General features: G+C 64.5%; 54 protein-coding genes, 1 tRNA gene and 1 other RNA gene (1 of these 56 running past the window's edge). 25 read left to right on the top strand and 31 right to left on the bottom strand.

All coding sequences use genetic code 11. The features are described 5' to 3' along the window. Positions 1 to 238: 238 nt before the first annotated feature. The 3 genes from purH to ABJ196_RS01260 are packed head-to-tail and all read right to left on the bottom strand — an operon-like array spanning position 239 to position 4,237. Positions 239 to 1,771 carry a bifunctional phosphoribosylaminoimidazolecarboxamide formyltransferase/IMP cyclohydrolase gene (gene purH, locus ABJ196_RS01250; RefSeq protein ID WP_347304877.1) on the bottom strand — a complete coding sequence of 511 codons (1,533 nt, stop codon included), beginning with the start codon at positions 1,769 to 1,771 and terminating at the stop codon, positions 239 to 241. Between the two features lie 37 nt (positions 1,772 to 1,808). After that, positions 1,809 to 2,402 carry a phosphoribosylglycinamide formyltransferase gene (gene purN, locus ABJ196_RS01255; RefSeq protein ID WP_347305016.1) on the bottom strand — a complete coding sequence of 198 codons (594 nt, stop codon included), beginning with the start codon at positions 2,400 to 2,402 and terminating at the stop codon, positions 1,809 to 1,811. Positions 2,403 to 2,443: 41 nt separating this feature from the next. Then, positions 2,444 to 4,237: a DUF6350 family protein gene (locus ABJ196_RS01260; protein WP_347304878.1), complete on the bottom strand. Its 1,794-nt coding sequence runs from the start codon at positions 4,235 to 4,237 to the stop codon at positions 2,444 to 2,446. A gap of 369 nt (positions 4,238 to 4,606) precedes the next feature. Here ABJ196_RS01260 and ABJ196_RS01265 point away from each other — a divergent pair, with 369 nt between their 5' ends. From ABJ196_RS01265 to ABJ196_RS01285, 5 genes are all read left to right on the top strand, one after another. Beyond that, a complete protein-coding gene (locus tag ABJ196_RS01265) occupies positions 4,607 to 5,371 on the top strand; it encodes a M23 family metallopeptidase (protein ID WP_347304879.1) in 765 nt (254 codons plus the stop codon). Positions 5,372 to 5,850: 479 nt separating this feature from the next. Continuing rightward, a complete protein-coding gene (locus ABJ196_RS01270; protein ID WP_347304880.1) occupies positions 5,851 to 6,393 on the top strand; it encodes a helix-turn-helix transcriptional regulator in 543 nt (180 codons plus the stop codon). Next, complete coding sequence (locus ABJ196_RS01275; protein ID WP_347304881.1) at positions 6,390 to 7,121, top strand: ABC transporter ATP-binding protein; 732 nt, start codon at positions 6,390 to 6,392, stop codon at positions 7,119 to 7,121. Before ABJ196_RS01270 ends, ABJ196_RS01275 begins: the two co-directional genes overlap by 4 nt. Then, positions 7,121 to 9,979, top strand: a complete 2,859-nt coding sequence (locus ABJ196_RS01280) for an FtsX-like permease family protein (RefSeq protein ID WP_347304882.1) — start codon at positions 7,121 to 7,123, stop codon at positions 9,977 to 9,979. Before ABJ196_RS01275 ends, ABJ196_RS01280 begins: the two co-directional genes overlap by 1 nt. Positions 9,980 to 10,416: 437 nt before the next feature. Further along, on the top strand, positions 10,417 to 11,172 hold the full coding sequence (locus ABJ196_RS01285; protein ID WP_347304883.1) for a M23 family metallopeptidase: 756 nt from the start codon (positions 10,417 to 10,419) through the stop codon (positions 11,170 to 11,172). A 26-nt stretch (positions 11,173 to 11,198) separates the two neighbouring features. Here the strand turns inward: ABJ196_RS01285 and pcrA are convergent, their stop codons facing one another. Then, positions 11,199 to 13,835 carry a DNA helicase PcrA gene (gene pcrA, locus ABJ196_RS01290; RefSeq protein ID WP_347304884.1) on the bottom strand — a complete coding sequence of 879 codons (2,637 nt, stop codon included), beginning with the start codon at positions 13,833 to 13,835 and terminating at the stop codon, positions 11,199 to 11,201. Between the two features lie 107 nt (positions 13,836 to 13,942). On the opposite strand from pcrA, the gene ABJ196_RS01295 reads away from it, so the two are divergent. Both ABJ196_RS01295 and pgi read left to right on the top strand, forming a co-directional pair. Then, positions 13,943 to 14,317, top strand: coding sequence for a chorismate mutase (locus tag ABJ196_RS01295; RefSeq protein WP_257069202.1), 375 nt, complete (start codon positions 13,943 to 13,945; stop codon positions 14,315 to 14,317). A gap of 136 nt (positions 14,318 to 14,453) precedes the next feature. Next, entirely contained in the window at positions 14,454 to 16,085 is a 1,632-nt protein-coding gene (pgi, locus tag ABJ196_RS01300) for a glucose-6-phosphate isomerase (RefSeq protein WP_347304885.1), read from the top strand. Positions 16,086 to 16,171: 86 nt separating this feature from the next. On the opposite strand, the gene ABJ196_RS01305 is transcribed toward pgi, so the two are convergent. From ABJ196_RS01305 to ABJ196_RS01315, 3 genes are all read right to left on the bottom strand, one after another. Beyond that, on the bottom strand, positions 16,172 to 16,300 hold the full coding sequence (locus ABJ196_RS01305) for a hypothetical protein (RefSeq protein ID WP_347304886.1): 129 nt from the start codon (positions 16,298 to 16,300) through the stop codon (positions 16,172 to 16,174). Between the two features lie 486 nt (positions 16,301 to 16,786). After that, positions 16,787 to 17,200: a hypothetical protein gene (locus ABJ196_RS01310; RefSeq protein WP_347304887.1), complete on the bottom strand. Its 414-nt coding sequence runs from the start codon at positions 17,198 to 17,200 to the stop codon at positions 16,787 to 16,789. A gap of 85 nt (positions 17,201 to 17,285) precedes the next feature. Continuing rightward, positions 17,286 to 17,699 carry a YccF domain-containing protein gene (locus tag ABJ196_RS01315; RefSeq protein WP_347304888.1) on the bottom strand — a complete coding sequence of 138 codons (414 nt, stop codon included), beginning with the start codon at positions 17,697 to 17,699 and terminating at the stop codon, positions 17,286 to 17,288. A gap of 93 nt (positions 17,700 to 17,792) precedes the next feature. Between ABJ196_RS01315 and ABJ196_RS01320 the strand changes: the two genes are divergently transcribed. Continuing rightward, a complete protein-coding gene (locus ABJ196_RS01320) occupies positions 17,793 to 19,016 on the top strand; it encodes an MFS transporter (RefSeq protein WP_347304889.1) in 1,224 nt (407 codons plus the stop codon). Here ABJ196_RS01320 and ABJ196_RS01325 read toward each other — a convergent pair. From ABJ196_RS01325 to ABJ196_RS01350, 6 genes are all read right to left on the bottom strand, one after another. Continuing rightward, a complete protein-coding gene (locus ABJ196_RS01325) occupies positions 19,001 to 20,119 on the bottom strand; it encodes an aminotransferase class V-fold PLP-dependent enzyme (protein WP_347305017.1) in 1,119 nt (372 codons plus the stop codon). The two genes, ABJ196_RS01320 and ABJ196_RS01325, sit on opposite strands and share 16 nt — an antisense overlap. Next, positions 20,119 to 20,961: a carboxylating nicotinate-nucleotide diphosphorylase gene (nadC, locus tag ABJ196_RS01330; RefSeq protein WP_347304890.1), complete on the bottom strand. Its 843-nt coding sequence runs from the start codon at positions 20,959 to 20,961 to the stop codon at positions 20,119 to 20,121. The genes ABJ196_RS01325 and nadC overlap by 1 nt, the downstream gene beginning before the upstream one ends. Beyond that, the gene (locus ABJ196_RS01335; protein ID WP_347304891.1) at positions 20,955 to 22,511 is read right to left on the bottom strand and encodes an FAD-binding protein; all 1,557 of its coding nucleotides are present in this window, start codon (positions 22,509 to 22,511) and stop codon (positions 20,955 to 20,957) included. The genes nadC and ABJ196_RS01335 overlap by 7 nt, the downstream gene beginning before the upstream one ends. Further along, complete coding sequence (gene nadA, locus ABJ196_RS01340) at positions 22,512 to 23,741, bottom strand: quinolinate synthase NadA (protein ID WP_347304892.1); 1,230 nt, start codon at positions 23,739 to 23,741, stop codon at positions 22,512 to 22,514. It lies immediately after the preceding gene. A gap of 13 nt (positions 23,742 to 23,754) precedes the next feature. Beyond that, the gene (locus ABJ196_RS01345) at positions 23,755 to 24,474 is read right to left on the bottom strand and encodes an NUDIX domain-containing protein (RefSeq protein ID WP_347304893.1); all 720 of its coding nucleotides are present in this window, start codon (positions 24,472 to 24,474) and stop codon (positions 23,755 to 23,757) included. A gap of 104 nt (positions 24,475 to 24,578) precedes the next feature. Then, positions 24,579 to 25,424 (bottom strand): DNA-formamidopyrimidine glycosylase family protein, encoded by an 846-nt coding sequence (locus ABJ196_RS01350; RefSeq protein ID WP_347304894.1) that lies wholly within the window; start codon positions 25,422 to 25,424, stop codon positions 24,579 to 24,581. Positions 25,425 to 25,554: 130 nt separating this feature from the next. Between ABJ196_RS01350 and ABJ196_RS01355 the strand changes: the two genes are divergently transcribed. Then, on the top strand, positions 25,555 to 25,980 hold the full coding sequence (locus ABJ196_RS01355; RefSeq protein ID WP_257035457.1) for a cupin domain-containing protein: 426 nt from the start codon (positions 25,555 to 25,557) through the stop codon (positions 25,978 to 25,980). A gap of 63 nt (positions 25,981 to 26,043) precedes the next feature. Here ABJ196_RS01355 and ABJ196_RS01360 read toward each other — a convergent pair whose 3' ends face one another. Next, positions 26,044 to 27,303 (bottom strand): alpha-hydroxy acid oxidase, encoded by a 1,260-nt coding sequence (locus ABJ196_RS01360; RefSeq protein WP_257035458.1) that lies wholly within the window; start codon positions 27,301 to 27,303, stop codon positions 26,044 to 26,046. Between the two features lie 159 nt (positions 27,304 to 27,462). Further along, positions 27,463 to 28,089: an NAD(P)H-binding protein gene (locus ABJ196_RS01365; RefSeq protein WP_347304895.1), complete on the bottom strand. Its 627-nt coding sequence runs from the start codon at positions 28,087 to 28,089 to the stop codon at positions 27,463 to 27,465. Positions 28,090 to 28,215: 126 nt separating this feature from the next. Here ABJ196_RS01365 and ABJ196_RS01370 point away from each other — a divergent pair, with 126 nt between their 5' ends. After that, a complete protein-coding gene (locus ABJ196_RS01370) occupies positions 28,216 to 28,557 on the top strand; it encodes a helix-turn-helix domain-containing protein (protein ID WP_347304896.1) in 342 nt (113 codons plus the stop codon). Positions 28,558 to 28,677: 120 nt separating this feature from the next. Here ABJ196_RS01370 and ABJ196_RS01375 read toward each other — a convergent pair whose 3' ends face one another. After that, positions 28,678 to 33,534 carry a DEAD/DEAH box helicase gene (locus tag ABJ196_RS01375; RefSeq protein ID WP_347304897.1) on the bottom strand — a complete coding sequence of 1,619 codons (4,857 nt, stop codon included), beginning with the start codon at positions 33,532 to 33,534 and terminating at the stop codon, positions 28,678 to 28,680. A gap of 48 nt (positions 33,535 to 33,582) precedes the next feature. On the opposite strand from ABJ196_RS01375, the gene ABJ196_RS01380 reads away from it, so the two are divergent. From ABJ196_RS01380 to ABJ196_RS01400, 5 genes are all read left to right on the top strand, one after another. After that, positions 33,583 to 34,344, top strand: a complete 762-nt coding sequence (locus ABJ196_RS01380) for a 3'(2'),5'-bisphosphate nucleotidase CysQ (RefSeq protein ID WP_347304898.1) — start codon at positions 33,583 to 33,585, stop codon at positions 34,342 to 34,344. 67 nt (positions 34,345 to 34,411) lie between these two features. Continuing rightward, a complete protein-coding gene (locus ABJ196_RS01385; RefSeq protein ID WP_347305018.1) occupies positions 34,412 to 35,218 on the top strand; it encodes a thymidylate synthase in 807 nt (268 codons plus the stop codon). Continuing rightward, entirely contained in the window at positions 35,218 to 35,751 is a 534-nt protein-coding gene (locus ABJ196_RS01390) for a dihydrofolate reductase (RefSeq protein ID WP_347304899.1), read from the top strand. Before ABJ196_RS01385 ends, ABJ196_RS01390 begins: the two co-directional genes overlap by 1 nt. Further along, positions 35,748 to 36,026 (top strand): glutaredoxin domain-containing protein, encoded by a 279-nt coding sequence (locus ABJ196_RS01395; RefSeq protein ID WP_066512114.1) that lies wholly within the window; start codon positions 35,748 to 35,750, stop codon positions 36,024 to 36,026. The genes ABJ196_RS01390 and ABJ196_RS01395 overlap by 4 nt, the downstream gene beginning before the upstream one ends. Beyond that, positions 36,027 to 36,623 (top strand): hypothetical protein, encoded by a 597-nt coding sequence (locus tag ABJ196_RS01400; RefSeq protein WP_347304900.1) that lies wholly within the window; start codon positions 36,027 to 36,029, stop codon positions 36,621 to 36,623. A 24-nt stretch (positions 36,624 to 36,647) separates the two neighbouring features. Here the strand turns inward: ABJ196_RS01400 and ABJ196_RS01405 are convergent, their stop codons facing one another. After that, entirely contained in the window at positions 36,648 to 36,908 is a 261-nt protein-coding gene (locus tag ABJ196_RS01405) for a hypothetical protein (protein WP_231732343.1), read from the bottom strand. A gap of 114 nt (positions 36,909 to 37,022) precedes the next feature. On the opposite strand from ABJ196_RS01405, the gene ABJ196_RS01410 reads away from it, so the two are divergent. Beyond that, positions 37,023 to 37,095 (top strand) — tRNA-Arg (locus tag ABJ196_RS01410). A gap of 49 nt (positions 37,096 to 37,144) precedes the next feature. Here the strand turns inward: ABJ196_RS01410 and ABJ196_RS01415 are convergent. Next, positions 37,145 to 37,804, bottom strand: a complete 660-nt coding sequence (locus ABJ196_RS01415) for a hypothetical protein (RefSeq protein ID WP_347304901.1) — start codon at positions 37,802 to 37,804, stop codon at positions 37,145 to 37,147. Positions 37,805 to 38,112: 308 nt separating this feature from the next. Continuing rightward, a complete protein-coding gene (locus ABJ196_RS01420; protein ID WP_347304902.1) occupies positions 38,113 to 38,418 on the bottom strand; it encodes a hypothetical protein in 306 nt (101 codons plus the stop codon). 386 nt (positions 38,419 to 38,804) lie between these two features. On the opposite strand from ABJ196_RS01420, the gene ABJ196_RS01425 reads away from it, so the two are divergent. Continuing rightward, a complete protein-coding gene (locus tag ABJ196_RS01425) occupies positions 38,805 to 39,008 on the top strand; it encodes a DUF6290 family protein (RefSeq protein ID WP_347304903.1) in 204 nt (67 codons plus the stop codon). Next, positions 39,008 to 39,289, top strand: a complete 282-nt coding sequence (locus ABJ196_RS01430; RefSeq protein ID WP_347304904.1) for a type II toxin-antitoxin system RelE/ParE family toxin — start codon at positions 39,008 to 39,010, stop codon at positions 39,287 to 39,289. Before ABJ196_RS01425 ends, ABJ196_RS01430 begins: the two co-directional genes overlap by 1 nt. A gap of 50 nt (positions 39,290 to 39,339) precedes the next feature. Here ABJ196_RS01430 and ssrA read toward each other — a convergent pair. The 6 genes from ssrA to ftsE form a co-directional block, all read right to left on the bottom strand. Continuing rightward, positions 39,340 to 39,719, bottom strand: a transfer-messenger RNA (tmRNA) gene (ssrA, locus tag ABJ196_RS01435). A 64-nt stretch (positions 39,720 to 39,783) separates the two neighbouring features. Beyond that, complete coding sequence (locus ABJ196_RS01440) at positions 39,784 to 40,197, bottom strand: hypothetical protein (RefSeq protein WP_347304905.1); 414 nt, start codon at positions 40,195 to 40,197, stop codon at positions 39,784 to 39,786. A 12-nt stretch (positions 40,198 to 40,209) separates the two neighbouring features. Continuing rightward, positions 40,210 to 40,560, bottom strand: coding sequence for a DUF488 family protein (locus ABJ196_RS01445; RefSeq protein ID WP_347304906.1), 351 nt, complete (start codon positions 40,558 to 40,560; stop codon positions 40,210 to 40,212). 21 nt (positions 40,561 to 40,581) lie between these two features. Continuing rightward, the gene (gene smpB / locus ABJ196_RS01450) at positions 40,582 to 41,082 is read right to left on the bottom strand and encodes an SsrA-binding protein SmpB (protein ID WP_066491166.1); all 501 of its coding nucleotides are present in this window, start codon (positions 41,080 to 41,082) and stop codon (positions 40,582 to 40,584) included. Between the two features lie 93 nt (positions 41,083 to 41,175). Further along, positions 41,176 to 42,078: a permease-like cell division protein FtsX gene (gene ftsX / locus ABJ196_RS01455; RefSeq protein ID WP_347304907.1), complete on the bottom strand. Its 903-nt coding sequence runs from the start codon at positions 42,076 to 42,078 to the stop codon at positions 41,176 to 41,178. Beyond that, positions 42,078 to 42,767: a cell division ATP-binding protein FtsE gene (gene ftsE, locus ABJ196_RS01460; protein ID WP_347304908.1), complete on the bottom strand. Its 690-nt coding sequence runs from the start codon at positions 42,765 to 42,767 to the stop codon at positions 42,078 to 42,080. The genes ftsX and ftsE overlap by 1 nt, the downstream gene beginning before the upstream one ends. A gap of 173 nt (positions 42,768 to 42,940) precedes the next feature. On the opposite strand from ftsE, the gene ABJ196_RS01465 reads away from it, so the two are divergent. After that, positions 42,941 to 44,557, top strand: coding sequence for an AbgT family transporter (locus tag ABJ196_RS01465; RefSeq protein WP_347304909.1), 1,617 nt, complete (start codon positions 42,941 to 42,943; stop codon positions 44,555 to 44,557). A gap of 48 nt (positions 44,558 to 44,605) precedes the next feature. Here ABJ196_RS01465 and ABJ196_RS01470 read toward each other — a convergent pair whose 3' ends face one another. Together ABJ196_RS01470 and prfB are read right to left on the bottom strand one after the other, a co-directional pair. Further along, entirely contained in the window at positions 44,606 to 45,595 is a 990-nt protein-coding gene (locus ABJ196_RS01470) for an HNH endonuclease signature motif containing protein (protein ID WP_347304910.1), read from the bottom strand. A 196-nt stretch (positions 45,596 to 45,791) separates the two neighbouring features. Further along, positions 45,792 to 46,895 (bottom strand): peptide chain release factor 2, encoded by a 1,104-nt coding sequence (gene prfB, locus ABJ196_RS01475; protein ID WP_347304911.1) that lies wholly within the window; start codon positions 46,893 to 46,895, stop codon positions 45,792 to 45,794. A 61-nt stretch (positions 46,896 to 46,956) separates the two neighbouring features. Here prfB and ABJ196_RS01480 point away from each other — a divergent pair, with 61 nt between their 5' ends. Then, entirely contained in the window at positions 46,957 to 47,781 is an 825-nt protein-coding gene (locus ABJ196_RS01480) for an inositol monophosphatase family protein (protein WP_347304912.1), read from the top strand. Further along, on the top strand, positions 47,774 to 48,559 hold the full coding sequence (gene hisN, locus ABJ196_RS01485; RefSeq protein ID WP_347304913.1) for a histidinol-phosphatase: 786 nt from the start codon (positions 47,774 to 47,776) through the stop codon (positions 48,557 to 48,559). The genes ABJ196_RS01480 and hisN overlap by 8 nt, the downstream gene beginning before the upstream one ends. A gap of 75 nt (positions 48,560 to 48,634) precedes the next feature. On the opposite strand, the gene ABJ196_RS01490 is transcribed toward hisN, so the two are convergent. Continuing rightward, positions 48,635 to 49,780: a S1 family peptidase gene (locus tag ABJ196_RS01490; protein ID WP_347304914.1), complete on the bottom strand. Its 1,146-nt coding sequence runs from the start codon at positions 49,778 to 49,780 to the stop codon at positions 48,635 to 48,637. A 149-nt stretch (positions 49,781 to 49,929) separates the two neighbouring features. Continuing rightward, a complete protein-coding gene (locus ABJ196_RS01495) occupies positions 49,930 to 51,276 on the bottom strand; it encodes an alkaline phosphatase D family protein (RefSeq protein WP_347304915.1) in 1,347 nt (448 codons plus the stop codon). 27 nt (positions 51,277 to 51,303) lie between these two features. Here ABJ196_RS01495 and ABJ196_RS01500 point away from each other — a divergent pair, with 27 nt between their 5' ends. Next, positions 51,304 to 52,131, top strand: coding sequence for a hypothetical protein (locus ABJ196_RS01500; protein ID WP_347304916.1), 828 nt, complete (start codon positions 51,304 to 51,306; stop codon positions 52,129 to 52,131). Positions 52,132 to 52,203: 72 nt separating this feature from the next. On the opposite strand, the gene ABJ196_RS01505 is transcribed toward ABJ196_RS01500, so the two are convergent. After that, the gene (locus tag ABJ196_RS01505; protein ID WP_347304917.1) at positions 52,204 to 52,770 is read right to left on the bottom strand and encodes an ABC transporter substrate-binding protein; all 567 of its coding nucleotides are present in this window, start codon (positions 52,768 to 52,770) and stop codon (positions 52,204 to 52,206) included. Between ABJ196_RS01505 and ABJ196_RS01510 the strand changes: the two genes are divergently transcribed. The 3 genes from ABJ196_RS01510 (at position 52,769) to ABJ196_RS01520 (ending at position 55,298) form a co-directional block, all read left to right on the top strand. Beyond that, positions 52,769 to 53,350: an ABC transporter ATP-binding protein gene (locus ABJ196_RS01510; protein WP_347304918.1), complete on the top strand. Its 582-nt coding sequence runs from the start codon at positions 52,769 to 52,771 to the stop codon at positions 53,348 to 53,350. The genes ABJ196_RS01505 and ABJ196_RS01510 overlap by 2 nt on opposite strands. Next, entirely contained in the window at positions 53,347 to 54,951 is a 1,605-nt protein-coding gene (locus ABJ196_RS01515) for a TrkA C-terminal domain-containing protein (protein ID WP_347304919.1), read from the top strand. The genes ABJ196_RS01510 and ABJ196_RS01515 overlap by 4 nt, the downstream gene beginning before the upstream one ends. Before the next feature lie 77 nt (positions 54,952 to 55,028). Continuing rightward, on the top strand, positions 55,029 to 55,298 hold the full coding sequence (locus ABJ196_RS01520) for a hypothetical protein (protein ID WP_347304920.1): 270 nt from the start codon (positions 55,029 to 55,031) through the stop codon (positions 55,296 to 55,298). Positions 55,299 to 55,400: 102 nt separating this feature from the next. Here ABJ196_RS01520 and ABJ196_RS01525 read toward each other — a convergent pair whose 3' ends face one another. Beyond that, positions 55,401 to 55,568, bottom strand: partial view of a methionine ABC transporter permease gene (locus ABJ196_RS01525; RefSeq protein ID WP_347305019.1) — the 3' portion only. Its footprint extends 495 nt past the window's final position; 168 of the gene's 663 nt are visible here — the last part of the coding sequence; its start codon lies off the right edge, out of view; the stop codon is at positions 55,401 to 55,403.

Below are 55,568 nucleotides of genomic sequence, written 5' to 3' on the forward strand. Positions count from 1 at the left end.
TGCTGGACCGTGATGCCCTCACGGATGGGGTCGAAATCCGCTATCTTCTTGCGGAGAGTAATGGGAATTGCCATCCCCACATTCTCAAGAAGCCGGAGTCCAAAAAGTCGTTAGACATCCTGTCCATAAACTTCCTGGACTCCGCGTCAAAAAACTAATTGGACTCCGAGTCCAAAAAGTCAATGGACTCCGAGTCCAAGAAGTCACTAGACATCACACCGCTAGTCCGGAATGCGGATTAGTGGAAGAAGTGGCGGGTACCGGTGAGGTACATGGTCACGCCGGCTGCCTTGGCAGCCTCGATGACCTGCTCGTCACGAATCGAACCGCCCGGCTGCACGACAGCCTTGACGCCAGCGTTGGTGAGGACCTCCAGGCCGTCCGGGAACGGGAAGAAAGCATCCGATGCCGCGAATGCGCCGCGGGCACGCTGCTCACCCTCGCCGAGGGTGTTGGCGCGCTCGACGGCCAGCTTGGCGGAGTCAACGCGATTGACCTGGCCCATGCCCACGCCCACGGAGGCGTTGTTCTTGGACAGCAGGATGGCGTTGGACTTCACAGAGCGCACGGAGCGCCATGCGAACTCAAGCTCGGCGAGGTCAGCGTCGTTGAGCGGCTCACCGCAGGCCAGCGTCCAGTTCTCCGGCTTATCGCCCTCGGCCTGGTAAGTATCCGGCTCCTGGCACAGGACGCCGCCGGAGATGTGCTTGATTTCTTCTGCCGGAGCCTCGTACTCGGCAACGAGGATGCGGAGGTTCTTCTTCTCCTTGAGGATCTCCACGGCGCCGTCCTCGTAGGATGGAGCGACGATGACCTCGGTGAAGATGTCCTTGACCTGCTTGGCCATCTCTTTGGTGACCTCGCGGTTGACGGCGATGACGCCGCCGAATGCGGAGAGCGGGTCGCACGCATGCGCGGCGCGGTGTGCCGCAGCGATGGACTCATCAGACACGGCGATGCCGCACGGGTTGGCGTGCTTGATGATGGCAACACACGGACGCTCGTGATCCCAGGCGGCGCGCCACGCGGCATCAGCATCCTGGTAGTTGTTGTAGGACATCTCCTTGCCGCCCAGCTGCTCCGCGTTGGCCAGGCCCTTGCCAGAGCCATCGCGGGTAACGGTCGCGGACTGGTGGGAGTTCTCGCCGTAGCGCAGCGTCGTGGTGGCGCCGCCCTCGGTGAGCTGGTCCACGAACCATGCGGAAACGGCCGCGTCGTAGTCAGCGGTGTGCAGGAAGGCGTCACGAGCAAGCGCGCGGCGCTCCTCGAGGGAGAAGCCACCGTTCTTCACGGCCTCGGCGACGTCAGCGTAACGCGACGGGTCGACGACAACGGCGACGGACGGGTGGTTCTTTGCGGCGGCGCGCACCATGGACGGGCCTCCGATGTCGATCTGCTCGACGCAGCCATCGAAGTCAGCACCGGACGCAACGGTCTCACGGAACGGGTAGAGGTTGACAACGACGAGCTGGAAAGCCTCAACGCCAAGCTCCTCGAGCTGTGTGAGGTGATCCGGCTTGCGGGTATCGGCCAGGATGCCAGCGTGGACCTTCGGGTGCAGGGTCTTGACGCGACCTTCGAGGCACTCCGGGAAGCCGGTGAGCTTCTCCACCGGGGTCACGTCAATACCCAGATCCGCAATCTTCTGCGCGGTCGAGCCAGTGGAGACAATCTCCACGCCCGCGGCGTCGAGCGCACGGGCCAAGTCTTCGAGTCCAGTCTTGTCGTAGACGCTGATAAGCGCACGCTTGATCTGCTTGGCGTCAGTCATAGGTTGTGTGAAATCTTCCTTGTAATAAAGATCGGTGTTAGAGATCGATGGAAAGGGCGTCGCCGTCCACGCGCGCTGCGCGCAGGACCTCGACGATGAGCTTGCGCTCAACTACTTTGATGCGCTCATGCAGGCCGGCTTCATCATCGCCGCGCTCGACCATGACGGGCCGTTGGGCGATAATACGGCCGGTGTCCACACCAGCGTCGACGAAATGGACGGTAGAACCGGTGACTTTGACCCCGTAGGCCAGCGCGTCGCGCACGGCGTGCGCGCCCGGGAACGCCGGGAGCAGCGCCGGGTGCGTGTTGATGGTGCGCCCTTCGAAGCGCTCCAGGAAAGCCGCGCCCAAAATCCGCATAAAACCGGCAGAAACCACCGCGTCCGGGCTGCCTACGGCAGCCACCAGGCGGTGGTTCCATTCTTCGCGGTCCTCGGCCAGCGCCACCACTTCCGTGGGGATGCCAGCCGCGGCGGCTCGCTCGATGCCCTGACATTCTTTGTCGGCCACAACTTTGACGACACGATACGAGTCGTCTTGATGGTCGAGGATGTTCTGAAGCAGTGAGCCGGTGCCGGAGACGAGTACAACGATCTCAAGCGGTGCGATACGTGTCGAAGTCACACACATAGAGTAGCCGGTCACACCCCAATGGCGGAATTTTTCACCGCCTAACGTTGTGTGTCCGCGTCTCTATCCTCCGCAGCGCCCTCATCAGTGACAATCTCGCCCTCGATGATCTCGCCTTCTAAGGCCTCATCATCAGAGGACTCGACGTCGAGAAGCTCGCCTTCAAGGACTTCGTCCTCGGCAGCATCGACTTCTGGCTCGTTGTCCCTCGCATCATCGTTCTTACCGGTGACTTCCGCGGTCTCAGACCCGGACGTGCCACGCTGATCCTCGGCCTCGGCCTCGACCTCTCCATCGGACCGGCTTTCGGCGTCATCAACAGACTCCGGCTCAGCGCCAGAGTCAGCTTCCGCGTCCGCGTGGAGTTCAGCGTCGGTTTTCACCTCGTCACCGAAAGCCTCGTCGTCTTTCGAATCCGCGACGCCATCGCTTGCATCGGTATCTTCCGCGACCTCATCGACTGTCTCAGCAGACTCAGCTTCGTCGGCTTCTGCATCGCCAGCCGAATCCTCCGACTCTGCGTCGAGCTCGGCGGAGTCAGACTCTACTTCGCTTTCGTCAATGACCGACTCCGCGTCAGAGGATGCCTCGTCCGCTTCCGCCACAGCAGCACCCGCGGCGCGGCGGTCGAAGAAGTAGTAGCCGGCGGCAACGAGGAGGCCGGGCACGGCCGTCCACAGGAAGGCCAAGCCAGCCGCAAGCCAGAGCATGGGGCCGACATGCCCGTAGTAGCCCAGGGCGCCGGACGTGAAGTAGCACGCGAGCACCACTCCGAATGCCGCCCAAACGCCGGCGAGTACGGCGTGGGCGAAGCTCGGGCGGGCACGGAGAAAGAGTGCAACGGCAACGAGGGCAGGCAGCGCGAGCAGGCCCACGGCCCAGGACGCGGAGTGCGCGGGAACGGCGGCCAGGATTGGCAGAGGCGGCAGAGGCACGAGCACTGTATCGAAGAGACTCACGCTCGCGGTGCCGAGGTGGAACTCGGAGCCGAGCAACACGGCGCCTGTCGCGACGATCGCGTTAGGGACATAAAGAATGGACAGCGCGATAAGCCCCGCCAGGCCCACACCGGGCAGCTGCGGATATTCGGCGAGCATGGCGGCTTGCGCGTCAAAGCGCACGATAAAGAGGACGAGGAAGACGAGTGCGGCCACGGTGGCGAACCCGATGAGCACGCGGCCCGCCGTCGACGCTGCTTCGACAACAACGCGCGGCACGCCGTAGCGGCGAGCCAGCGCGCGCCAGAGACGCGGCCCCATGCCCACCGCCATGGCGGCGAGATGCAGGATCCACACGCGCGGCAGCGTGGTGAACAGGCTCGGCGGCGCCACGTCATAGACCTTGCCCGCATCCCAGAGCATGAACCACGCGATGAGCGTGAGGAGGGTGGGCACCGCGATAAGGCAGCCCAACAGAATAAGGAGGTCCTTGACGCTCACCCGCTTCTTCACCAAGGAATGCACACGCGTGGCGAGCATGACAAAGAGCAGGCAGGCTGGCAACGCGGGAACGACGCCGATGGAGATTCCGTCGGCGCTGGCCGAGCCGAGCGTGGAAACCATCCACCCTTCGGCGATGGCGGTGGGCAGCCACGCCGCGGGCGAACCGGTGAGCAACACGAGCGCAAGGGCGACGGCGATGATGACGCCGGCCACGAGGGCATCGGGAAGCGCGACGGCAAAAAACATCCGGCGGATGCGGGCACCGAGGGTGCGAGGGGCGGCGGCCTGCTTATCCTTGCTCCGGGCGCTCACACGGGAGGCGACACGGGCGGCGGCCGGTGTGGCATGCGTGCGGCGAGGACTGCGCGAGGTGGGGCTGGTGTTCTTGCTCATGATGGAAAACACTTTGCCACGACCCAGCGGCGGGCCGCGGGTGGCACGACGAGCGACGCCCGTTTTCTATTCCTTATATATAAGGGTAAAGAAGAGGTTGAGACTCGGCGGTGGGGGTAATCAAACACGAAATTTCCGTTCGGAATGCGCCCTAAAGATACGACACAGGCTTCTATCAGATTGCTACCATCGCGACGGCGGATTGCTAAGAATCGACTAAGAACTGCTCAAGCGGCTTGCCCAGCCCTCATCGAGACGCTATTGTTACCTTTCGTTGATAACAAGTAGGTCACAAATTCGTAAACCTACAGGGCGCATCGTAACGTTTCGCGCCTGGTAACGAATGAAGGACAAGAAAGAAGAAATTAGATGCGAAGCACGACTCAGCGCGCCGGCTCCGGCCGCCACCGCAAGATCGCTACCGCACAGACCGCAAAGGGCCGCATCGCGCTCTTCACCGTCGCCGCGGGTGCCGTCTCATCCGCAGGTGTTGGTGGCGCCACGGCCGCACAGCTGCAGTCCGGTTCCGAGACTCAGGACGTCAAGCTCGCCGCTACGACCAACCCGCTGGGCGACGCTCAGGAGCAGCTGCAGCAGTCTGCCGATGACGCAATGACCGCCATCACCACCGCCCCGCAGGTCCTCAACCTTGCCGAGGTCAAGCCGGTGTCCAACCTGGACGAGCAGCTCAACACCGCCATCCAGGCATCCGAGGCCCGCCACGCTGCCGATGAAGCGGCTCGTGCGCCATCTGTCGCTCGCCCGGCCGAGGGCGCTTTCACCTCGCCGTTCGGCCCGCGCTGGGGCTCCTTCCACTACGGCATCGATATCGCCAACTCCCTGGGCACCCCGATCCTCGCCGTCATGGACGGCACCGTCATCGACTCGGGCCCGGCTTCCGGCTACGGCCAGTGGATCCGCATCAAGCACGAGGACGGCTCCGTGTCCGTCTACGGCCACATGCAGACCCTCGACGTCGCCGTCGGCGAGCACGTCACCGCTGGCCAGAAGATCGCTGGCATGGGTTCCCTGGGCTTCTCCACCGGTTCCCACCTCCACTTCGAGATCCACCCGGACGGCACGACCCCGGTCGACCCGGCCGCATGGCTCGCCGAGCGCGGTATCAACGTCTAAATAAGCGCCTCACACTTCTACTTTCGCCGAGTGCCCGCCTCCTTCACGGAGGCGGGCACTCGGCGTTTTCACCCCTTCCCACAGCACCGCACGCAGCCATGGCCACCGAACATTCAGGCCCCTCGGCCCGCCCAATCACAGACAAAGAGGGCCACACAAGACCCTGACCGCAGCTGTGTGTTAAATCACTTTTATGCACATGCCGCGTGTGGACGTGTCAGTATTTTCACCCTGAACCACCCCGCTTCACCGCTTTACTCCGGGGAGATTCACGACTTTAGTGTCAAACGGGGGTAACAACGTGCCGCTCAAACAGCCCGAAACGAAGCTCGCTCATGCGCATTTATACAAACCCCCACATCGCATTACCGAACACAAGTGCCATTGATAGCCCAATGGTTACCCAGTAATCTACCCCTAGAGTTACCCAGTAACCAACTCTATAACCAGTACACATACCGCTTTCGTGAAGGACCGTCATGTCAGTGAAACACTCACTATTGGCCCTGCTCGCCGCCGCGCCGGCGAGCGCGAGCGCCCTGCAGCATGGCTACGCGGAAGAAACGGGATCCACTCTCAACATCGGACAGGTCGCCCAAACGCTCACCCGGTTGGAGCGCGACGAGCTCATCGCTCAGTCGGGCACCACCACCGGCCCCACTGGGCGCAAGGCCGATCAGTACGCCATCACAGAGGAAGGCCGCGCAGAACTGCACCGCTGGTTCAACGCGCCCGTCCTCCCGCCGGCGGCTGACCGCGACGAGCTCGTCATCAAAGTCGCGCTCGCCGCACACCGTCCCGAGATCGATCTCGTCTCGCTCCTCGATAACCAACGCTTCGCCACGCTCCAGGCCGTCCGTGAGCTCACCGCCGCACAGCGCGACATGCCCCAGGTGCGCAGCGCTCACCGTCTCGCTTCAGAGAAACGCATCTTCGAGCTCGAAGCCACACTGCGCTGGCTCGACCGCGTCGAAGCGCTCGCTTCCCTTTCCACCCACGCACAGGAGGATGAACACCGATGAATGCCGCCTCTCCGCTCCCCCTCGAGCTCCAGGACGTCACGTGCGTCTTCGGCACCGGCGCCCGCCAAGTCACTGCACTCGACTTCGCTTCGCTCGAGCTACACCCCGGCGAGCTCGTCGCCGTCATGGGCCCCTCCGGATCCGGTAAGTCGACATTGCTCAATGTCGCAGGCCTCCTCCTACGCCCCACCTCCGGTCGCGTGCTCATCGAGGGCGTCGACACCGCGGACTTCTCCGCGCGTCGCGCCGCCCAGGCTCGCCGCAAGCACTTGGGCTTCGTTTTCCAGAACTTCAATCTTGTCTCCACGCTCACCGTCGGCGAGAATGTCACGCTGCCGCTTGAGCTCGACGGAGAGTCCCCCTCCCGCTGCCGCGAGCTTGCCGATGCCGCCCTCTCCGAGGTCGGCCTCGACGGCGCAGGGTTTGCCGATCGCTACCCCGAGGAAATCTCCGGCGGCCAGGCCCAGCGCGTCGCCATCGCGCGTGCGCTCATTGGCCCGCGCCGCGTCCTCCTCGCGGACGAGCCCACGGGCGCGCTTGATACCGCCACGGGCGAGGACGTGATGAACGTCCTGCGCGCGCGCATTGACGCCGGTGCCTCCGGACTCCTCGTTACGCACGAGCCACGCTTCGCCGCGTGGGCCGACCGCGTCGTCATGGTCCGCGATGGCCGCCTCAGCGAACCGGGCGCGCCACAGGCCGTGCGCCCGGGGCAGGAGGAGAAATAATGTCTTCTCTTGCCGCCGCCACCCGCGCCACCCGGCGCGACATGTTCCGCGCGCCCGGACGGCTCATCGCCGCGGTGTTGCTCATCGCGCTGCCCATCGCAGCCGTCGTTGCGCTGGCCATTAACGACGCCTCCGGCAGCGGGCGTCTTGCCAGTCCCGCGATTGGTGAACAACTCGCCATCGAAGGCGTGACCTGCGAGCAGGAACCGGGCGTGTACTCGGGCTCGTGCACCGGCGCTCAGCGCACGCCCACCGCGTATTCCGATGCCGAGGCCGTCGTCCCCGACTCCATCGAGATTGGTCGCCAGCTGGAGTTCACCGTAGACGTTGCGAAGGGCGCAGATACCTCGCCGACGGGTACGTACTACTCTCCCATCGTGCAGCTTTCCCCGGACTTCCTGCCTGAGGATCTCCCTACATCGCTGGGGCCTGATGAGATCTTCCTCGACAAGTTCTCCGCGGAGTCGATGGATATCTCTGTCGGCGATTCCGTCACCACGGCTCTGTCCGATGGAACGACGCGCACGCTCACCGTCGCTGCGATCTCGCCTTCCTATCAATCGCTCGTCATCGACGGCGCGCTCTACGACCGCGAGGTCGACCTCCAGACCAATGCGGAAGCCACGGTGACGTGGCTCTACCGGCCGCGCGGGGAGATCTCGTGGGCCGATGTCGAATACGTCAACGCGCGCGGCGGCATGCTGCTAAGCAACGACTTGGCCAAGCATCCGCCGGCCGACGCCCCTGAGATCAATCCGGACCACGCGAGTGCCGCGACGACGGCCTGGGCCGGCTGGACACCGGGCCAGATTGCGCTGGCAATCCTCAGCGCGCTGGCATTCTACGCGGTCTTCGCACTGCTTATCGTTCTGTTTATTTCGCCCGTGTTCTCGCTGGCGCTCGCTCGCCACACGCGACTGTTCGCGATGCTCTCCGCCCAGGGTGCGTCGCGCTGGCACATCGCGGCCGCGGTCTTGGTCTTCGCGCTCTTCGCCGGTGCCATCGGCGCCACGCTCGGCGTGGTCCTCGGCGGCAGCATCGGCTGGGCATGGTGGGCTATCGCGAGCCCCGGGTGGAGCGTGCACATCCCGTGGATAAACATCGGCGTCGCGTGGCTTGTCGCCGTACTCGGCTCGATCACCGCAGCCGCGGTGCCCGCCTATCTCACCGCGCGTAATTCACTCGCTGGAGCTCTGGCGGGCGGCACGCCTGACCGCATGGTTCGCTGGCGCTGGTGGATGGCATGCGGGCCGGCCCTGCTTGTACTCACGACCATTGGCGCTCTCGTCCTATGGTTCGCCCACACCCCAGGACGCCGCCACTATGCCTCCAGGGAAGACTGGTGGGTCATCATCGTCTTCGTCGGTCTCGTGGCAATGACCTTAAGCATCCCGGCGCTCGTCTTCTGGGTCGCGCGCACTACACGCCGCGCTCCCGTCGCGCTGCGCACCGCCGGCCGCGGGCTCACGCGCCGCTCGCTCCACACGCTGCCCGCTGTGGCGGCCATCGCCGCGCTCACCACGCTCGTGGTGGGTGGTGTCGTCTCGATGCGCACCGATGATGCCCAAGGCCAGGCCATAGCCGCGACGTACACGCCGAGCAATGTCGCCTTTGTCGATGCGGACTCCCAGGAGGCTGCCCGCGAGGGCATCGGTCGCATCGCGCCACACCTCGGCCCAACCAAGGAAGTCGACGTCTACGCACTCGATGCGGACGCGCGGCGTGAACCTTACGACCCAGACGACAGCTCGACGCAGCTGTATGTTCCCGCGGCCGCGGAGTGCGCCACTGCGTTCACCGATGACCCGAGCGCCGTGGTGTATGCCGACGCGCAGGGGCGCACAACCGACATCGATCCGGACGCCGCGCGTGCCTGCCTGTCCACGCTGGCTGGCACCACTTCATATACCTCCGAGTCGCCCCTGGGCAACCGTCTCATCGTCGCGTCCCAGGACACCATCGAGGATCTGTTCTCGCTTATTAAGTTCGACTCACCCGAGGATCGCGACCGTGCGGCGGCAACGCTGCGCGCCGGCGGCGTGGTCATCAACAAGGGACACGGCTTGGCCGACGCGAAGACCACTGAGGTCGTGTCCAAGCGCTACGACGCCGTCGAGACTGCCGATGACGGTAGCTACGCATGGGAGGAAGCAACGAAAGAAGCACGCAAGGAGCTTCCCGTAGCGGAGGCTCTGCCGCTCCACGCTGGGCCGCTCACCCTCGTGAGCGAGGATGCCGCGCGTGAGCTAGGAGTCAAGGTCATCTATGCCGGTACTGCCTTGCTTACCGATGACCCCATCACGCGCCGCCAGGACAACACCATTCGTGAGGACATTTATGGCTGGGATGAGGAAGGCAACTCCCCTGCTCCCCTGGCGTACGGGTATTCCTCCGCGGTCTACAGGTCCTACAATCCGCCGACATGGCCGTTCGCCGCCGCAGTCGCAGGTCTGTCCTTCATCGCGTTGGCACTCGTCATCGCGCTCGCCGCCGCCGGCATTCGTCGCGAGTCCCGAGTCTTCGCCTCGCTTGGCGCAGCTCCCGGCTTCGCCGCCAAGGTCGCGGCCCTGCAGGCGGGACTCGTCGCCGCCCTGGGACTGTGGACGGGCATCCTCGCCGGACATGTGGGCGCCTTCTTCTCCACTACCCGCGACGCCCACACCATTGCGGGTGAGGTGTACCGATGGGGCAGCCTTCCGTACTACCAACCGTCGTGGCTCATGATGGCCGTCGGCGTGGTCGTTCCCCTCGTCACGGCGGCACTCGCGTGGTGGGTCCACCGCCCACGGCTCGACGCACAGGGACGCGACCGAGCCGATCTGCTTCCAGGACGCGAGGCCGAGCGCTCGCTCGTTTAGCACGCAGGCGCCATCGCAGGCTCGCCACAGGGCGCGCGGTAGCGACACGCCGATGCCCACAGAATTTCCCTGCACACTCTCGCGTGCGCAGGGATTTCTTGTGCATGCAGCGTTCAAAGAAGCCGATGAGCTGGAAGGATGCCAAATGTTACAAAGACGATATTGAGTCACCCCCACCCCCTACCCCCGTTCGCTAAACCGAGACTTCACAGTTGTAACACCTTTCACATCAGTAACACGTGTAACACGCTGGCATGTTCGAATAGTTTTCGAACTTGGGGCATTTACCTGCATATTTTGAGGTGTTGCCAATGGCGGCCCCACGGGATAGCTTTTATTCCGTTGCCATAACGTGGCCGGAAATCGTGGAGCGACACGCCGACGGCCACTGGCAGTAATTTTTTTGGAATTTGTCCAACTCGAAAAGGACTCTTTTTATGAAGCGCACCCACCGCACGGGCCTCGCCGCCGCCGCGCTCATCGCGGCGCTCGGCGTCGCCCCGGCCGCCACGGCGCACACCCCGGTTGCCTCCTTCAACGTCTCGCAAGGGTCGTCCCAGTCGGAGTCGAACGGAACCGTGGACGGTGCTGGCCTCCTGGGCGCCGCCATCGGCTTTGCTCAGGCGGCGAACGGCGTCCTCAACGAGGGCGTTGTGCCGACTATCGATTACAAAGCAGAGACCAACGAGCTCAACATCGTGCTGGACCCGTCCATCGTGCCGGGCCTGTCTGAGGCTTTCGCTCCGTCGACGGGTACGAGCACGCTCAACACGAGCATGCGCGGCCGCACGGCCTCCGGTGCCACGGTGGTCTTCCCGACCTCGGGTACCTACACCTCCGGCTTCGGCCAGCGCTGGGGTGCAATGCACAACGGCATCGACATCGCCAACCCGATTGGCACACCGATTGTCTCCGTCATGGACGGCACCGTCATCAGCTCGGGCCCCGCACAGGGCTTCGGCAACTGGATTCGCGTCCAGCACGACGACGGCTCCGTGTCGGTCTACGGCCACATGCAGGCCAGCTCCCTACTCGTGGGCGTGGGTGAGCGCGTGAGCGCCGGCCAGCAGATTGCGTCCATCGGCAGCGAGGGACAGTCCACCGGCCCGCACCTGCACTTCGAGATTCACCCGGACGGCACCACGCCGGTGGATCCGCAGGCCTGGTTCGCTGAGCAGGGCATCAACTTCTAGTTGCAGCCCGGCTTACCGGGCACGGTCTAAAGCTTTTCCATCGGCACACCACCGATGAGCATGAGTCGGACCGTGCCCGCCGAGCCGAAATCAATGGTCACCGTCGCGCGAGCGCCGGTGCCACTGGCGGCCACCACCTTGCCGAGTCCGTACTTGGCATGGTTGACGCGGTCGCCGACCTCAAGGTGAAGATTCTTGTTCTTTGGCATGGACGAGGACGGTTCACGGCGCCGCTGCGTTGGGGAAGACGCGGACGACCCGGAGCCACGCGAGCCGCCACCGCGGCTGCTCCCGTATCCCGACCAGTCACGGCCGAAGCTGCGGCCATAAGAATAATCGTCTCCACCACTGCCCCACGCTCCAGCTCCGTGACCAGAGCTGGACAAACTGGAATCGGGCTCTTCACGGCGCCAGTCGATGAGATCCTCCGGGATCTCGCCGAGGAAGCGGCTGGCCGGGTTCGTTAAAGGATTGCCCCACGACGAACGCAGAATTGCTCGAGTGAGATACAGCTGCTCACGGGCACGCGTGATGCCGACATACGCCAGACGGCGTTCTTCGCTCAGTTCCTTCGGGTCTCCGAGGGAGCGCATGTGCGGGAATTGGCCGTCCTCCCAGCCGGTGAGGAAGACGACTGGGAACTCCAAGCCCTTGGCGGTATGCAGCGTCATGAGTGTCACGACTCCCTGTTCGGAGTCCGGAATCTGATCCGCGTCAGCGACCAGCGAGACCTTCTCCAGGAAGGCTTGCAGGGAACCCGGCGCGGCTTCTCCTTCTTCTTGGGCCTGCGCGAGCAAGTCCTTATCGTCGTCATCCATAAACGCCATCTGGTTCGCGGCCTCCGAGGAGAACTCGCGCGCGACGGACACCAACTCGTTGAGGTTATCGAGGCGCGCACCATCCTGTGGATCATTCGACTGCTCGAGCTGTTCTTTATATCCCGTCGCCTCGAGGATCGCCGTGATGAGCTCGCCCAGATCTGGCTGCCCTGTCACCTCATTGGTCATGCCCGGCAGCTGTGCGCGCAGGCCATCCATCATCTCATTGAAGCGCCCCACCGCGTTGCGTGCACGGGCGCCGAGGCCTGGGACCTTGTCCACGGCGGCATCGACAAGCGCGCGGCCAAAGCTCACCCCCATATTGTCCGCATGGACCGCAATGTGGCCCTGGGCTGCGTCGCCGATCGCACGCTTAGGCACGTTGATAATGCGGCGCAGGCTCACCGTGTCATCCGGGTTATCCATGATGCGCAGGTAGGCCACGATATCGCGGATCTCACGACGCTCGTAGAAGCGCGTGCCGCCGACCACCTTGTACGGGATGCCCGAGCGCATGAAAATATCCTCCACCGCGCGCGACGCGTTGTTCGTGCGGTACATGACCGCGATATCGGAGTAGTTGCGTCCGCTATCCGCGAGCTGGTCGATCTCCTGGGCGATGAACCGGGCCTCATCGTGCTCGTTGTCCGCGACGTAACCGATGATCTTGGCACCCTCACCGTGGGCGGTCCACAGGTTCTTCTCGCGGCGGTGCTCGTTCTGCGCGATGACGGCGTTCGCGGCGTTGAGGATATTCTGCGTCGAGCGGTAGTTCTGCTCGAGCAGAATGGTGCGCGCCTGCGGGTAGTCGCGCTCGAATTCCTCGATATTGCGAATGGTCGCCCCACGGAAGGCGTAGATGGATTGGTCCGAGTCGCCTACGACGCACAGTTCCGGATTGGGTGCCACGCCATCGCCGACCAACGCGGAGACGAGACGGTACTGCGCGTGGTTGGTGTCCTGATACTCGTCAATGAGCACATGGCGGAAACGCCGACGATAGAAATCCACCACCTGCGGGTGCTGGGTGAAGATGCGCACGACCTCACCAATGAGGTCATCGAAGTCCACGGCGTTGGCCGCGCGCAGGCGGCGCTGGTACTCGGCGAAGACCTGCGCGACTGTTGTATCGAACGGGTTCTTCGTCTTCGAGGCCTCCGCGAGCGCCTCCTCCGGACCGACGAGCTCATTCTTGTGATTCGAAATCTGGTTAGCGAGGACGCGGCCGGTGTATTTCTTCAGGTCCAGCTGCATGTCCTTGGCAATCATGGTGAGCAGCCGGCGCGCGTCGTCGCCGTCGTAGATCGTGAAGTTCGTGTTCAGCCCCGGCACAAGCTGCGCGTTCTGGCGCAGGATGCGCACACAGATGGAGTGGAACGTGGAGACCCACATGCGCTCCGCAACGGGACCTACGAGCTGCCCCACGCGCTCTTTCATTTCCGCCGCCGCCTTGTTGGTAAACGTGATGGCGAGGATCTGCCACGGCTGCACGCCGCGGCGATGCATGAGGTACGCGATGCGGCGCGTAAGCACCGCCGTCTTGCCTGAGCCCGCGCCGGCCACAATGAGCAGCGGCGCACCGATGTGCTCCACGGCTTCTTTCTGCTGGGGGTTGAGACCCGCAACGAGCGGGTCCTCCCCCGCTGGCTGGCCGTTATCGGCGGCCTCTGCAGCGCCCGCGGGCGCGCCGAAACCGCCCTGGGTGCGCGGACGGAAGCCCGGCACGGGTGCCTGGGACGCACGCGCGGCGCTATCTCCGCCAAAGGGATTCTGGCCGGCATTGGGCGTGGAGCCGGAGTCCGACGTCGCGGCAGGGTTCGAGTTAAAAGGAGACGCGTTATCCATGATGGCTTACAACCGTACTAGCAGGCGCCGACACGAGTCGTTCCCCACGCCCAAACACCCGCCCCTATGCTTGGCTTTTGGTGTGTCCGCGACTACATTATGAGCGCATGAGCGCTGACACTAACTCCGGTACCGATTTGCCCGAGGGCACCGACATCCCTGAAACCGGCACGACCACCCCGAACGTCGAGTCTGACTTTGACGTCCGCATGCCGTCCGGCACGGACGATCCCCTCTCCGACGCGGAGATCCAGCGCTACCGCGAGGAGATCAACCGCATGGACCGGATCATCCTCGACGCCGCCAAGCGCCGCCAACAGGTCTCCCAAGCCATCGGGCGCACGCGCATGAGCTCCGGCGGCACGCGCCTGGTCCACACCCGCGAGGTGCAGATCATCAACCAATTCCGCGATGAGCTGGGCGAGGAAGGCCCTGCCATTGCGTCAGCGTTGCTACGCATGGGCCGCGGGCGCCTGGGCTAGACACGAGCACTGTGGCGAAAATCCCCGATCGGGCACCATCTTTCGCTATCTTTGCCCGCTCGTGCGTGAAACTTTTGGACTACGGTAGGAAGACGTAAAAGACCCCGCCTGAATAAGCGAAGGAAGGCACCGCCTTATGTCCATTACGTCGAACCCTCAGTGGAACGCTCTCACCGAGCTCGCCGCAGCTCCGCGCCCGAATCTGCGTGAGCTCTTCGCCACAGATCCCAACCGCACGAAGAACTGGACGTTCGACGCCGCTGGCTGGCACGTCGATCTGTCGAAGAACCTCATCGACGACGCTGTGCGTGACGCGCTCCTCGACATGGCCCACGCGGCGGGCATCGAGTCTTCCCGCGACAAGATGTTTGCGGGCGAGCACCTCAACTCCACCGAGGACCGTGCCGTCCTCCATACCGCACTGCGTGCTCCGGCGGGCACCACGCTCACCGTCGATGGCCAGGACGTGGACGCCGATGTCCAGGAAGTGCTCAACCGCATGGAAGGCTTCGTCGCCTCCCTGCACAACGGCTCCTGGACCGGCCACTCCGGTAAGAAGATTAAGACCGTCGTCAATATCGGTATTGGCGGCTCGGACCTCGGCCCGGCCATGGCCTACAAGGCACTGCGCACCTACCTCGCCGGCGATATTGAGGCGCGCTTCGTCTCCAACGTCGACCCCTCCGATATGGCGGCCAACCTCGCGGATCTCGATCCGGAGACCACCCTGTTTATCGTCGCCTCCAAGACCTTCACCACGCAGGAAACCCTCACCAACGCCCACGCGGCACGCCGCTGGATGCTCGAGGCCTACGACGGCGATACCGAGGCCATCGCCAAGCACTTCGTCGCCGTGTCCACCAACGCGGAGAAGGTCGCCGAGTTCGGCATCGATACCGCGAACATGTTTGGATTCTGGAACTGGGTGGGCGGCCGCTACTCCGTTGACTCCGCCATTGGCCTGTCGCTCATGGCCGCCATCGGCCCGGAGAACTTCCGCGAGTTCCTCGCTGGCATGCATGCCATGGATAAGCACTTCCGCACCGCGCCGCTCGAGGAGAACGTTCCGGTCCTCATGGGTCTGCTCGGCGTCTGGTACACCGACTTCCTGGGTGCGCAGACGCACGCCGTGCTCCCCTACTCCCAGGATCTCGCCCGCTTCCCTGCGTACCTGCAGCAGCTGACCATGGAGTCCAACGGCAAGTCCGTGTGCCGCGGCGGCAAGGATGTGGACTACAACACCGGCGAGATTTACTTCGGCGAGCCGGGCACCAACGGCCAGCATGCCTTCTTCCAGCTCATGCACCAGGGCACTCACCTCATCCCGGCTGACTTTATTGGCTTTGCCCGCCCGCGTGAGGACTTCCCCACGGCGGACGGTTCGGGTTCCATGCACGACCTGCTCATGGGCAACTTCTTCGCGCAGACCAAGGTCCTGGCTTTTGGTAAGACCGCCGAGGAGATCGCCAACGAAGGCGTCGACCCCGAGGTCGTCCCCCACAAGGTCATGCCGGGCAACCGCCCCACCACCACGCTGGTCGCCGAGGAGCTCACCCCGCACGCCCTCGGCGCGCTCATCGCCCTCTACGAGCACATCGTGTTCACGGAGGGCATGATCTGGCACATCAACTCCTTCGACCAGTGGGGCGTGGAGCTGGGCAAGCAGCAGGCGAATGACCTGGCCCCGGCTGTCTCCGGTAAGGAAGAGGTCAACTCCGGCGACACCTCCACCGACGAGCTCGTGCGCTGGTACCGCCAGAACCGCTAAGACTACATCGCGCGTTTCGTCCTCGCCAGTAGCGCGCAAAGGAGAAACTCTCAGTTCACCATCGCGGTGGAACTGAGAGTTTCTTTTTAGGATTGGGACGGGTCCTGCTGCTTCTTATCCCACAAGTGCCTGCGGACCAAGAAGAGAGGCAACACGAGGACGAAGTAGAACGCCATGTACCCCACGACGTTGAGAATCACTCCGTCCGAAGTCACCTCGCTCTACGGCACGCCTTACCTCATTTAGAGGACGCCACCCCGCCCCAGCCTGTCACCTGGCTTACATAGAACGTCGCAATGACCAGCAAAGGAAGGATGCGAACTCCTCAAGCCTTTCTAGATCACTGACGGGAACGATTGCCGCAACGCGTTTCCCATTGCGGGTAACGATCGTCCGCTTCCCGGTAAAGCGACTTTCATCAATAGTGAGGCCCAATTCGCCGCGGTAATCCCGCTGCGTACTCCGCCCTGCAGGATGCCATCGATGCTCTCGAGACTGATCCGTGCCCCCACGGGCTACGAGAAACTCCAAAGGCGAGAGGGCTATCGCATCCGCGTGGGAAGGTACCACGTGGTGTACACCGTTGACCAAGGACAATTCGTCATCGAGACTTTTACCCTCGGTGCGCGCGGAGGTGTCTATAAGAAAGAGGGACGCCCACATCAACCGTGACGTCCCTACATTTCCAGTTTGAACTGTGTTTACGCTGCGCTCGATCCCTCTTCCTTCGAGCTCAACGCAAAGCCGTCCACAGTGACCTTCTTCTGTGCGACGCCGTTCTCCGGTGCGGTGGCGCTGGCAGTGGCCTTGCCGGCCGGGCAGTTGAAGGTCACGTCCACGGTGGTGCCGGCTGGGGCGTCGAAGCCCACGGTGCCGTTCTCCGCGGTGAATTTGAGTTCCTTGGTCTGGATCTCCGGCCACGTGCTCGTGTAGGAACACCGCATGGGAAGGCCGGCGCGGTCCACGACGGTGAAGATGACGGTGCCCTTCGTCTCGGTCGGGGCGCTTGAGCCGAGTCCCGGCACGAGGGAGGCGATCAGCGTGATGATGAGCGCGACCACCGCGGCGGCAGGGCCGGCGAGCTGTTGCAGCTTATCCTGGCTAAAACCAGGCATGACGAACTCCTTGTAAAAATGAAAATTAGGTTATCCTCAGCCTATCCCATTTCCGCTGCCGAAAACCGGTTTCTGGAGAAAACTCTTAGAGCTTGATCATGGGCTCCCAGCCGTGCGGGATTTCATCCGAGTCCACGATCTTGCGGCCGAACGGGAAGCAGGTCACCGGGATCATCTTGAGGTTAGCCAGGGCCACCGGGATACCCACGATGGTCACGGTCTGCGCGAGCGCGGTGGCGACGTGGCCGATGGCCAGCCAGAGACCTGCAACGAGAAACCACACCACGTTGGAGACGGCCGACATGCCGCCGGTGCCTCGGGCAGGCTGCACGACGGTCTTGCCAAAGGGCCACAGGGCAAAGCGTGCCATGCGGAACGAGGCCACGCCCATGGGGATGGTGACCACGAAGATGCAGGCGAGGATGCCTGCCAGGAAGTAGCCCAAGGCGAGCAGGAAGCCGCCGGAGATAAACCAAATCACGTTGAGAATCGTCTTCATGAGCCCCAGCCTAGCCGCACAGACCTGCAGGGCGCGGGGGTGGAACGCTCGGATCGCCGCCAGCGTCACCAGCGCCTAAGATTAAGCACCGTCATGAGCACACCTACCCCGCCAAAGAACATCCGCTATCCGCGCATCACTGCACTCATCGCTATCATCCTGACCGCGGTGAATTTGCGCTCCGTCATCACGGCGATCTCCCCACTCATTCCGGAGATCCAAGCCTCCACCGGCATGAGCGGAACCATGGTTGGCATCATCGGCACGGTACCCACGGCAATGTTCGCGGCATCGGCGTTCGTACTCCCCCGCATCAAGGAACGCTTCACGCTCAGCGAGATGATGCTCCTCTCGCTCGGGCTTACCGCCGTGGGCCAGCTGCTGCGCGTCGTCTATCCCAACGAGTGGCTGTTGCTCGTCGGCTCACTCATCGCGCTGTTTGCCATCGGCATCCTCAACGCGACCATGCCACTTGTCGTGCGCGAATACTTCCCGCGTCACGTGCCCAGCATGTCGCTCACCTTCATGATGTCGAGTCAGATCATGCTCGCCACAGCACCCATTGTCGCCGTGCCCATGATGGACTGGGCGGAGAACATGGGCCTGCCCGGCTGGCAGATTTCGCTTGGCTCCTGGGGTGTGCTCGCCGCCATCGCGGCAGTGAGTTGGATGCCGCTGCTCATCCACCGCGGCCCGAACCCCATCGACACCGCGCCCGAGCCCAACTTCCGTCTGCCGGTGTGGCGCACCACCATCGGCGTCGGTCTGGCCTTCATGTTCGGCTCCAATTCGCTGGTGGCCTACACGATGATGACGTTCATCCCGCAGATCTTCACCAACGCTGGCCAGACCGCGCAGTATGGGGCGAATATGCTCGCCATCTTCAGCGCGCTGGGCATTCCTGTCACACTCGTCGGCCCGTGGCTGGCAGGTCGTTTGGCCAACGTCTTCCCCGTCGTCATCATGTCCGCGGTCTTCTTTTCTGCCGCGCTGTTGGGCCTTGCTTTCGCCCCGCTCGCAGCGCCGTGGCTCTGGGTCACGCTCGCCGCCGTCGGTACCGTCATCTTCCCCATGGGCATGGTGCTCGTCAATATCAGGGCACGCACCCTCGAGGGCGCCACCGCGCTCACCTCTTTCGGCCAGGGTGTGGGCTACACCTTTGCCTCGCTCGGTCCCCTGCTCACCGGCGCGGCACACGAGGCGACCGGCTCCTTCTTCATTCCCCTCGCGGTGATGGCCGCCATCGGCCTCGTTACCCTCGTCGCCGGCTACTTCGCGTCTCGCCAGACCTATGTCGAGGATCAGCTCCCCGCATAACGCGCGACCTCTCGCGCCATCACCCCGGTAATGAGCGCAATTTCCCGCTCCTCCAGCGGCCGCGACAAGCTAAAGCGCAGGGCTTCCTCCTCGTTCAGGCCCAAGGCCGTCAGCACCGGCGAGGTCCCCTGCCCGCACGCTGAGCCTGCCGATGCCGCCACTCCCGCCGCGTCCAGAGCCACCAGCAGCGCGTCGCCGGAGACGCCGTCGACGACAAACGAGGCATGTCCAGGCAGACGTTCCTCCGGGTGCCCCGTGAGCCGCGCACTCGGCACCCGCTCCAGCACCGCGGCGATGAGCGCATCCCGGCTGTTCATGAGCACCACCGCGCGCTGTGCGACGTCACGCCGGTGCGCCGCCACGGCCGCCGCAAATCCTGCAATGCCTGCAACATTCTCCGTCCCGGCGCGCCGCCCTCCTTCCTGAGCGCCGCCATGGAGCAACGGCTCAAGCTCCACCGCCCGCTGCAGAAGCAGCGCGCCCACGCCCTGCGGGCCGCCAAATTTGTGGGAGGCCAGCGCCACCGCATCCGGTCCCGGTCCCGGCCACCCGTCCGCCGCAAGGCTAAAGGGCAACGCGACCGCGGCTTGAACCGCATCGAGGTGGACCAGCGCCCCCACCGCGTGAGCGCGCTCCACCACCGCAGCGACGTCCTGCACGGTTCCGATATCCGAGTTCGCCGCGCCTATCGCAACGAGCGTCGTCTCCAGCGCCAGCTCCCCCATCTCCACGCGTCCCGTCGCGTCGACGTCCGCATAGTCGACCGCGAAGCCGTGCATGCGCTCCAGGTAGGCGACCGACTGCGCCACTGCGGAATGCTCAATGCGCGTCGTCACAATCCGGCGCCCGCGTGGGTGCGCCAGCGCCAGACCGAGGACGCCTAAGTTATTCGACTCGGTCCCGCCCGAGGTAAAGACCACGCCTTCCGGCGCCACGCCGAAAGTTGCGGCGACCGTCTCCCGCGCATGCTCGAGTTCCCGGCGCGCCGCCGCGCCCGCGGCATGCAGGCTCGAGGCATTCGCCTGCCCTGCGTCCCACACGCGCTCCATCGCGGCGCGCGCCTCGGGGCGCAGCGGCGCCGTCGCCGCGGCATCGAGGTACATCACAGCTCGTCGAGCCCCAAGTCGAGCACGCCCGCGCTGTGAGTGATTGCGCCGACGGAAATGACATCCACGCCCGTCGCCGCGATCTCTGCAGCCGTCTCGAGAGTGACGTTACCGCTCGCCTCCACGATCACACGGCCTGCGATGAGCTCCACCGCCGCCCGTACATCCGCGAGCGTGAAGTTATCAAGCAAGATCGTGTCGACGCCCGCGTTCACAACGGCCTCGACCTGGTCCAGGCGGTCGACCTCCACGATGATCGACGTTGTATGTCCCACCCGCTCGCGCAGTCCGCGCAGCGCCGCCGTCAATTCCGTGGCCGAAGCCTGCGCCACGCCGAGCGCCGCCAGATGGTTATCCTTCACCATCACCGCGTCCGAGAGCCCGAAGCGGTGGTTCGTCCCGCCGCCCACGCGCACCGCGTGCTTTTCGAATGCGCGCAGGCCCGGCGTCGTCTTGCGGGTATCTGCGATGCGTGCAGGTCCCGCGAGCTCCACGAAGCGCGCGGTGAGGGTCGCAATAGCGCTCATGCGTTGTGCGAAGTTGAGCGCCGTGCGCTCTGCCGTGAGAATTGCCCGCGCCGGTCCCTCCACCACGGCCAGGCGCTCGCCCGCGGCAAAGCGCGTGCCCTCAGGAGCGAGCTCCGCCACGGCGACGCTCACCTGGCGGAAGACTTCTTCGATGACGGCACCACCGGCGAAGATGCCGGGCTCACGCGCGACGACGGCCACGCGCAGCGTTGCCTCCGCCGGGATCGCGGCCTCGGCCGTGGTATCGCCCCACGGCGCATCCTCGCGCAGGGCCGCGGCGACCGCAGTACGGATGGTCTCGGAAGTTAGCATGCGGTGACCTCAGCTTTCAGTCGCTGCGCGCGGGCGTGTACCTGACGCGGGTCGGTGTGCGGATAATCGGTGCGTTGATGGGCGCCACGCGACTCGGTGCGCTCCAGTGCGCCCGCGGCGATGAGCTTTCCGATGCCCACCACGTCCGCCGCCGTCTCATCCGTCACGGTCGCCAAGGTGGCGGCGGCGTCGCGAATGCCCTCCCCATCGCGCTCGATGCCAAGGCCTGCCGCGATGGCATGCTGGGCGTCAGCCAGCGTGCCGTTGCCGGCCCGTGTGGCCGGGGCGGCTGGGGCGGCTGGGGCGGCTGGGGCGACGTCCATGACGGCACCCTGCAGTCGCGAATCGTCGAAGCGCCACTCTCCGCTTGCGGCCGCGGTGGGATCTGCGGCGGCCGCGTGGCCTGCTGCGTCGCCAAAGACGAGGCCTTCAAGCAGCGAATTCGAGGCCAAGCGGTTAGCGCCGTGCACGCCAGTATTCGCGACCTCGCCAGCGGCGTAGAGTCCCGGCACGCTCGTGCGTCCATGGATATCCGTGGCGACGCCGCCCATTGAATAGTGCGCGGCTGGCGCGACGGGCACGGGTTCGCGCGTCCAGTCATAGCCTGCGGCAGCGAGCATGCAGGAGATGCCGGGAAATTCAGCCGCGAGGCGACCAGGCTCGTTGCCCTCGACGGCCGTGGCGTCGAGCCAGATATGCCCACCCGTCGCATTCTGCGCACGAAAGATGGCAGCCGCCACGACGTCACGCGGCGCGAGCTCCCCGCGCGGGTCCACGTCGAGCATAAAGCGCCGGCCCGCGTCGTCGCGAAGCACGGCACCGGCGCCGCGCACGGCCTCGGAGATGAGGTGGCGCGTGCCTTCGAGCACCGTGGGATGGAACTGCACGAATTCCATGTCCGCGACGAGCGCACCGGCCCGCGCGGCGGCGAGAAGGCCTTGGCCGGTGGCTCTGGGCGCGCCGGTCGAGCGCGGGTATACCCCGCAATATCCGCCGGTGGCGAGGACGACGGCATCGCCAAGCAGGATGCCCCGGTTCGTTTTCGCGCCGGTCACGACGCCGTCGCGCAGGACGAGCGAATGCAGCGCGCACTCCGGTAGCTGGGTGATCCCAGGGGTTCGCGCGATCTCGCCGCGCAGGAACTCATGGAGCGACGCGCCTGTGCGGTCGCCGCCCGCATGGATAATGCGCGAGAAGGCATGCGCGGCCTCCAGTCCTTGGTCCAGCCTCCCGTCACCGTGGCGGTCGGCAGGGAAACCTGCGTCGAGCAGCGCACGGACGCGCCCCCGGCCGCGGCGCACGAGCTCGCGGGCGGCGCACTCGTCGACGAGACCTGCACCCGCGGCCAAGGTATCGGCGAGGTGCGACTGCCAGGTATCCGCCGGGGCGAGGGCCGCTGCAATTCCGCCTTGGGCAAGCTGCGTGCTGCCCGCGCTTCCCTGAATGGAGGGGCCAGGATAGGCGAGCGTGACGTGTGCGCCCGCGGCGTGGGCGGCAAGCGCCGCGCTCATGCCCGCAACGCCGGAGCCGACAACGAGAACGTGACGCATCTAAGCCACCTTCGGACGGGCGGCGAGCATGCGTTCGAGGGCGACGCGGGCATCGGCTGCCACCGCGTCGTCGACCGTGATGCGGTTGGGTATCTCGCCAGCGACGAGGGACTCGAGGGTCCACGCGAGGTAGGCCGGATGGATGCGGTACATCGTCGAGCACGGGCAGACCACCGGGTCGAGGCAGAAGATGGTGCGGTCCGGGTACTGCGCGGCGAGGCGACTGACGAGGTTGATCTCCGTGCCGATGGCGAGCACGTCGCCCGGCCGGGAGGCTGCGACCTCGCGGCGAATGAGCTCGGTGGAACCGGCGGCATCGGCAGCCTGCACGACGGGTGCCGGGCACTCGGGGTGGACGATGACGCGCACGCCGGGGAACTCGGCGCGGGCGCGCTCAATCTGAGCGACGGTAAAGCGCTTGTGCACGGAGCAGAAACCATCCCACACGATGACGCGAGCGCGCTCGAGCTCCTCCGGGGTGAGGCCCTTCCGCGGGTTCCACAGCACGATCTCCTCGTCCGGGATGCCCATGACGTGCGCGGAATTGCGGCCCAGATGCTGATCCGGCAGGAAGAGCACGCGCTGGCCCTGCTCGAAGGCCCACTCGAGGACCGTCGTGGCGTTCGAGGAGGTGCACACGATGCCTCCGTTGCGGCCGCAGAAGGCCTTGATATTCGCGGCCGAGTTCATGTACGTCACCGGGACGGGCGCCTCGATGGCCGCCGTGATGTCAGTCCAAGCGCGCTCGACCTGCGCGAGCGTTGCCATATCCGCCATGGAGCACCCCGCAGCGAGATTAGGCAGGATGACAGCCTGGTCCGCGCCCGAGAGGATATCTGCGGTCTCCGCCATGAAGTGCACGCCGCAGAAGACGAAGGCGTCTGCTTCCGGATGCGCCTTCGCGGCTTTCGCCAGGTTGAAGGAGTCGCCCACGAAGTCTGCGTATGTCACGACCTCGTCGCGCTGGTAGAAGTGCCCGAGGATCTTCACGCGTTCGCCCAAAGTTTCCTTCGCCGCGGCGATCATGGCGTCGAGTTCCTCGGGGCTGGCTTGGGTGTAGCGCTCCGGCAGTGCGCTCTGGTGCGGCGCATCTACAGGGAACGGGTCCGCGATGGAGGCGCCCGGGCCGTAGCTCGAGTCCTGATTAAGCGCCCACGGGTCTTGGGCAAGATCGGTGCCGCAGGCTTCGTCCTTTGCGGCAAGCCTGATGAGTTCGCGCACGCTGGGCATGGTGGTCTTCTTTCTAGTCTTCTTCGGGGCGGTATCTGTAGGTTTTTGCGGGTCGATGCTTCACGCCCGCCAGGGAGTGGCCGGTTTCTTCCAACGTCTTCGACGCCAGCATCTGTCTTCGGAAATTCGCCGGATCCAACGGGTGGCCGAGGATGATCTCGTGGACTTCGCGCAGTTGCGCGAGCGTGAACTCGGGGTCGAGGAAGCGGTGCGCCACGGCGGCATACGCCGTGCGCGAGCGCAGCCTTGTGAGCGCCGTCGCGATGATCTCCCCGTGGTCGAAGGCGAGATCCGGCAGGGCGTCGGCGCGGAACCACGCGACGTTGGCGTCCTCCCCGGCCGCGGCGGTGGCGCCTGCGGCATCGCGCGCGCTGTACTGCGCCCAATAGGCGATGGTGACAAGGCGCTCGGCATCCGCGCTGCGTTCGACCGAGCCGAAGGAGTAGAGCTGCTCCAGGTAGCTAGGCTCGATGCGCGTGGCTGCCACAAGGGTCGCGTGCGCGGTCTGCGTGAGCGTCTGGTTCCAGGCGGTGGGCCCGCCGGGCAGCGCCCACGCATCTTTGAAGGGTGCACGCACGCGGCGCACGAGGGGAAGCCACAGGCCCTGCTCCTCGTCTTTGGCGTGGGCACGCGCATGCGCCGGTGGCCGCAGCGCAAAGGCCACGGTGGACACGGCGACGCGCGGCGACTGCCGCCGCCGCTCCGCGACGTTGAGTTTCTGCCAGTCGCTCATGGGCCGCTCACCTCCACTTTTAGTTAAGGTCATTATGACTTTAAGTGAAGAGTAGTGTTGTCTCCTTCACGATGTCAAGCATCTTCTGCGGGCGGGGCTAGCGCCTACGCGCCGCGCGGGCCCAGCTGGCAATGCGGGCACCACCAGATAATGCGCTCCAGCTCCCCTTCGTCGCCACCGGCATCGACGCCGCCCAGCACCCCTTTTTCAATGGGTGTTCCGCACCGCCGGCAGCGTGCGTTATTGCGTCCGAAAACGTACGTCGTCTCCCCGGCGCGGCGTACCCCCGTGGTGACGCGAATGAGCGAGAACCGATTGGCCCACATGCTCTTCCGCGAGACGTCCACGATCTTCTCGACGTCGACGTCGCCGACACGCTCCGCGGGATGCATGCCCGCGATAAAGCAGGCCTCTGCACGGTACTCGTTGCCAATGCCCGCGACATTCTTCTGATCGAGCAGCGCCGCACCGATGGGACGGTCGGGCCGTGCCTCGATGCGCCGGATCGCCTCCTCGCGCCCGCCATTTGTCTCCCAGTCCGGGTCGAGGATGTCTGGGCCCAGATGCGCGATGCGCCCTAGGTAATCCGACTCCGGATAGACCTCCACGAACCCGAGAGTATGACCGACGACCTCGATATCGCGCGGCTCGTTGGCCAGCTGCAGCACCACACGCGCGGTATGCCCGGGAGCGCGCCACGTGTCCCCGGCGTAATGGATGTGCCACTGGCCTTCCATCTTCAGGTGCGTATGCAGGATGAGCGGCTCGTCCTCGTCGCCCGCGAATTCCATGAAGAGATGCTTGCCATAGGGCCACACGGCCACGCACTCCATCGCGTCAAAGCGCGCGAGCGCATAGCGCGGCACCCGCACCGAGGTCTTAGTCACTTTGCGGCCCACCATGAACTGCATGCGTTCGGCCAGCTGCAGGACGGAATCACCCTCAGGCATGCAGCACCTCCAACTGTGACTCCCCGCGGCAGATTGACGTCGTACAAGTTTACGCCTTGTCCGACGCCTGCTTGCTTCTGCGAGCACCCGCGTACCGTGGACAGCGAACATCGACTACAAGGAGGAAATAATGTCTGAACTGCGCACCGACCACGGACCGAATCCCTACGTTCTCGATATCGAGGCCACGACAGTAGAAAACGAAGCCTTCCGCGACACGCTGTGGACCGGTCAATTTCTACAAATGACGGTGATGGCTATCCCCGCCGGTGGCGAAATCGGCGCCGAAGTGCACGAGGACCATGACCAGTTCTTGCGACTCGAAGCCGGCCGCGGCCGCATCATGATTGGCGAGTCTGAGGACAACCTCGACATCGACCAAGAGGTCGAAGACGATTTAGCGATCTTCGTGCCCGCAGGCAAGTGGCACAACTTTGTCAATGAAGGCGAGGAGACCGTGAAGCTGTACTCCATCTACGCCGCCCCGGATCACGTCAAGGGCACCTTCCACCAGACCAAGGAAGACGCGGACAACGATCCCAACGAGCAAGACTAAACCATGCCCTGGCAGCGGCTCTGCCGCCGCTGCCAGGAATCGACTTATCTGTTTTCGCCCCGCCTAAGCGCGTTCGGAGGCAATCCGCGGCACCGACGCCCCACGCTCCCACGGCGTGATGACATGCTCGCGCTTCAGGTCGCACACAGAGGACACGCCGAGCAGCGTGCAGGCAGTCTCCAGTTCGGAGGTGAGCAGCTCGATGGTGCGGTCGACGCCTTCGCGCCCGCCCGCCATGAGACCGTAGAGATAGGCGCGGCCGATGAGGACGAAGTTCGCGCCGAGTGCCAGGGCAATCGCGATATCGGTGCCGGACATGATGCCGGAGTCGTAGACGATCTCGGCGTCGGGGCCGAGCTCCGCACGGATGGCTTCGAGAGCACGCAGCGTATTGACCACGCGGTCGAGCTGGCGGCCGCCGTGCGAGGAGACCACCACGCCATCGGCGCCGAGCTCGATGACCTTGCGAGCGTCAGCAGGGTTGACGATGCCCTTGACGAGCATCTTTCCGTCCCACTGCTCGCGAATCCACGCCAGGTCATCGAAGTTGAGACCCGGGTCGAACATCGTGTTGACGAGCTCGCCCAAAGTACCCGTGGTCGAGGTCAGCGACGCGAAGGTGACCGGGTCCGTCGTGAGGAAGTTGAACCACCACTCCGGGCGCCATGCGGCGTCAAGAACCGTGCCGGCGGTGAGCCGCGGCGGGATGCGCATGCCGTTGCGTGTATCGCGCAGGCGCTGGCCCGCGACCGGGGTATCGACAGTGACGACGAGCGTGTCGTAGCTACTCGCCGCCGCGCGACGCAGCAACTCCGCGCTGGCCGCGCGGTCCTTCCACAGGTAGAGCTGGAACCAGCGGCGCCCGCGTCCGGAGGCCCGCTCGACCTCCTCCACTGAGCGAGTACCCATTGTCGACAGCGTGAACGGGATACCCGCCGCCGTTGCTGCCGATGCCCCAGCATCCTCACCCTCAGCATGCATAAAGCGCGTAAACCCGGTCGGCGCAATGCCGAACGGCAGCGCGGAACGCCCACCCGCAATGTCGACGGACAGGTCGAGCTCCGTGGCACCCGTGAGCACGTTAGGCAGCAGGCGAATGGAACGGAAGGTCTCCCGCGATTCGTCATAGGTAACCTCGTCGCGCGCGGCGCCGTCCACATAGTCGAAGGCCGCCTTAGGGATGCGACGCTTGGCAATCTTCCGGAGATCCCACACGTCGGCGGCCTCCGCAAGGCGCGCGGCGCGACGGTCGAGAGTCGGCCGCTCAAAGCGCATGAGGTTCTTTAGTTCTGAGACTTGGGGCAGTTGACGCTTGAGACGCATGGTGGGTTCTCCTCTTAGTGGTTCGTAGTGCGGCCGCAGAAAGCGGTCTTGCTTTCATTCCTACTCTTCTACAGAAATAGCACCAAAACTGGGGTCCTCCCCCAGACAGCACGAAACCCCAGCGCCACCGAAGTGGCACTGGGGCGCATGCGAGGAAGCCTAGTGGCGGATATTCACGCGATTATGGTTGTTGGAGCCAGCCTCGATGAGCGCGACCATGCCCACGGCGTAGTCAGCGTAGGAAATCTCATTGTTGCCGTTGGCGTCAACAGTAAACGCGTCGGACTCAATGATCTCGAACGCGCCGGTGCGCTCACCCTCAGCGTCGAACTCGGCGGCCGGGGACACGAAGGTCCAGTTGAAGTCACCGCGCGTACGCAGGTAATCGAGCTGCTCCGACTGTGCGGAAGCCAGCGGCACGAACATATCCGGGAAGTCCGGGGTCTCGAGCAGCTTGGTGCCCTTATCGTCCACGACCATGGAACCGGCGCCGCCTACAACGTAGAGACGAGCATCAGAACCGGCGAGCACGTCACCTAGGTGCGCCACGGACTTGGTGTGCAGCGGCAGCGTCTCCGGGGTAACGGTGCCGAAGGCGTCGACGACAGCGTCGAAGCCAGCGAGGTCCTCCGCCGTGATGTCCATAATGTCGCGTGTAATGACGTTCGTTGCGGCGGAGCGGTTCTCGCCACGCACGATGGCGGTGACCTCGTGGCCTGCAGCCTGTGCTTCCTTGACGATGAGCTGGCCGGCCTTGCCGTTGGCCGCAATGACTGCAATCTTCATGGGAGTTCTCCTTCAGTAGGCTTAACTTTAACGTTGAAGCCAATCTTACGCGCATGTGGTAACTTTTGGGAAGTAGGAACCCAAAAGTGCTCTAGGCACCAAAAAGAAACCATAAAGGTCACAGCCATGAAACAGCCGCTTACTTCTTTGCCCGCCTGCCCCGTCGAGACGACACTCACGCTTCTGTCCAACCGCTGGCGCGCCATGATCCTGCGCGATCTGCTCGACGGCACCATGCGTTTTAACGAGCTGCGACGCTCCGTGACCGGCATTAGCCAGAAGGTCCTCACGTCCAACCTGCGCGAGATGGAAGACACGGGCCTCGTCCACCGCGAGGTCTTCGCCGAAGTCCCGCCCCGCGTCGAGTACTCGCTTACTCCGCTCGGCCAGTCCATGCGCCCCATCCTTGACGCCATGGACGAATGGGGAAAGCACTACCAGCAGCAGGTTGCCAAGGAGATCGTCTAGCACTGGTATCCACGCTCCGCCGCTCACCCAGCTTTGGGTTTATGGCGCTTCACGCCGCCACACCAGCCCCAAAACGCAACAAAACCAAAGCCAGGACGTTCTGCAGCACCAGTCGTATCCCTAGCGCCGATACCCACGCGGCCGGAATCCACCCGGCGCGGACCGCCAGCCTTCACGCCCCGCGTCGGCAGCACCATCAGAGGGTTCAGGCTCCGGCACGGACTCCAGCGCATCGGACAGCGACCGGCCCCGTCGGCTCGGCGCCACGGAGGTCGAAAGCTTGCCAGAAATCCGCACGCCCTTCGGAGTAATCCCTGCGCCGTGCTCGCGCAGCTGATTCGCCAACGGGGTCTCAAAGACCGAGGCCCCGTTGGCCTTTTCGATGGTGAGCGGCGAGAGGCGCCCAGATGCGACGGCCTCAGTAAGCGCCGCCACGACATAGCCCACGACCTCGCCGCCATCGATGCCTGCGGGCACCGGGAACGTCGTCAGCGTCTTGCCGCCACGCGTGAGGTGCGCGACGGGCAGGCCGTCCACGAGCACCACCAAAGCACCCGCCGCGCGCGTGGGCGAGCCCTCCGTCTCCGGCCACGGCAACGCCGCACCGTAGGGGTTCGCCGGATCCGCCGCGGCGAGCAGGTAAGTCTGCGGCTCCTGCGTGCCCGACGGCCAGCCGGTCACGTCCGGTGAATCCGCGAGCCCGCGCAGGCGGTCGATGACAGCAGGCGTCGAGAACTGCGCCGCACCCAGGCCGTCAATGACGTAGCCACGCATGGCCTTGCCGGACTCCTCGAAGCCGGAAAGCACCTTATACGCCAGCGCGAAGCCGCCCAGCACATCTTCAGCGACGACGCTCCCGCGCGTGACCACGCCGTAGCGGTCAAGCCAAGCCTCGCCGTGTGCCAAAGAGCGAGCCGTTGCTTCCGATGCCGCCGGCACCGCCAGCGCCCAGCGCCCCGCCACGTCCGGCGGGGTCGAGGTGGCACGCTGCGACTGGGCAAAGGACGTGCGCCCCATGCGCAGGCGCGAACGGCTCGGCCGGCGCTTGGAACGGTGCGCCGCCGCGGAGCGAGATCCACCGGAAAGATGCGCGCGAATCGGTGCAAAGGAATCCGGCGCGACGAGCCCAGCCTCGACGAGCTGCCAGAGTGCCTCTCGTAGCTCTCCGGGAGCCGCCAGGCTACCGGGAACTTCCGCCAGCAAATCAGCAAAAAGGAACCCGCCGCCACGTGCGAGCACGTCGAGCACCGACTGCTGGAGCATGGACGGACCGAACTCGCCCGGCTGCGGAGCCAGCTGCGCCGCGTAGTCCGCGGGCAACAGCATGATCCACGGGTCGGACGCGCCGGCCTTGCCCGCGCCGAGGATGAGAACCTCGCCCGAGGACGTGAGCTCGTCCAAGTGCCGCGGGGAATAATCCCCCACACGCGCGGGCAAAACAAGGGATTCCCAGGCGCTGGCGGGCAGACGCACCCCAGCGAGCTGTTCGATAACGGCAAACACGCCGTCGGCGCCACGCAACGGGGGCTGCTGCCCCACCGGTGCCACTTGCTGCCAGTCCGGTAGGAAGCGTCCATAGGTCGCGGGCGTGACCGGTTCCGTCGCCGCGCGAGCCGCAGCCAGGGAGCGCGATCGGATAACGCGCAGCACCTCGCTGGCCACGTACTCGGTTTCCTCGACGCCCTGGCGGTAGTGCCCTTCCAACACGCTGTCCAACGAAGAGACAACGGCGAAGGTAGCGGAGACGGAGAGACCGAAGGCATCGGCAGCCTCGCGCAGGGTAAACGGGCCGCGGGTGCGCGCCCAGCGCGACAGGAGCTGCTCCAAGGCGTCGGTGATCGTCGCCTGCTGCGCCGGGATGCCCGGCGGGACGGGGACGCCCAAGCCATCGCGGAGTAAGGGGGCATCGAGAGACTGCGCGAGGTGCTCGCGCCCGCCAATGCGTACGCGCATGATGCGCGAACCCAGAGCGTCGAGTGCCGTCATCGGCACCGAGGCATGCTCGCCGAGTTCAGCGACCGGGATGGGCCCCAGCACGCGCAGCAAATCTGCGACCTGCTCTGTGGTCTTCGCGCGGCGCTCCGGGGTGCGGCGCTGCAGCTGAGCGTCGACCTCCGCGATGATCTCCGGGTCGAGCAGCTCGCGCAGCTCCACCGTGCCCAGCAGCTTCGCGAGCAGCGCAGGGTCAAGCGCTAGGGCGGCTGCGCGCTTCTCCGCCAAAGGAGAATCGCCCTCATACATAAACGCGCCCGTGTAGTTAAACAGCAGCGAGGACGCGAACGGCGAGGGCTGCTCGACGGTGACCTCCGCGATGCGCACGCGCCGGTGGCCCAGGTCCCGCATGAGCTCCGTGAGCGCCGGCAGGTCATAGACGTCCTGGAGGCACTCGCGGACGGTCTCCAAGATGATGGGGAACGAGGGGTACTTCCGGGCGACGTCGAGCAGCTGCTCCGCGCGCTGGCGCTGCTGCCACAGCGGGGCGCGCTTGCCGGGGTTCCGGCGCGGCAGAAGCAGCGCGCGGGCCGAGCACTCGCGGAAGCGGGAGGCGAACAGCGCGGAGCCGCCTACCTGTTCCGTCACGATATCCGCGATCTCGTCGGCATCGAAGGCAAAAAGGGACGCATCCGGGGCTTCCTCGCCCTCGGGCAGGCGCAGCACGATGCCGTCATCGCCGGAGACCGCCTGCGGATCCATGCAGGTTCGCTCCGCCACCCGCGCGCCCACGGCAAGCGCCCACGCCGCATTGACGGGACGGCCGAACGGCGTGTGAAGGACCAGCCGCCAGTCCCCCACTTCGTCCTTGAAGCGCTCAAGCAGCAGCGTCTTCTCGTCCGGGATAATCCCCGTCGCGTCCTCCTGCTCTCGCAGATAAGCCAACAGGTTATCGCGCGCCCACTCGTCCGCGTCAATAATGAGCGACGGGTCTGAGTAGGCCTCGCGGCGGAAGGCGCCCAAGGCCTTGCCCAGCTCGTACGGGCGGCCGGCGGCGTCGCCGTTCCAAAACGGCAGGCGTCCGGTATGCCCCGGCGCAGGCGTGACCTGCACCTGGTCACGGGTGATGTTCTCAATCCGCCAGCTCGTGGCGCCCAACGTAAAGATATCGCCGACGCGGGATTCATACACCATCTCTTCGTCGAGCTCACCCACGCGCCGGGGCGCGCCGCCTTCCGCGCCGCCGACTAGGAAGACGCCGAACATGCCGCGGTCCGGAATGGTGCCGCCACTGGTCACGGCCACGCGCTGCGCGCCCGGGCGCGGGGTGAGCATGCCCGTGATCCGGTCATAGACGACGCGGGGCTTGAGCTCCGAGAAATCCGTCGAGGGATACACGCCCGAGGCCAGGTCGAGGACGGAGTCGAAGACCTCCCGTGCCAGGTCCCGGTAAGGCCAGGCGCGGCGGACAGTCTCGTACCACTCGTCCGCGTCGAGGCCGTCCTCGCCCGCCGCCGCGACAGCCGCGACGGTCTGTTGTGTAAGGACGTCGAGCGGGTTGCGTGGGGTTTTCAGCTCCTCGATAAGCCCTTCGCGCATGCGCCGCACCGTCACTGCGGATTGCAGCAGGTCCGCCCGATGTTTGGGGTAAAACGAGCCTGCCGATACCGCCCCTACCGCATGCCCCGCACGGCCCACGCGTTGCAGGCCAGAGGCCACCGATGGCGGTGATTCCACCTGCACCACGAGCTCCACCGCGCCCATGTCGATGCCGAGCTCCAGCGAGCTCGTCGCCACAACCGCCTTGAGCGTGCCCTCCTTGAGCATCGTCTCCGTCATGGCGCGCTCGTCCTTGGACACGGAGCCGTGGTGGGCGCGCGCAATGACCGCCGGGGCCTTGCCCGCGACGTCCGACTGCGCCATGAGCTGAGACGGCGGACGACGCGATGCCGGCGACAGCGAGTCCGGATCGTACTCCGCCGCGTAGAGCTCGTTGAGCCTGCTCGTTACGCGCTCTGCCGTGCGGCGCGAGTTCACGAAGACGAGCGTCGAGCGGTGCGCCATGATCTCTGTGTAGAGCTCGTCCTCGATAAACGGCCAGATGGACTTCGCCGTGGGCAGCGCGGACTCGTTGGGCCCGGCGTCGATGCCCTGGCGCCCCAGCCCGGAATCCGACCGCGGCTCAGGCAGCGGACCACCGGTTATCCCCAGCGGGTCGTCGACGGTCATCTCGCCGATCGTCGAGCCGGCCTCCGGCACCGGTAGGTCCGACATGTCTTCGACCGGCACGTGAATAGTGAGGTCCCAGCGCTTCTCCGCCGGCGGCGCGATGATCTCCACCGGGCGCCCGCCGCCCAGAAAGTTCGCGACAGCCTCACGCGGGCGCACCGTGGCCGACAGCCCGATGCGTTGGAATTCACCGGCGACCTGCGCCAGGCGTTCCAGGGTCAGCGCGAGGTGCACGCCGCGCTTCGTACCAGCAAGCGCGTGAATCTCATCGATGATGACGGTATCCACGCTCTTTAAGATGCCCGCTGCCTTGGACGTGAGCATGAGGTAGGCCGACTCCGGCGTCGTGATGAGCACGTCCGGCGGGCGGCGCACCTGCCGGTTGCGCTCAGCCTGCGGTGTATCGCCCGAGCGCACGCCCACCGTGATATCCGGAACCTCCTCGCCCAGGCGCTCCGCCACGCGCGCGATGCCCGCCAAGGGCGCGCGCAGGTTATTTTCCACGTCCACGCCGAGTGCCTTGAGCGGCGAGATATAGAGGACTTTCACTCCTCCATGACTTCCGGCGGCGGCGCCAGCCGACGCCGCGCCGGGAAGCGGCAGCGCCGTCTGGCCCTCGCGCTCGACCAAGTTATTGAGCGCCCAGAGGAATGCCGCGAGGGTTTTACCGGAACCGGTAGGGGCGACGACGAGCGCGTGGGCATCGGCAGCAATGGCGCGCCAGGCCTGCTCCTGGACGTCGGTGGGGCGGGCAAAGACATCCTCAAACCAGCCCCGGACGGCGGGCCGGAATTGAGCGAGGACGGCGTCAGTCATTCCTTCACTGTAGCGCGGCTCCCGACATGGCAAGGTAGGCTAATTCCTATGACCCGCGAACTTACAGATTCTCGTCTTACCAACCACATCGCTGAAGGCGTCGGCGAAATCCTTAAAGGCGTGCGCATCAGCGGTTTGCTGCGTGGCCTTGAGCTGGGTGACGCTGGTGACGTCCTCGCGCAGGAATGGATTTCCCGCGTCCTCGAGCAGCACCGCCCCGACGATGGTTTCCTCTCCGAAGAGGCCACGGATGACATGTCCCGTCTGAAGAAGGACCGCGTGTGGATCGTCGACCCCATCGACGGCACGAAGGAATTCTCCACCGGCCGCCAGGACTGGGCCATCCACATCGCCCTCGTCATCAACGGCGTTCCGGAGCACGCCGCCGTGGGCATGCCGGACCTGGGCGTGACGTTCAAGTCCTCGGACGTGCGCGCCGTGACCGGCCCCATGTCGAAGAAGTTCGTGGTCTCCCGCAACCGCCCGCCGCAGGTCGCCGGCTTTATCGCGGAGAAGATGGGCTACGAGACCGTGGGAGTCGGCTCTGCGGGCGCGAAGGCCATGCACGTCCTCCTCGGCGACTTTGACGGCTATATCCATGCCGGTGGCCAGTACGAGTGGGACCAGGCGGCACCTGTGGGCGTGGCCCGCGCCGCAGGCCTGCACTGCTCACGCCTCGATGGCTCCCCCATCACCTTCAACAACGAAGACACCTTCATCCCGGACCTGGTCATCTGCCGCCCGGAGATCAAGGACGAGGTCCTCGCCGCGGCCGCCGAGTTCGCGGAGGCCAACGGCGGGTACAACTAAACGCCTTCCGCACGCCCTGTCCCAGTTGAACTGGGATGGGGCTTTCGTTTTGCCACAACACGTTAGACTGTTGGGCATGATCGACACCCCGTATGAAGACCTCCTGCGCCGCATCCTCGAGGAAGGCACGCCCAAAGGCGACCGCACCGGCACGGGCACGCGCTCCATTTTCGGCGCGCAGCTGCGCTACAACCTGGCGGAGTCCTTCCCACTGCTGACCACAAAGAAGGTCTATTTCCACGGGGTCATCGGCGAGCTGCTGTGGTTCTTGAAGGGCGACTCGAACGTCAAATGGCTCCAGGAAAATAACATCCGCATCTGGAACGAATGGGCCGATGAGAACGGCGAGCTCGGCCCCGTCTACGGCGTGCAGTGGCGTTCCTGGCCCACCCCGGACGGAAGCCACATCGACCAGATTCAAGGCGCGTTGGACACGCTCAAGAACAACCCGGACTCCCGCCGCAACATCGTCTCTGCCTGGAACGTCGCGGAGCTCGACCAGATGGCGCTCATGCCGTGCCACCTGCTCTTCCAGCTCTATGTCGCCGACGGCAAGCTCAGCCTGCAGGTCTACCAGCGCTCCGCGGACATGTTCCTGGGCGTGCCGTTTAACCTCGCGTCCTACGCGGCCCTGGCGCACATGTTTGCCCAGCAGGCCGGCCTTGAGGTGGGCGACCTCATCTGGACCGGCGGCGACTGCCACATCTACAACGACCACGTCGAGCAGGTCAAGGAACAGCTCACTCGCGAACCGCGCCCGTACCCGCAGCTCAAGCTCAACAAAGCCGCCAGCCTCTTCGACTACGACTTCACCGACTTCGAGCTCGAGGGCTACGACCCGCACCCCGCGATCAAGGCTCCGGTGTCCGTCTAATGTGGGGCGCGATTTGGGCACAGTCGCTCGACGGCTGCATTGGCAACGGCGTCACCATGCCCTGGCACGTGCCAGAAGACCTCGCCCACTTTAAGGAGGTCACCCTCGGCGCGCCCGTCGTCATGGGCCGCAAGACGTGGCAGTCGCTCAACCCCACGTTCCGCCCACTGCCCGGCCGCGATAATTACATCCTCTCGCGCCAGCTGCCCGGCCAGTGGTCCGCTGGCGCGGAGGTCCTCCGCGACCTTCAGCACGCTCCGCATGAGGCCTGGATCATCGGCGGCGGCCAGGTCTACGCCGCGACGCTGGGCCAAGTCGAGCGCGTGGAAATCACCCTCATGGACGCCAATGTCGCCGACGCCTATGGCGAGGACGCCGTCTTCGCCCCCGACATCCCCGCGCACTTCTCGCTCACGGCCGAAACCGGTTGGCTTACGTCCGAGAAGGGCCACCTGGAGCTGCCGGGAATACCGCCCAGCGATCTGCCGTTGAAATACAAGTTCCTCACCTACGAAAGGAAGATCTCCGCATGACTGTCCAGACCCCTGAGACCAACGCACCCGTTACTATTTTCTACGCCGATTGGTGCCCGTTCTGCGCCAAGCTGCGCAAGAACCTGGACCGCTCGGAGACCCCGTACGACCTCGTTGACGCGGAGGCCGAAGGCACCGAGGACATCAACGAGTGGATTAAGTCCGTCAACGACGGCAACCGCATTGTCCCCACCGTCCTCTACTCTGATGGCACGCACGTCACCAACCCGCCGGCCTCCGAGGTTCGCGCGAAGTACGCCGAGCTCACCGCGTAAATGGCGACCTGGGATACCGTAGCCCGTTCCACGGGCATCCAGGGCGAAGAATGGGTGGAGCTCCTCGACCCAGCCCACAACCACACCCAGCTTGCCGATGCCGCCCTCTCCCACCTCCGCGCCACCCTCGCCGCCCAGCCGGACGGCGTCCTCAAGGGCAAGAACCTGGAATGGTGGGCCCAAGGCGTAGCCGTCTCTTTTGAGCAGCACATCGGCCGCCGCGTCCCCGGCGAGCGCTGCGACGGCTCCTTCGGCGCGAATGCCTCAAAGACCGTCCCCGGCGCGCAGGCCGATATCGCCGCCGCCTGGGCCGAGTTCGCTGCCCCCGAATCAGGGCGACTCCCGCTGGTCCTCGACGGCGAGCCACGCATCAGCGAGACGGCCAAGTGGAACTACTGGCGCGTGACGGCCACGAGCCCCACCGCGCCGGACGGATCCTCGGCCAGCGTGTCCATGAACATCCAGTCCCGCACGCCCGGCAAGACCACCGTCGCCGCTGAGGTCAAGGGCCTTGCCTCCCCCACAGATTCCGCCCATTACAAGGCGCTCTTCAAGCAGGTTCTCGCCGACTTCGCGGCCTTCGTCGCGGCGCGCTAAGACGCATCGCGACACCACGCCCGATTACTCGTCGTCTTCGCCGAAAAGCTCGACCATATCAGCCGGCGACAGCGTGCCCGCCATGCCGGAAATCTCGGACGCGTAGACGGTGTTGAGGTACTCCTCAAGCGCCGTCTTCAGGCGCTGCGCGTCCACCTTATTGAGCAGCAGGATGCGCTCGGTTGAACCACCCGGCACCGTCTTTTCCACGGCCAGCGTCTTCACGCCTTCCTTCGTCACCAGCTCGGTGACAATTTCGCGGCGCTGGACATCGTGAAACCTCACATTGGGATCGTTAACCATACTCAACAAGTTATCCGATTTAGGGACAGCGCGGGCGGTGCTGGTAGTCTAAACTTCCGTGATTACCCCCTCCAGTGAGGAGGAAAATATCACCCCGCCCCAGTAGCTCAGGGGATAGAGCACGGCTCTCCTAAAGCCGGTGTCGGAGGTTCGAATCCTCTCTGGGGCACACAATTTTCCCACGAATGTGCAAATCTCCTCCATGCGTTTCTGATGGCTTAGGCACCTTCAGTCGGCAGCGGCTTGCGCCACGTGAGATTGAGCAGCTGAATCCGCCCGCGCGGGTCGCCGTCCCACTCCACCTCGAGGTCGTGGCGCTTAAGAATGTCCACGAGGAACCGCCCCAGCGCAGCGTCCATCCGCGCCCACTCGTCCTTTCGCTCGGGGTGGCCTCTGCGCAGCTTCTCGGCGTCGACTTCACCAGCAATCGGCGGGCCCGGCGCCCACGCGCCGAAGACCAGATAAAGCTCCGTCGGCTCGTACGCCAGTCCCTCGGCATCCTGCATGTGGAAGCCACACGATGCCCATTCACGGTAGGGATACTCCCCCTCCGGCACATCAATCAGAGTGCGTTCCTCCCCGAGCAGCTCGTTACAGTCACTGACATCGAATCCAAGGCTCATTCCCGTCACGAGCCCCTGGTCTTCCATTTCATCGAACGCAGCCTGCACCCGGTCGTAATCGGTGGGATGCTCCCACTCCGGCTCTTGGGCCTTGCGTTCTTTCCACACCTGCTCGGCGGCCGCGTGCGGATCATCATCCGAGTACACATCTTTGAGTTCGTTGTCGTCCACGGCTTCGTGGACCTCGTCCAAGGGCATGAATCCCGGAAGGATCCAGTGGTTGAGTTGCTGGCGCAGCGAATTTGAAATCTCCATGCCTCCACAGCATAAAGAAAAACTTTCCGCCACGGCGTGGCGTATGACGTGGCGATTTATCGGAGCGCCGACCTCGTCCAGGCACATACCTACGCCACCCCGGACGGCACACCGCACAAGTGCACCGGCACGGCCATCGCGCCGGAATGGATCCTCACCGCCGCCCACCGCGTTGAGGGCCCGACCTTCTCCGTCTCAGACGTCCTCAAGGTCTCCTTCTCAAACAACAAGTTGGATCCGGGCCCTCCATCAACGTGGGCCGCCAACAAAACAAATGAAACAAGGCTGCCTGGAATTCAACCCAGCGATTATCCCAGCGCGGCAGCCACGCCTTCATCACCGGATGCAATCGAATACCACGTCCATGCCACGTATCCGATATAAGCGAGTGGCAGGACGAGCGGAAAGAAAAAGCCAACAGCCACGCAGGCGGCAAGCACACCGATAGCCACGCGTCCGCCTGCTAGTTCCGATTTTGCAGCAATGAACCGTACTGTTGGCACGGCAGCAATAAAGAAAAGAGCGGCACTGAGCACCCAATGGACCCCGCTTCCGGCGCCCACGATCAGCGTGGCAATACCTGCGCAAATCCACAGGATCTTTTGAAGACTCAAGCTAGATCCCACCTACTCCTTGACACTTGCGAAGGCGTTTCCAGGAGCTGCAGCCTGAGCAGATTGCACACCTGCCGCTGAGATGGCCACGGCAATGCATGACGAAATTGTTCGCTTGAGCATAGTGGCTTCCATTCAGTCAGAGATTGTGGTGGTCGGTATGGGTCTGAACCCGCTCGTAAGTTAGCACACACTTCATGATGTTTCTTGGGACCTTTACAACCCTCGGACACCTTCACCTGAATGTCGCCCGGCAGCGATGGTACAAGCGACCTGTGCATCCTAATTGTGAGCACATCGAGGCGGAAAGCCCCCTTGCCGCATTCCCGAGGGGTGAATACGATGTATTCAGAGCGCTGAAGAGAAGGGAGAATCGAATGACAACTATGACCGTACGCATGAGCGACGAAGACGCCGAGCTCGTCCACAAGTATGTCAGATTCGAAGGCACAACGATCTCGGAATTCGCCCGAAGCGCAATGCTAGAAAAAATCGAAGACCATGCCGACCTTCAGGAACTTCGAGCCGCCATCGAAGCCGATGACGGACAGCGTTTTAGCATCAATGATGTCCTCGAAGAGCTTGATTAATGTCAGCCAACGGCCCTAGCTACAGCGTTAAGCTCACCGCCTCGGCTCGGAAACAACTCAAGAAGATGGACCAGTTCGATGCGCGGCTTCTGCTTAATTGGATGAAAACCCATCTCGAAGGCTGTGCCGAGCCGCGTGCTTTCGGCAAAGGCCTCACAGGCGATCGATCTGGCGAATGGCGCTACCGTGTCGGCGCCTATCGAATCCTCGCGCTCATTCACGGATCAACCATCACGATCGAGGTTTTTGCTGTTGGAAGGCGCGACACGATCTATCGCTGACCGGAACAAAAGAAGCGAGCCCCAGACCTTCTCAGTCTGGGGCTCGCTTTCGGTGGAGCTGCCGGGAATTGAACCCGGGTCCTTCGTCACCTCGCCAGGGCTTCTCCGTGCGCAGTTCGCACAGGATCTCTACTCGGCCCTCCGGCTCGGGCAAACTCGTTCCGGATGATGGGCCCAGTCGCTCTGAAAGTCCCCCGCCAGCCGAACGACAAGCCGGCGGAGCAAGTTCCTTAGTCGATGCCAGGATCCGGGTCAGGAACTAAACCCGGGCTGACAGACTCGCGTCGCTGGAATTAGGCAGCGAGGGCGAAGTCACGCTGAGAGTTCTTCTCTGCGTTTATTGGTTGCTACGACGCTTAACGGTGGTCTCTAGCCTGCACCGGCACGCTTCCCCTGGCTCAATGTACGAAGTCGAAACCATATCAACCCCATGCATTGCAGTAGAGCGGGATTGTGCGCTCTCTACAGTTCGTATAACGCTACCCCACGTAGGCCTATTCCAGCAACCAGCTTTCCGATGCCGCCTCTACCGCGCCGTCGATGTCGGCTAATGTTCGCGGGACGTCCTTGGCCACCCACCGAGCATCCCACCAGTAAATGACATCGGAGGAATCAAACGGGACAACACCAACGAATGAGTCACCTGCCATCTGGTCACCCCAAGCATGAACAGCGGTCTCTACTTCCGCCGAGACGTCCCTGTGGGCTCGCCCGAAGTCCACTTCGTAACCGATATATGTCGTCCCGCCTCGCTGTGCCTCGATGATGAGATAGACGAAGTCCTGGGTGTACCACGCCGCCCACACGCTGACGTCTTCGGGCGGCAGTCCCTGATCCGGCGCCACATAGCGGTTAATCAGCTCGTCCATCTTCGCGACGAACGCAGCGAGGTCAAAAGAGCGATCCATGAATGCCGCCTTTTACTGCAGGTAGTCCGCCAGCACCACCGCGTGGTTGACCTCGCGGTCCTTCGCGGCGAAGAGCAGCGTGACATCGCCGTCCTTGGCGAGTTGTCGCAGCTCGTCCATGTCCTCGGAGTCGTTTTCTTCGAGCTCGGCGCGATAGCGTTTCTTAAACTCGTCGAAAGAATCCTCGTCATGGTTCCACCATTTGCGCAGGCCGGGGCTGGGCGCGACCTCCTTGAACCAGTAATCCGGGGCCAGCTTGTCCTTGGAGATACCGCGCGGCCATAGACGGTCGACGAGGACCGTCACACCGTGAGTCTTCTCTTCGCCTTTAATGACGTCGTTTGCCTTAGCCGTGTACATCATGGGCCCCAGGCTACGCGCGTTTTAGGCGTTGATGCCCTTGATGCGGCGTCCCAGCTCGCGGGTAATCTCGCGATCCTGGTCGCGGCGCTTGATGGCCTCGCGCTTGTCGTAGTCCTGCTTACCCTGCGCCAGGCCAAGCTCCAGCTTCGCGCGGCCGTCCTTCAAGTAGACGCGCAGCGGGATGAGCGTCTTATTGCCGTCGCGGACCTGGCCCATGAGCTTGTCAATCTCCCGGCGGTGCAGCAGCAGCTTGCGGGTGCGCTTGGGCGAGTGGTTCGTCCACGAGCCATAGGAATACTCCGGGATGTGGAGGTTGCGCACGTAGACCTCGCCGTCATCGATGGTCGCGAACGCGTCGACGAGCGAGATTTTGCCCTCGCGCATGGACTTAATCTCGGTGCCGACAAGCACCATGCCGCACTCGTACGTGTCCAGGATTTTAAAGTCGTGGCGAGCGCGGCGGTTGGTCGCCAGGGTCGAGTTATTGTCGACCGCTTTCTTCTTCTTTGCTTTCTTCGCCATAATCCATCCTATTGTACCGGCGCCTACAAGCCAGCCCTAAAACAAGCGAACCCCGCGGCGGGCAGCCGCGGGGTGCAAGGGGGCATCGGGAAGCTACTTGCGCACGTAGGCGCGCAAGGTAACCCAGGCGGCAAGGGCGGCGAAGACGATGGCCACCGCGCCGATGATGGGAATGGCGACCCAGATATCCGAGTCCCGGATGGGCGCCAGCAGCTGGGAGGAGTAGAGGTTCTTCAACGACGGGTCAAGGACGAAGTTCTTGCCCAGATAGACGCCCACGCCGGCGAGAACGGTGCCGAAGAGCACGGCGAGGACGGCCTCGAAGACGAAGGGGGCGTTGGTAAACCAGCGGGTCGCGCCGACCATGCGCATAATCGACATCTCGCGCGAGCGGTTGAACGCGGCGATCTGCACCATGTTCGCGATGAGGAAGATGGCGGCGATGGCCTGGACGAGTGCCAGGATGAAGGTCGCGTTGCGGATGGTGTCGAGGTTGGAGGTCGCGGAGCGGACCTCGTCGCCTTGATCGACGATGGTGTCGACGCCGGGGTCGTTCGCGATGGCGTCGATGGCGGAGGTATCCGTGGGATCGACGAGGCGCACGTGGAGGGCGGCGGGCAGCGCGTCCGGGGAGGTCTCTTCGACGAGCAGCGGGTCGGTCTCCTGAAAGACCTCGACGAAACGCTTGTACGACTCCTCGCGGTTGCGGTAGGTGACGGACTCGACGCCGTCGTCAGCCTCGAGCTTCTTCTTTATGTCGGCGCAGGCGCCATGCTCACAGGTCGTGTCATTCGCGGACGTGGGCTCGTCGAGCTGGACCATGACCTCGACCTTCTCGAGGTAGATGTCCTTGGTGTCTTCGGTCATCTGTGTGACGAGCACGCCAGCGACGAGCAGGCCGACGGAAATCGCCGTCGTGATGACGAGCGCGATGGTCATGGTGAGGTTGCGTCCGAGCCCCCGGAAGGCTTCGCGCAGAACATATCCGAGTCGCATTAGATGGCCTCCCCGTAGACGCCGTGCTCGTCGTCGCGGACGAGCTTGCCATTGTTGAGTTCGAGCACGCGGCGGCGCATCTCGTTGACGGTGCGCGCGTTGTGCGTGGACATGATGACGGTCGTGCCCGTGCGGTTGATCTGCGCGAGCAGCGTCATGATGTCTTGGGCCGTGGCCGGGTCGAGGTTGCCCGTGGGCTCGTCGGCAAGGACAAGCGCCGGCTTGTTGACGAAGGCGCGGGCGATGGCCACGCGCTGCTGCTCGCCGCCGGAGAGCTCATTGGGAAGGCGGTGCGCCTTGGAGTCGAGACCCACGAGGTCGAGCACCTCGGGCACCGCCTCCTTAATCTCCTTCTTCGACTTGCCGATAACCTCGAGCGCGAACGCCACGTTGTCGTAGACGTTAAGCTTGGGCAGCAGGCGGAAATCCTGGAAGACGTAGCCGATAGACTGGCGCAGACGGTTAATCTGGCGGCCCTTCAAAGCATTGACGTGGAAGTCGCCGAAATAGATGTCGCCGTGGGTCAGGTTCGTCTCGCGGACGAGCAGTTCCAGGAAGGTGGACTTGCCGGAGCCGGACGGGCCGATGAGGAAGACGAACTCACCGTCCTCGATCGTGAAGGAGACGTCGCCTAGGGCGGGCCTGGCGGACGCCTTATAGACCTTGGTTACATTCTCGAAGGTGATCACAGGGGAAACTCTAGCAACATTAGTTTCATTCCTGCAGCTTCCGCGTGGATAGGCAGGCTTTTCACAGACTGCGCTTGTGGCCGAGTTCGCACAGGTGGCGGGCCTGTGTACCATTACACACTGATCCGAACGTACGATCCCGACCCCAATTGTCAACAAGAAAGGCCGAGAACATGTCCGAATCACAAACGCAGGCGCCGCCTGAGCATCAGTCGCCTGGCGGATTCCTCGGCACGATCGAAAAGATCGGCAACAAGCTGCCTAATCCGTTCTGGCTCTTCGTCATCCTCGCTGGCGTCGTGGCGGTGAGCTCGTGGCTCGGCTCGCTCGCGGGCCTGCAGGCCACGGACCCGCAGTCGGGCGAGCCGATCAAGGTGACGAATCTCCTCAACGCGGAGGGCCTATCGAAGATGGTGACGGAGGCCGTCACCAACTTCACGTCCTTCCCGCCGCTGGGTGTTATCCTCGCGGTCATGCTCGGCGTGGCCGTCGCGGAGCAATCGGGCCTGCTGTCCGCACTCGTGCGCGCCATGGTCGCACGCGTGAGCCCCAAGATGTTGACTTTCGTCGTTGCGCTCACGGGTGTGACAGGCTCCGTTGCTTCCGATGCCATCTATGTCATCCTTATCCCGTTAGGTGCCACCGCCTTCCACGCGGTCGGTCGCTCCCCCATCGTGGGTGCGATGGTGGCGTTCGCGGCATCGTCAGCAGGCTTTAACGCGTCGCTCATTTTGAACATCACGGACCTGCTGCTCGCGGGCATTTCGACGTCCGCCGCGCAGATTGTCGACGCGGAGTACGAGGTCAATGCGCTGGCGAATATCTTCTTCGTGGTGCCGTCCGCGATTGTCCTGTCGCTCATCATCACGGCGGTGACGGAGTTCTTCATCGTGCGCAAAGCGCGCGAGCTCGTCGACCACGACAATTTGGAGACCCAAGAACTGGATTTCTCGTCGTCGGTGCCCAACGCGTCCGACGATGACGAGTACGACTTCTCGGACGACGAGGAGAAGCTCGCCCTCCACCCGCTCGAAGCCAAGGGCCTCAAGGCCGCGGGTGCCGCGCTGGTGGCCTTCCTCATCGCGTTCTTCGCGCTCATCTTCATCCCGGGCTCGCCGTTCGCTGGGCCGGATGGCGTGTTCATGGAGTCGCCGCTCATCAAGGCTATCGCGGTGCCCATCGCGCTGGCGTTCTTCCTGGCCGGCGCGGTCTACGGCATCGTGGTCGGCACGGTGAAGGAGGCCTCGGACTTCCCGGATTTCATGGCTAAGGGCATCGAAACCCTGCTGCCTATGATCGTGCTCTTCTTCATGGTCGCACAGTTCCTCGCGTGGTTTAGCTGGTCCAACCTGGGTGTGTACACCGCAATTAAGGGCTCCGAGTTGCTCCAGGCCTGGGACCTGCCGCCGGTGCTCATGTTCGCCGGCCTCGTGCTCATGGTCGCGCTGCTCAACCTCTTCATCACGTCCGGTTCCGCACAGTGGGCGCTCATGGCACCGGTCGTCGTGCCGATGCTCATGTACGTCTCCGTCGCCCCCGAGGTCGCGCAGATGCTCTTCCGTATCGGCGACTCCCCGACGAATATCATTACGCCGATGTCGCCGTACTTCGCGCTCGCGCTCACGTTCCTCCAGCGCTATTACAAGCGATCCGGCGTGGGCACGCTCATGTCACTGTCCCTGCCCTACTCGATTTCCATGCTCGTGGGCTGGTTCATCTTCTTCGTCATCTGGTACCTCATCGGCATACCTCTGGGCCCCGGCGCCCCGATGACCTACCCGGCAAGCTAAAACGACATGCCGAAGTGCCCGCCCCTCGGGGCGGGTTTCGTGGTTTTTCTAGTTATTGGTGCAGGGCAGATCCGGCCCGAACTCCCGGCGCTTCCAGAACCTACCCTTAGCGTCTTTGTAATAGACGTCCCCATCCCGTTTCTTCATGTTGTGATACTCGCAGAGCATGAGGATGTTGTCGATATTCGTCTCCCCACCCTTCGACCACGCCAGCAGATGGTCCGCCTGCAACAAGTTAAACGGCCGGTGACACTCCGGATCCTGACACACATGCTGCACCGCCGCGGCCAACTCCTTCTGCGCCGCGCTAAAGTACCGCTGCAACCGGTACTGCTTCACCGGCTCATTGCGGGCGTTAACAAACGTCGCCAGCCCAATGCCCTCCAGCAACTCAGCCATAATGTCCTCGCCTGTACGCCACGTTCCATCCAACGCCCGGACCTTAATGTCTTCCGTATTGCCCTGAATCAACTGCGCCATCACAGGCAACGGCACGATAATGTGCACCATCTTCCGCGGCGCCGCGAGCTTCACCTCCCCCGTCGCATGCTGCTTCAAGCCCCCGTAGACCGCCTCCAGGCCGCCCTCAGCCACGCCGGGGAGCCCATTGATAAAGTCCATGAGCCACCCCTCGTCCGAGCGCACAATCAGCCGGTTGCGCCCGTCCTTGCCAAACGCCACCGACGCCTCGTTAACCGGCTTCGGCCTTGTAATGTGCTTGGCCGCGACTTTCTCCAGCTCGCCCTCGAGCGTGCCACACAAAATCACCCGCAGGTCATTCGGCCTATCGGATTTCTGCGCCAAATTCTCGATCTTCTCCAGCACCCGCAACCCGTGGTTGCGCGCACGCGCAGCCGCCCGCGCCTCGTCAATACGCGCATGGCCCGACTCCCAGTACACCTTAGCCAACCGCAAGAACAGCGACGCATCAATGTTGTTAATGCCCGCATCCCACAGCTGCTTGCGCGTCATCCCGCGCACGGACTTGAGAGAGTCGACGTTGTGGCGCTTGTAGTCGTCGATGAGAGAAGTTGTCATGCCTCACACGCTACGAAGCCTTGTCAACCCCGCGCAATGGCACGCCCCAGCACAGCGTCACAATCTGTGGATAACCATAACGACAAAACTAGTTATCCACAGGCTGCGCGGCGGGATCCTGGCACCCCACCCAGGATTCCTGTATTCTGTCGCGCGCACGCGGACGACCCGCTATTTCACCGCCACACGCCCCCGATTACTCGGCTGCGCGCTCCGTGGCCATACGCCAGCGGATCGCCGCCTCAAGGAACCCGTCGATATCCCCGTCGAGGACCTTCTGCGGGTCGCCCACCTCATAGTTGGTGCGCAGGTCCTTGACCATCTGGTACGGATGCAGCACGTAGTTGCGCATCTGGTTGCCCCACGACGCGTTGCCGCCAGCGCCCAGCGCGTCCATTGCGGCGCGCTCTTCCTGCCGCTTGCGCTCAAGCAGCTTGGCCTGGAGCACGCGCAGCGCGGACGCCTTGTTCTGAATCTGGGACTTCTCGTTCTGGCACGTCACCACGATGCCCGTAGGAAGGTGGGTCAATCGCACCGCAGAGTCCGTCGTGTTCACGGACTGGCCGCCCGGGCCCGAGGAGCGGTAGACGTCCACGCGCAGGTCCGAATCCGGCACGTCGATATGGTCGGTCTGCTCCACGACGGGCAGGACTTCGACCTCAGCGAACGACGTCTGGCGGCGCGCCTGCGAATCGAAGGGTGAGATACGCACCAGGCGGTGCGTGCCCTGCTCGACCGAGAGCTGGCCGTACATGTACTCGCCGTGCACCACGAAGGTCGCGGACTTAATGCCCGCCTCTTCCGCATAAGAGATGTCGTAGACATCGACCTTGTGGCCGTGCTTATCCGCCCAACGCGTGTACATGCGCATGAGCATCTCCGCCCAATCGGCGGCATCGACGCCGCCGGCGCCGGAGCGGATATTAATAACAGCCTCACGGTCGTCGTAGTCGCCGGAGAGCATGGTCGTGACCTCCAGCGACTCAATGGCCGCCTGCACAGAAGCGAGCTCCTCGTCCGCCACCGAGGCGTCGCCCTCTTCCTCCGCCAGCTCGTACATGACGGGCAGGTCGTCGAGACGCCCACGCAGCTCACCCAAGCGCCGCAGCTTGGCCTGCGCCGCCGAGAGCTTGGTCGTCACTTGCTGTGCGTGCGCCGGGTCGTCCCACAACGAGGGGTCGCCCGCCGTAGCCTCGAGTTCGCGCACGGTCTCGCGCAGCGTCTCGGGGTCCATGACCTTCTCGATGGAGGTCAGGGTCGCGCTTAGCTGGTCAATCGTGGCGGAAGTCTCGGGTCGCATAGCGCCCCAGTTTAGCCCTCTAATTCGCATTGCCACGCATTAAGGGGGACAATGTGGACTTATGACTTCCCAGCCTTCTCTCGAAGAGATGACCGCGGCGCTCATCAAGACGTTTATCGTCGCGCACGCGGACGATTCTGACCATCATCTGGCCCAGGCACTCGTCTACAACGCGGGCCGCTGGGCCTGGCGCCTGCGCGAGCAGGGCGTGAGCGTCGACCAGAAGACTTCTGTCTCGGACGTCGTCACGGACGCGGACCGCTCGGCCGAAAAGTTCGTCTCCGAAATCCTCGCGACGGTCCGCCCGGAGGATGGCATTGTCGGTGAAGAGGGCGCCTCCCGCCCATCAACGTCGGGCCGCGTGTGGCATATCGATCCGGTCGACGGCACCTACAACTTTGCGTCGGGCTCTGATTATTGGTGCAGCGCCCTCTCGCTTTCCGATGCCGCCGGGGTCATCCTCGGCGCCGTCCACCGCCCCGCCATGGGCTACACGTGGTGTGGCGGCCGCGACACCCCCACCACCCGCGACAACAAGCCGGTGCACATGCAGGCCGGTCTGCCGGACCAGATTGCGCTGGCGACCTACCTACATCCCACGTCCATGCAGGACCCGGACATCCGGGATGCGTGGCAGCGCGTGGCCTCGCGTTTCGCGTCGGTGCGCATGCTCGGCGCGGGTTCCATCGACCTGGCCTCCATCGCGGACGGCACGTGGGGCGCGTGGATGCAGCACTCCGTCGCGGACTGGGATTGGCTGCCCGGCAAGGCCTTGGTTGAAGGATCCGGCGGAGTTGCGCGTAAGGTATCCGCGGGCGGCGTGGAATGGTCCATCGCCGGCAATAAAGACGCAGTCGACGCAATCGAGGAGGCCCTCCGTGGGTAAGCACAAAGAAGACTTAGGTCTGGCCCTTGAACTGGCGGGTCACGCCGATCAGCTCACCATGTCCCGCTTCGAGGCCGCTGACCTCAACGTGAAGTCCAAGCCGGACATGACCCCGGTCTCCGACGCAGACCTTGCCTGCGAAAAGCTCCTGCGCGCCGAGCTCGCCAAGGCCCGCCCCAAGGACGAGGTCCTCGGCGAGGAATTCGGCGGCGAGCAGATCATGTCCGGCCGCCAGTGGGTCATCGACCCCATCGACGGCACGAAGAACTACGTGCGCGGCGTGCCCGTGTGGGCCACGCTCATCGCGCTGCTCGAGGACGGTCAGCCCATCGTCGCCGTCATCTCTGCCCCGGCCCTGCGCCGCCGCTGGTTCGCCTGCGAGGGCTCCGGCGCCTACCGCGTCTTCGGCGGCGAGAAGCGCCGCCTGCGCGTCTCCGGCGTGGACAAGATCGGTGACGCCTCCATCGCCATGTCCTCGCTCTCCGGCTGGCTCGAGGCCGACCTGCGCGAGGAGCTCATCGCCATGACCGATAACGCCTGGCGCCTGCGCGGCTACGGCGACTTCTGGAACTACTGCCTGCTCGCCGAAGGCGCCGTGGACGTCGCCGCCGAACCCGAGGTGTCCCTCTGGGATCTCGCGGCCCCGTACCTCCTCGTCAAGGAGGCCGGCGGCACGTTCACCTCCCTCGACGGCGTGGACTCCCCCGCTGGCGGCTCCGCCGTGGCGACGAACGGCCACCTCCACACGACCGTCATGGGCTACTTCCACGAGCAGTAGCCCGCCACACCGCCAACCTGGCCGGATCGCCGAAGGGGCACCAGCATCCTGCTGGTGCCCCTCGCTGTGCGCGGGTTAAGCGACCGTGAAGCCGGAGCCCACGCCGCCGCGGCGGTTCATGTCAGCGACGACGGCGTCGAGGTTCGTCGCCTCCGTGGGCGAGTGCAGCGCACCCTGCCACGGCGTGCGGCACGAGACCGGGCCGGTGCCGCCGGTGATGAGGCCGACCACGCGGCCGCGCTTGAACAGCGGCGCACCGGAGTCGCCCACCATGGCGCAGACCTGGTTGACTTGGACCGGGCCGTTGTTGTTGAGCAACACCATGCCGCACGTGGTGCCGGTGGCTAGGCCGCGCTTGCACGCGACCTCGCCCGGCGCGACGGTGCCGCCCACGCCGTGCGCGGTGACCCCGTTGTAGGACTTGGAGACCTCCGCCTTGTCGTTGAACTCGATGACGGAGTAGTCCATGGACTCGTTTTTATCCACGACGGTGCCCGTGGGACCGACCTGCCAGGAGTCGGCAGAGCTGACCTGCTCGCCCACGGTGCCGCAGTGGCCGGCGGTAATGCCCACGGCGCGGCCAGCGGCGTCATGGCCAGCGACCGTGAGCGTGCACATCGTGTCCTGGCCGATGTAAATGGGCGTGCCCGGGCCGTAGAGCGAGTGGTCGCGGTTCATCGCGCGGTTGGACTCCTCCGGAATCCGCGGGGCGTCGTAGTACGAGCCCGGCACGCGGTGCAGCACGAAGTCCGCCTCGGGCTTCATCGCGGCGACCTTGGAGAACGTGTCGTTCTTCCACACGTAGTTGGGATCCACGGCGGCCGGACGGAACTCGGGCTGCGTGGCCTCCTCAATCTGCTGCAGGCCAATCGGGTTCGGATTGGTCAGCGGTTGGCCGCTTTCGTCAGCGCCACCGGCCGGGGCGGCGCCCACGGTCTCCGCGTACTGCGCGACCTGCGTCTGCACCTGGTTGTGCACAGCGGCGGCCTGCGTTTCGGCCTGGCGCTGGGCGGTGGAGACGTGCTCCTGGACCTCAGCGGGGGCATCGGCAAGCGCGGTGTCGACGGCGCTGTTGAATGCGGCATTGAGGGAGGAGGCGGCATCGGAAAGCGCGGCGGCAGGGTCGGCCGTCGCGGCAGTGGCTGCGGGGGCAGCAAAGAAGAACGCACCTGCGAAAGTCGCACCCACGAGGACTTTCTTAAGGCGCGAAAGATGAAGCATAAAAAGGGCTCCTTATTCACGTTGGGGATGAGGACGAACCGTCTCATCATGACACGCGCGCGGCGCAGAATACCTAACGTCGTAGTGACTGTGTCCAAGCCGTTACCTGTTTTCCAGACTCCGGGTACCCCCGCGCACAAAGGCCTAGGTTAAGAGGTAAAACCTTGCCCCGGCGCCCACGTCTTGGTGAGTCCCAGGGACACGCTCGCTGCGGGGTCCTCGACGTCGGAGACCCGGTAATAACGCATCTCGACATCTTCGGCGGTGAGCCGGGCGACGGCGTAGCCGTGGGCGTCATAATCGACGTGCTTGACCCAGGGGTTGGCGTCGCGGATGGCGGACTCGACGAGCTGCGAGGTCGAATTGTCTTCCGGATGGTAGATGCCGGTGTATTCGGTGAGGATTTCGTCCACGTTGGGCGCGGAAATGGACGTGGTGACCATCTCGCAGGCAACCTCCTCGTCGCCGTAGAAGATGGAGTTCGCCCACTCACTGTGAATGTCGCCGGTGATGAAGAAAGAGTTGCCCTCGCGTTCTGCCAGCAGCTTGAGGAGGCGGTCGCGGTCCGCGGTGAAACCGTCCCACTGGTCGGCGTTCATGGCAAAGCCGGTGGTCGTGCCCTTGGCGTTGCGCAGGGCCTCGTTGGCCTCGTCGTTGCCGGGGATGGTGAGGATGCGCATGGGGGCGATCATGACGGAGTTGCCCATGACCATCCACGTCGCCTCGGACAGGGAGATGGTGTCCTGGAGCCACGCGTACTGCTCACTGCCCAGCATGGTGCGCTCGGGATTCGCGTAGTTCGCGGCGGTCGTCTCCGCGTCGCGGTAGCTACGCAGGTCCATCATGGTGAGCTCCATGAGCGTGCCAAAGCGAAGGCTGCGGTAGAGGTGGCCCTCTTCCGAAAGCTTGGGGCGACGCAGCGGCATCCACTCATAATACGCCTGCAGGGCCTGGTTGTAGCGCCAGTCCCACTGGCCTTCGGCGAAGCCGTCGGTGTGGTTCTGCGCGCCCGCGTTAAACGCGTCGTTGGCGGAGTCGTGGTCGTCCCACGTCACGACCCACGGCGCAGAGGCGTGCGCGGCCTGGAGGTTCGCGTCCGTGTGGTAGCGGCCGTAGCGCATGCGGTAGTCCTCGAGGGTGACGATTTCCCACGACGGGTAGTGCGGACGGGCGACGCCAGATTTTCCGTGGTACTCCCCCGTGCCGTACTCATAGATATAGTCACCGAGGAAGGCCACGAAGTCGAGCTCGCCCGACTGCCCGCGCTCCGCCATATCGCGGTACGCCGCGAAGAAACCGGATTCCCAGTTCGCACACGAGGCCACGGCGAAGGTGAGCGACTCTGGGGTGGCATTAAAGGAAGGAGCGGTCTTCGTGCGTCCCACGGGGGACTCCGTCCCGGAATGATCGCCGGAGGTCACCCGGAAGCGATAGAAATACTCCGTCCCTGGCTCCAGGCCGAAAGGCTCGACGTCGACGCCGTCCTCGGCGGCCACGACCACATCTACACCCGCACACACCTCATGAACGGCCTCAACCCGGTCGAGGCCGAAGCCAAGCGCGGCGACGTCCTCGAACCCAACGACGGCGAGGTCCTCTACCTCACCACGACCACCGCCGGCGGCGGCAAGTACTACGACTTCCAGGGCGAGGACGGCAAGAAGTACCCCAAGGCCCGCTTCGAGACCATCGATACAACCCTCCAGCACCCGTCTACCGCCCTGTGGCGTCAGGACCACACCGAGGATTATATGAAGGTCGACGTCACCGGCGACAAGCTCACCTTCACCACGTACAACGCCAACGACCCGTCGGTCGTCGACAAGGTCTCGCTCACTAACAACGACCGCGCCGAGATTTCCGATGCCCCCTCCTCCCCGTCGTCCCCCACTTCCGCCCCGTCTTCCGCTCCATCCGAGCCCGCGCCCTCCTCCGAGCCTGCTGAGCCGGCCCCGTCGTCTGCGCCGCACGAGCCGGTGGAGACGACCGTGACCACGACGGCTCAGGTCACCAAGGTCGTCACGTCGACCAAGGAAGGCCCGACCCCTGAGGTCGTGACCTCGACGAAGGTCGAGCCCGTGCCGACAACGATCACGACGACCGTGACGCCGGCAGCCAAGCCCAGCAACGAGGTCGACCCGAAGGCCGACACGTGCGACGGCTCGGGCAAGGGATCGAGCGAGAAGTGTGGCTCGTCGACGGGCGGCATCGTCGCGGCAGTCGTGGGCACGCTCGCAGCGCTGCTCGCGGCGCTCGGCGTGGGGTATGCCGCCACGACCATTCGAGAGGGAGACCACGCGCCGAGCTGGCTGCCCAAGCCGCTCCACGGCCTGTACAACCGCTTCTTCTAGCCATGCGTTAGCCACAACGCCCGAATAAGGACCGAAAAATCGAAATTTTCGGTTCTTATTCGGGCGTTGTGGTCATTTCACACCGAAGCCCCGCGCCTTGTTCGGCGCGGGGATAAGCCTCCGGGGCGGCCTTCTCGAGCTCGGGGACGAGCTTGTCGAGCGCGAAGTTGGTGGCATCGACGGTGCCGAGCGAAAGGCCTGGGGCGGTCTCTTCTTCGCGACGACGGCGACCGTCTTGTCAGCCCAGCCAGGGTGCTCAACAGCGATGTCGGAAATGCGCTTGTCGATCTCCTCCTGTTGCGTCTTCGCTTCGTCGGTCTTGCCCAGGGCCTGGCCGATTATCTCGAGCTGCGTGTCGCGGTCGGTGAGCCAGTTATCGGCGCCCTCTGGAATGCCGACGACGGGTGCGATGGCCGAAAGCGTGTCGTAGCGCTCCTGGTCGCCGGAGGAACGGACGTCGAGGATGAGATTCGGCTTAAGGGCCGCGATGGTCTCGTAGTTGAGCTCCGTCGTGCCGAGGATCTCCGGGGCGTTGTCGTACTTACCCTTGAGCCACGGGCCGGTGCCCTCGCCGCCGATGGCCAGCCAGTCCGCCGCGCCGACCGGCTGCACGCCGAGCGAGAGGCAGGAGATTTCCATGCTGCCGCAGGCACCGATTACGCCGTCAGGTGTGACGGTCGAGGACTTGGTCGCGCGCGGGCGGCACCCGCACCAGACGTGGCTGCAGCAGTGGCCGTCGTCGCATTCGGAGGCCGTCAAGCACGCCATGGAGCTCACCGGGATTACGGACCTGCGCGAGCGCCCCGTGGATTCGCTCTCCGGCGGCCAGCGCCAGCGCGTGTGGATCTCCATGGTGTTGGCGCAGGACACGGACATTATCTTCCTCGACGAGCCGACGACGTACCTTGAGCTCGCGCACAGCGTGGACGTGCTCGAGCTCGCAGCGCGCTACTCGGATAACCTAGCGCTCATGCGCGACGGCCAGCTCATCGCGATGGGTGCCCCGAAGGATGTCATCACGGTCGACTCGCTGCGCGAGGTCTTCGGCCTCGAGTCCGTGGTCATCGCCGATCCCGTCACCGGCGGGCCGCTCGTCGTGCCCCGGTTGCCCCCGCTTTCCGATGCCCCCTCCCCCACAGCGTCGCCTGGGTTAGGATATGGGTCGTTTGAACACCCAGACTCCCGCCCTGCCCTGTGCAGGGAGAAAGTGCCGTCGTGACCTCTGTAATTTCCTTGCTGGCTGAACAGCCCGTGTTGCTTGTCGCACTGCTCATCGGCATTGGGATGGCGTTGGGCAGCATCAAGGTCCGCAGCATCAGCCTGGGCGCGGCGGCGGTGCTCTTCCTCGCCATCGCGGTCTCGGCGGCGGGCGCGGCCTCCGGCGTGGAGATCGTCCTCCCGCCGGTACTCGGCACGCTGGGCCTTGTGCTCTTCGCGTTTGGCATTGGCAATAACTCGGGCGTGACGTTCTTCCAATCGCTGCGCAGCGCGGGTGGGCCCATCTGCGCGATGATCGGCGTCTTCCTCGCCGCGGCCGTCGTCGCCTGGGCCTTGGGGCGCTACGCCTTCGGGCTCGACGCTACGACCATCGCGGGCACCTTTGCAGGCGCCATTACGAACACGCCGGCACTGGCGGCGGCATCGGAAGCAACGGGCGACAGTGGTGCTGCGACGGTGGGCTATGCGGTGGCCTATTTGTTTGGGGTCATCGGGATGCTCGCGGCGACGACGCTCGTGCTGCGCAAGGCCGGTGAGGACGACGATACGACGAGCCCGGTCACGCTCGTGCACGTGCAAATCACGCGTGAGGGCGGCGTGGCCGTGGGTGAGATTCTTGAGACCGGCCACAGCGAAGTGCAGGTCACGCGTCTGCGGCGGGTGAGCCAGAATGACATCATCATCCCGAAGTACTTTGACGTGCTCTATCCCGGCGACGTGGTGACCGTCGTCGGCTCGCCCGAATACCTGCATCTCGTCACCGAAGCCGTCGGCCGCGAGTCCCCGCAGATTCTCAACGAGGACCGCCACGACCTCGACTTCCGGCGCATTACGATTTCCCGCCACCTCCATGCAGGTCAAACCATCGCGCAGATCAACGACACCCTTGCCGAGCGCTGGGGCGCACGAATTTCACGGGTGCGTCGCGCCGACGAGGACCAAGTCGCGATCCCCGACTTCGTGGTCGAGCTCGGCGACCGCGTTCGTGTCGTCGGCCCCGCGGACTCTTTGGAGGAGATCTCCGCGTTCCTCGGTGACTCCTCCAAGGGGCTCACTGACATCAACCCCATCTCGCTCGGCTTGGGCATGGCGCTCGGCGTGGGCCTGGGTGAGCTGTCCATCCCCATGCCCGGCGGCGGTTCGTTTAGCCTGGGCGCGGCCGCGGGCGTGCTCATCGTCGCGCTCATCATGGCACGCCTGGGCCGCGTGGGTTCCTTGCCCACGGCACTTCCCCACTCCGCGAACACAGTGCTTGCCGAGTTCGGCCTCCTCATGTTCCTCGCCCAAGCCGGCACGAACGCCGGCGGACAGATCGCCGGTGCCTTTACCGGCGGCGCCTGGTGGAAGATCCTCGTCCTCGGAGCGGCCGTCACGCTCACCGTCGCCGTGGGCGTCGCGCTGCTCATGCGCCGCGTGCTCCACATGGGAGCCACGAAGACCTCCGGCGTGCTCGCCGGCGCGCAAACCCAGCCAGCCGTCCTCGCCTTCGCCAACACCCGCACGAATACCGACCCCCGCGTGTCCCTCGGCTATGCGCTCGTCTACCCCGCCGCGATGATTGCGAAGATTTTGGTGACGCATGGGTTGGCGGTGGTGGCGTAGCGCTGTTACACACGCACCCCAGTAACCAGCGCGAAAGAAGACATCAAGCAACTGCGCCATAAGGAGATATCCATCTCATGCCAGCAACCGTCGACCTTGAATCAGAGCGTCGAGCTGCTGTGCTGCGCAACGCGGATCCAAACGGATCGCGCGCGCACGGGGCGCTCATGGCCACACGCGATGTCCTCTTCGCTCAGCATCGCCCCGGTGAGCGGTTCTTCGCCGACGCGGAGGACAATGTTCCGGAAAATCTGGTCATCCATCTGCGTCGCAGGTGTGACGATGTTCTGGACGACGGCGAGCACACGGTATGGCCGCTGGGCGAGCGCGGCGCCGCAAGCTCATAGCTCCTTCGTCGTGTACCTCGGCGCTGGGGGAGATGGCGATGCGCTGGCATGGGGCATCGGGAAGCGCGCGGACACTATCTGTTGGGTCTACAGGCGTGCAGACTAGTCGCGGGCGCGGCGGGCGAGCCAGTTGCCGAAGGACTGGATAATCTGCACGACGACCACAAGGATGACGACGGTCGCGATGATGGCGAAGCTGTCGAACTGCTGATAGCCATAAGAGATAGCGAGGTCGCCAACGCCGCCACCGCCGATGGTGCCGGCCATCGC

This window comes from Corynebacterium sp. SA-MJD20WY100, assembly GCF_039822565.1.
Classification (GTDB): domain Bacteria; phylum Actinomycetota; class Actinomycetes; order Mycobacteriales; family Mycobacteriaceae; genus Corynebacterium; species Corynebacterium phoceense_A.

Excerpts from the sequence above, each read along its gene's own strand:
- purH (WP_347304877.1), bottom strand. The coding sequence starts at position 1,771 with ATGACTGACGCCAAGCAGATCAAGCGTGCGCTTATCAGCGTCTACGAC.
- purN (WP_347305016.1), bottom strand. The coding sequence starts at position 2,402 with ATGTGTGTGACTTCGACACGTATCGCACCGCTTGAGATCGTTGTACTC.
- ABJ196_RS01260 (WP_347304878.1), bottom strand. The coding sequence starts at position 4,237 with ATGAGCAAGAACACCAGCCCCACCTCGCGCAGTCCTCGCCGCACGCAT.
- ABJ196_RS01265 (WP_347304879.1), top strand. The coding sequence starts at position 4,607 with ATGCGAAGCACGACTCAGCGCGCCGGCTCCGGCCGCCACCGCAAGATC.
- ABJ196_RS01270 (WP_347304880.1), top strand. The coding sequence starts at position 5,851 with ATGTCAGTGAAACACTCACTATTGGCCCTGCTCGCCGCCGCGCCGGCG.
- ABJ196_RS01275 (WP_347304881.1), top strand. The coding sequence starts at position 6,390 with ATGAATGCCGCCTCTCCGCTCCCCCTCGAGCTCCAGGACGTCACGTGC.
- ABJ196_RS01280 (WP_347304882.1), top strand. The coding sequence starts at position 7,121 with ATGTCTTCTCTTGCCGCCGCCACCCGCGCCACCCGGCGCGACATGTTC.
- ABJ196_RS01285 (WP_347304883.1), top strand. The coding sequence starts at position 10,417 with ATGAAGCGCACCCACCGCACGGGCCTCGCCGCCGCCGCGCTCATCGCG.
- pcrA (WP_347304884.1), bottom strand. The coding sequence starts at position 13,835 with ATGGATAACGCGTCTCCTTTTAACTCGAACCCTGCCGCGACGTCGGAC.
- ABJ196_RS01295 (WP_257069202.1), top strand. The coding sequence starts at position 13,943 with ATGAGCGCTGACACTAACTCCGGTACCGATTTGCCCGAGGGCACCGAC.
- pgi (WP_347304885.1), top strand. The coding sequence starts at position 14,454 with ATGTCCATTACGTCGAACCCTCAGTGGAACGCTCTCACCGAGCTCGCC.
- ABJ196_RS01310 (WP_347304887.1), bottom strand. The coding sequence starts at position 17,200 with ATGCCTGGTTTTAGCCAGGATAAGCTGCAACAGCTCGCCGGCCCTGCC.
- ABJ196_RS01315 (WP_347304888.1), bottom strand. The coding sequence starts at position 17,699 with ATGAAGACGATTCTCAACGTGATTTGGTTTATCTCCGGCGGCTTCCTG.
- ABJ196_RS01320 (WP_347304889.1), top strand. The coding sequence starts at position 17,793 with ATGAGCACACCTACCCCGCCAAAGAACATCCGCTATCCGCGCATCACT.
- ABJ196_RS01325 (WP_347305017.1), bottom strand. The coding sequence starts at position 20,119 with ATGTACCTCGATGCCGCGGCGACGGCGCCGCTGCGCCCCGAGGCGCGC.
- nadC (WP_347304890.1), bottom strand. The coding sequence starts at position 20,961 with ATGCTAACTTCCGAGACCATCCGTACTGCGGTCGCCGCGGCCCTGCGC.
- ABJ196_RS01335 (WP_347304891.1), bottom strand. The coding sequence starts at position 22,511 with ATGCGTCACGTTCTCGTTGTCGGCTCCGGCGTTGCGGGCATGAGCGCG.
- nadA (WP_347304892.1), bottom strand. The coding sequence starts at position 23,741 with ATGCCCAGCGTGCGCGAACTCATCAGGCTTGCCGCAAAGGACGAAGCC.
- ABJ196_RS01345 (WP_347304893.1), bottom strand. The coding sequence starts at position 24,474 with ATGAGCGACTGGCAGAAACTCAACGTCGCGGAGCGGCGGCGGCAGTCG.
- ABJ196_RS01350 (WP_347304894.1), bottom strand. The coding sequence starts at position 25,424 with ATGCCTGAGGGTGATTCCGTCCTGCAGCTGGCCGAACGCATGCAGTTC.
- ABJ196_RS01355 (WP_257035457.1), top strand. The coding sequence starts at position 25,555 with ATGTCTGAACTGCGCACCGACCACGGACCGAATCCCTACGTTCTCGAT.
- ABJ196_RS01360 (WP_257035458.1), bottom strand. The coding sequence starts at position 27,303 with ATGCGTCTCAAGCGTCAACTGCCCCAAGTCTCAGAACTAAAGAACCTC.
- ABJ196_RS01365 (WP_347304895.1), bottom strand. The coding sequence starts at position 28,089 with ATGAAGATTGCAGTCATTGCGGCCAACGGCAAGGCCGGCCAGCTCATC.
- ABJ196_RS01370 (WP_347304896.1), top strand. The coding sequence starts at position 28,216 with ATGAAACAGCCGCTTACTTCTTTGCCCGCCTGCCCCGTCGAGACGACA.
- ABJ196_RS01375 (WP_347304897.1), bottom strand. The coding sequence starts at position 33,534 with ATGACTGACGCCGTCCTCGCTCAATTCCGGCCCGCCGTCCGGGGCTGG.
- ABJ196_RS01380 (WP_347304898.1), top strand. The coding sequence starts at position 33,583 with ATGACCCGCGAACTTACAGATTCTCGTCTTACCAACCACATCGCTGAA.
- ABJ196_RS01390 (WP_347304899.1), top strand. The coding sequence starts at position 35,218 with ATGTGGGGCGCGATTTGGGCACAGTCGCTCGACGGCTGCATTGGCAAC.
- ABJ196_RS01395 (WP_066512114.1), top strand. The coding sequence starts at position 35,748 with ATGACTGTCCAGACCCCTGAGACCAACGCACCCGTTACTATTTTCTAC.
- ABJ196_RS01400 (WP_347304900.1), top strand. The coding sequence starts at position 36,027 with ATGGCGACCTGGGATACCGTAGCCCGTTCCACGGGCATCCAGGGCGAA.
- ABJ196_RS01415 (WP_347304901.1), bottom strand. The coding sequence starts at position 37,804 with ATGGAGATTTCAAATTCGCTGCGCCAGCAACTCAACCACTGGATCCTT.
- ABJ196_RS01425 (WP_347304903.1), top strand. The coding sequence starts at position 38,805 with ATGACCGTACGCATGAGCGACGAAGACGCCGAGCTCGTCCACAAGTAT.
- ABJ196_RS01430 (WP_347304904.1), top strand. The coding sequence starts at position 39,008 with ATGTCAGCCAACGGCCCTAGCTACAGCGTTAAGCTCACCGCCTCGGCT.
- ABJ196_RS01440 (WP_347304905.1), bottom strand. The coding sequence starts at position 40,197 with ATGGATCGCTCTTTTGACCTCGCTGCGTTCGTCGCGAAGATGGACGAG.
- ABJ196_RS01445 (WP_347304906.1), bottom strand. The coding sequence starts at position 40,560 with ATGATGTACACGGCTAAGGCAAACGACGTCATTAAAGGCGAAGAGAAG.
- smpB (WP_066491166.1), bottom strand. The coding sequence starts at position 41,082 with ATGGCGAAGAAAGCAAAGAAGAAGAAAGCGGTCGACAATAACTCGACC.
- ftsX (WP_347304907.1), bottom strand. The coding sequence starts at position 42,078 with ATGCGACTCGGATATGTTCTGCGCGAAGCCTTCCGGGGGCTCGGACGC.
- ABJ196_RS01465 (WP_347304909.1), top strand. The coding sequence starts at position 42,941 with ATGTCCGAATCACAAACGCAGGCGCCGCCTGAGCATCAGTCGCCTGGC.
- ABJ196_RS01470 (WP_347304910.1), bottom strand. The coding sequence starts at position 45,595 with ATGACAACTTCTCTCATCGACGACTACAAGCGCCACAACGTCGACTCT.
- prfB (WP_347304911.1), bottom strand. The coding sequence starts at position 46,895 with ATGCGACCCGAGACTTCCGCCACGATTGACCAGCTAAGCGCGACCCTG.
- ABJ196_RS01480 (WP_347304912.1), top strand. The coding sequence starts at position 46,957 with ATGACTTCCCAGCCTTCTCTCGAAGAGATGACCGCGGCGCTCATCAAG.
- ABJ196_RS01490 (WP_347304914.1), bottom strand. The coding sequence starts at position 49,780 with ATGCTTCATCTTTCGCGCCTTAAGAAAGTCCTCGTGGGTGCGACTTTC.
- ABJ196_RS01500 (WP_347304916.1), top strand. The coding sequence starts at position 51,304 with ATGAACGGCCTCAACCCGGTCGAGGCCGAAGCCAAGCGCGGCGACGTC.
- ABJ196_RS01510 (WP_347304918.1), top strand. The coding sequence starts at position 52,769 with ATGCTGCCGCAGGCACCGATTACGCCGTCAGGTGTGACGGTCGAGGAC.
- ABJ196_RS01505 (WP_347304917.1), bottom strand. The coding sequence starts at position 52,770 with ATGGAAATCTCCTGCCTCTCGCTCGGCGTGCAGCCGGTCGGCGCGGCG.
- ABJ196_RS01520 (WP_347304920.1), top strand. The coding sequence starts at position 55,029 with ATGCCAGCAACCGTCGACCTTGAATCAGAGCGTCGAGCTGCTGTGCTG.